We start from the raw sequence: 57,671 nt of genomic DNA, 5'->3' as shown, positions 1-57,671 counted from the left end.
GCCAGGATTCCGGCAAGCCGGAACATAGAGTGGAATTTTTGGCCTTGGAATCAGCTCCGTCTTCCGGTGGCACCGCGGCTTTGGTTCTCGCCAGGCTTTTCAGCAGCCCGGCTTCCTCTATCTACATATCGATTGCTTGTCCGGATAGCGGGACCCTGGCCAAGGCCAGGGCTGAGGTCCAGTCCGGGTTGGCCGTGGTCCCACCAGCCTGAGTGTTATTTCTTGAGCGCGGTGGCCAGGCGGTTCAGCGCGAGTGCTCCCACCAGCAGGCCGAAGTCCCTCAGCGCGACGTCGAAGAACGAGCCAAGCACCAGCAGGTTGACGATGATGCCGAGCAGCCAGGCGGTGACAACGAGGGATCCCCAGCGCGGCCGCAGGGCGACGACGATGCCGGCGATAATTTCGATGACTCCCACGCCGTACATGAAGGTCTGGGCTGAAACAGGTACGACGGCGGTGGCTGCGGGCGCCAGGTAGACAGTCCAGTCCGTCAAGAGGTTGCTGAATTTATCGAGCCCGAAAATGATCGGGGCAATCGTGAAGACCGTCCTCAGGAGGATAAAGGCCTGCCGGGAAGGGTCCCTGAGCTCGCCGTGGCTGGACTTCCTGCTCATATGGGTCGTTGCGGCTTCCATGACGCATTCCTTTCTAAAAATAGGTATCTTGATTTTAGATCTCATCCCAAGATTAAGCAACGAATCTTGTTTTTAGAGATATTCTGGCTGTATGACCACTGCACGCCACTCTTGGCTCCAAAGGATTTCGGCGATCGCCTCCTTGGACGACGACAACCGCCGGGTGTTGTTCGCCTACGTGCGCGGGGCTGCAGACGCCGTTGGACGGGACGAAGCGGCCCGTGTTCTCGGTATTCCCCGAAGCACGGCCTCCTTCCATTTGGATCGATTGGTGAAGGATGGAGTCCTGCAAGTGGAGTTCAGGAAGTCCTCTGACAAAGCCGGACCCGGTTCCGGCCGGCCTGCCAAGCTCTACCGCCCAGCCATGGATGAGGTTGTTGCCTCCGTCCCTGAGCGCCAGTACGATCTCGCCGGGGATTTGATGGCCACAGCTATCACGCGTTCCCTGAAAGGGGACCTGCCCGTGCGGGAAGCGTTGATGGATGTTGCGGACCGCAAGGGCCAGGAGGCGGGCAGGCCCGGCGATTTCCTGGGTGCTTTGGCGGACCTCGGCTACGAACCAGTGGCTGATGGAGCGGGAGGGTACCGACTGCTTAACTGTCCGTTCCATCGGCTTTCGCAGGACCATGAGCAGGTGGTATGCGCCATGAATGGCGCGTTCCTCAAGGGCGCCGCCACCGCATCCGGCCTCAGTGGTGAGAGCGTCCTTCCGGATTCCGGCCCTGGTCATTGCTGTGCGCGGATTGGTAGCCTGGAACCGGACCCCCAAACCTGACCCCAGGACCTGACGCTTTCGCGGTCTATGAAATGACGCCGCCGGTAGAATTGCAACGTGCCTGTATACCTCGACCACGCCGCCACCACTCCCATGTCGGCCCAAGCCCTTGCCGTTATGACGCGCGAGCTGGCGCGAACCGGCAACCCGTCCTCCCTCCATGGAGCCGGGCGGCGGGCAAGGCGCGCGGTGGAAGATGCGCGCGAAATGTTGGCGGCGGCCGCTGGAGCCCACCCGTCCGAGGTAATTTTCACGTCGGGTGGGACTGAGGCTGACAACCTGGCAGTCAAGGGCCTTTTCTGGGCCCGCCATGACGAAAACCCCCGCCGGACCCGCATCCTGTGTTCCGCCGTCGAACATCATGCGGTCTTGGACACTGTGGAGTGGCTTGAGCGTCATGAGGGAGCCGAGGCCGTGTGGTTGCCGGTGGATGCAGAGGGTGCAGTGCAGCTTGATGCCGTGCAGCGTGAACTCCAGCGCGACCCCGATTCTGTCGCGCTTGTCACGGTGATGTGGGCCAATAACGAAGTGGGCACCATTCAGCCCGTCGCAGAAATAGTGGAGCTGGCCAACCGATACGGGATTCCGGTGCACTCGGATGCGGTCCAGGCCTTCGGCTCCATTCCGGTCGATTTCCGGGCTTCCGGGCTCGCTGCAATGTCCGTCTCGGGACATAAGCTCGGCGGGCCCGTTGGCGTGGGCGCGTTGTTCCTCGGACGGTCCATCAAGTTGACTCCGGTTCAACACGGAGGTGGGCAGGAGCGCGATGTGCGCTCGGGGACTCTGGACACGCCCGCCATTGCTGCCTTCGCGGCGGCTGCGGAGGCCGTCACCGGTAACCTTGCCGCCGAGGGCGAGCGCATCAGCAAGCTGCGCGACCGTCTGATCGCCGGGGTTCGGCAGGCCGTTCCGGACGCTGTGCTCCGTGGGGCGCCCGGGGAAGGCCGACTGCCCGGCAATGCCCACTTTACTTTTCCCGGTTGCGAGGGAGATTCGCTCCTGTTCCTTCTGGACCTCGCCGGCGTTGAATCATCTACCGGTTCGGCCTGCACCGCCGGGGTGCCCCGCCCTTCGCACGTCCTCCTGGCCATGGGCCTGGACGAAGACACTGCCCGTGGCGCCCAGCGCTTTACGCTGGGGCACAGCTCTACGGACGCCGACGTCGATGCCCTGCTCAAGGCGCTTCCCGAGGCTTGCGCCCGGGCCCGTCAAGCAGGCATGGCCGGTCATGAATCAAACATCCAGACAGCGGCAACGGTAGCGCGGCGGGGAGCCCCCGCGTCTTAGCCCGGCAATGAGGCCCCCGGCAAAAGCCGGGTCGCGAAAGTCAGTCGCCGGGCAAAAGGTCCTCAAGGGGAACGTCGGGACTCGTGAGATGTGCAATGTTCACCTGCACCCGGCCTGAAATCAGTGCCTTGATCGGCTTCTGTACGCGCCGCATGTTCACGTTCATGCCGGCCACCACTTCGCCCTGCTCCTTCCGGCCATCGCGCATCCAGAACGCGATGAAACTGCCGTCATCGAGCGAGCCGCGAATCACAGGCTCTACGCCGGTGGCCAGCGAGGGGAAACCCGAGTACTCCATGCTGAGGGTGAACTGATCCGTATAGAAATACGGGACAACATCCAAGGCGGCATTTTGGTCCAGCATCGTCTTGGCAGCCACTTTGCCGCCATTAAGTGCGTTCGCCCAATGCTCACTGCGGTGGTGTTCGCCGGTGAAGGGATGCATGGCGTTGGCAACGTCACCTGCTGCCAGGATGTCCGGGGCGCTGGTGCGAAGCGCGGAATCCACCAGGATTCCGTTGTCCAGGGTCAGCCCCGCTGTTTCCGCCAACGATGTGTCGGGCACAACCCCCACGGCAATGATGACGATATCTGCGGGCAGGACCTCGCCGGTGTCGGTCCGCACTGCGGTTGCGCGGCCATCCTTCCCTTCGATGCCGGCAGCGCTGGCGGGCAGCCTGAAGCTGACACCGTTCTGTTCATGGAGTGCCCGGAAGTAGTTGCCCAATTCGGGGCCGATGGCGGCACTGAGGGGGATTTCCTCCAAGCCAAGCAAGACCACATCATTGCCGTAAGTGCGGGCAGCTGCGGCCAATTCCATGCCGATCCATCCGGAACCGACCATGACCACACGCCTGCCGCCGTCCCGGAGCAGGGACTGCAGGCGCAGGCTGTCCCCGAACGTCCTGAATGTCATGACTCCCTCCAGGTCCGTGCCGGGCAGCGGAATCTGCCGGGGTTGCGCCCCGGTGGCTATCAGCAACTTGGCGTAGTCCAGGCTTCGGCCGTCCTTTAGCGTGACGGTGCGGCTTCCCGCGTCGATGCCCGATGCGGGATTGCCCAACAGCAGTTCGACGTCGTTTTCTTCGTACCAGCCAGCCGGCACCACCGGGACGCTATCCTCGTCGTCCTTGCCCAGAAGGAACTCCTTGGAAAGGGGTGGCCGAAGGTAAGGGATCCGCTCCTCGGATGCCAGGAGGGTAACTGGTCCGGCAAAGCCTTCTGAGCGAAGGGTTTTTGCTGCGGTTGCACCGGCCAGGCCGCCTCCGGCGATGACCATTCGTTCATGCGTCATTTCAGCCCACCTTTGTCTTGGCTCTTCTAAAACAACTTACTTTGACTTTAGATTTCGTACTATGCCCAGTCAAGGGATTTAGCGCGCACATTGGTGCGGGCGCTAGAATAGTTGGGCGTGCCGGCTCGCCTCAGCCGGAATCACCATCCAAAACCCCCTGAATCACGGAAAGCCAGCATGCGAGTACTTGCAGCAATGAGCGGCGGAGTCGACTCCGCCGTGGCCGCCGCCCGCGCCGTCGAGGCCGGACACGACGTCGTCGGAGTCCACCTTGCGTTGTCTCGCATGCCCGGCACCCTTCGCACCGGAAGCCGGGGATGCTGCACTATTGAAGACTCCCGCGATGCGTGGCGCGCCTGTGACGTCCTGGGGATTCCCTACTACGTGTGGGACTTCTCCGAACGCTTCAAGGAAGATGTCGTCCAGGACTTCATCGACGAATATGCTGCCGGACGCACCCCGAATCCGTGCATGCGTTGCAACGAGCGCATCAAGTTTGCTGCCTTGCTGGAAAAGGCCATTGCCCTGGGCTTTGACGCTGTGTGCACCGGGCACTACGCCAAAGTAATCGAAGACGCCGACGGCAACCGCGAACTGCATCGTGCGGCGGACTGGGCCAAGGACCAAAGCTATGTCCTGGGCGTCCTGACGCACGAGCAGCTTAAGCACTCCATGTTCCCGCTTGCGGACACTCCCTCCAAGGCCGAGGTAAGGGCCGAGGCCGAAAGGCGGGGTTTGTCGGTGGCAAACAAGCCCGATAGCCACGATATCTGCTTCATCTCCGATGGAGATACGCGTGGCTGGCTGGCCGAGAAAATCGAAATGACAACCGGCGACATCGTGGACGAAACCGGCACGAAGGTAGGGGAGCACCCCGGTGCCAACGCCTTCACCGTCGGCCAGCGCCGGGGACTGAAGCTGGGCACGCCGGCCTCCGATGGCAAGCCCCGGTTCGTCCTGGAAATCCGGCCAAAGGAAAACAAGGTTGTCGTGGGGCCGGAAGCGCTCCTTGCCATCGATGAAATCCGCGGAATCAAGGTGTCCTGGGCCGGTTTGCCCATCTCCGAGGTTGAGACCGGTGCGGAATTCGAATGCCACGCCCAGGTGCGGGCGCATGGCGACCCCGTTCCGGCCCGTGCACACGTTGAGCCGGTTGCCGATGAAGAGGGTGTCGAGCGGGCGGAACTCGTGGTCACCCTGACCGAGCCGCTGCGGGGAGTGGCGCCTGGCCAGACCATTGTCCTCTATCAGGGCACCCGGGTACTGGGACAGGCAACCATCGACGCCGCGCGTTCCCTGCAGAGGGCAGTGCTCTAGCCGTTACCGGATTATTGCCTCCGGGTTTGAGGGCCCCCATACTGGCCTAAGCAGCACAACCGCTGCGGTGTGTTGGGGTCCGCATTCGAAGATGGCGATGGCTGTGGCATTTCCAAAGAAGAGCCCGGGAGACATCAAAGCCGGGCAGATGGTCTCCGTAACGGTCCTTGCAGAGGGGCCGATAGGTTTTGGCGGGGCGCCACCGCTGACAGCCCAAGTGCGGATACCCGTCGAGCGGCTCCGGCGTGGCCCCACTGGACACCGCTACGCGATCCACATCCGCAAGTGGCGCGGAACCAATGTGTCGCCGGTTACCCTGACCAGCCAAGGCGACCCCTGGCAACTGGTTTCAGAACCTCCACCCACGGACCTTCGCGAACTCCTGGACGATACCCGCTTTCTCGCCCAGCACGTCTACGGCGTGGCCATGAGCACCCTGGATATCTTCGAATCCACCCTCGGCCGGCGGATGCCCTGGAATCCGGAGGGGCGGGTGGTCCTGAAGGCAAGGGATCGTGTCACAGCCGTCGATACCGGCTATGAGCGCGGTACCAACACCATCCGCTTCGGCTCGGTGGACCGCATGGGCTACAAAGTACCCACTGCCCTCTACAGGGACATCGTTGCCCACGAAGTCACCCATGCGATCCTTGACGGCTTCCGGCCGGCATGGGCGGACCAGCTGGCCACCATGGAGCAACTTGCCATGCATGAGGCACTGGCAGACCTGGTGGCCATACTGTCGGTGTTTTCATCGCGTGAGGTGGTCTTCCGGGAACTTGAAGCTGCCGGGGAAGGCTTCGAAGCAGGCCAGGTCGTGGACGACGCGATCCTGATAAGGTCCCTCTTTGACTTTGCGAGGGACCTTTTCGCCCGTGGTCCCCTGAGGGAACCATTTGTTGGCGCCGTTCCTGAGGGGTGGCAAACCATGCTGGATCCGCACGCCCGCGGGGCTGTGGTGGTCGGGGCAGTACTCCGGGCCGTCCAGCGTTTGTGGTCGGAAAGAAATGCCCGTTTTGGGGACAACCAAAGCCTGCAGCAGAAAGCCGAATCCGGTTCCATCGTGGCCATGAGGGTTCTGCGAATGGTGATCAGGGGCCTTTCCTACATGCCACCTGTGGACGTCACTTGGCGGGACCTCCTACGTGGCATCATTGCCGCGGACCTGGACATGGTCCCCGAAGACACCTACGGCTACCGGGATGCCCTCCAAGCGGAATTCTCGGCCATCGGGATCCGCCGGGTGTCGCTGAACAACATCAGCGGGGTGGATAACTACCAGGGTCTTCGCTATCCCATCCGGCTGTCGGCCCTGGGGTCAGACCCCCAGGAAGTGCAACGCTTCGTGTGGGAAAACCCGAGGCTCCTGGACGCGGCCCGCCTCGAGCGGCGCACACCACTGAGCTCCACGCGAGTGCGTACGTCCGAACGCGTGTCACCGGACGGCTTCATCATCTCCGAAATCGGGGCATCATTCATTCAAACGGTGCGGATGAGCCGTAAGGAGGCCTACGTCCGCCTTGGCCTGAAGACACGGCGGGATTTCGTAGATGTCCGTGGAGGAGGAGTCCTCAGGTTCGACGCCGGTGGCCGCCTGGTATACGCCGCCCTCAAACCGGTAATGGACAGGGAGCGGCAGGGCATGCTGTTTGGTTCAGATCAACAGCACGACGCCGAGGAAGCCGCATCTTCCGGGGTCAGGAACAAGTTCCACGGCACGGGGGAATAGCTGATGCCTCCTTGGGCGCCAGCCAAGGGTTAGCTGCCCCACGCAGCCTTGCGTGCCGCCGTCGTGCCTTCCAATTGGGCGATTTGATCAAAACCGCCGCCTTTGAGACCCTTGCTCACCAGTTTCAGGACTTCCGCCCGGACTACAGTGCCATTGCCCTGGAGGGACTTCACGAAGTGATAGGTGAAGGCGCCGTTGTAGCGTCCGTCAATGAGGGCGTCCGCAGCCGTCTGGTCCGATCGGCAGGCTGCCATCAGCACGGGCTTGGCCCCTTTTGCTGATTTCACCAGGTCGCGCAGGGTACGTGTGTCGCTGAACTCGTTCGCGATCACGGCCCGGGGCGTCGGAGCGGGCAGGAAGCGGGGACGCCGGCCTGGCAACAGGTCCAGGGACTTCAGTCCAGTACCGCTGTGGCAGGTGTCCAGCACCACATCCATAAGGACACCGTCCGGCAGCCGCGCGAAGAGCGTCGCCAGCTCATCGTCCGTGATCACTGTGTCCGGGTCCCATGAGTCGCCGGAGTTGTTGATGTCATAGCAGGCGAAGGCCTCGTCCAGCCGGTCGGCTTCATCGCCGCTGACATCGGGTATCTGCGTGCCATGGCTGGAGAAGGTGAAGACGATGTGGTTGGATTTTCCGTCCACCGCGCTATCGACCAGCTTGTTGAGTTCGGCCATTACGGACTTTTTGTTGGCCTTGGCATCCCTCAAGACCTTGATGCTGGAGGACGCGAATCCATACTGCGCCTCAAGGAGGGCGGCCAGGTCTTCAGCGTCATTAACGCAACCGTGAAGCCAGCTCGATTCGGGTAAATACTTGAACTTGTTGATCCCCACGCAGAGGGCTGCCTTGCTCATGTTCCTGTCCTTAGGACTGGTCCTTGCACCCATTACCTCGGCGGCCCCCTGAACCGCCGCCTGGATGCTGTCCACGGCCGCGTTCCGCCTGCCCGTGATCAGCGCTTGTCAACTCGGAATAAAGATATTCCTGCGACCCTCCGGGGGCAATGCTTTGGCGTCCCCGGGCAAACCTACTCGTAGGTAAATATTGTGTCTCGAATCACCAAATCAAGGTCCCCGGGGCGCCGAAGTCTGATTGAATCGTGGAATCAAGAGTGCGCTCCGTCACAAATATCCCACGGCGGTGCGCCTAATCCATCGAACAGAAGGTTCACAGATGGCACTGAAGAAGAAGGCCCTGCATGGCGTTATCGCGCTGGCGGGCGTTTCCGCCCTCGCTTTGACTGCATGCACGGGCCCCTCCGGCGGCGGTTCCTCGTCCGCCCCGGCCGCCGCCGGCCCGATCGCCTACGGCACCACAGACAAAGTCACCGCATTGGACCCGGCAGGATCCTATGACAATGGTTCGTTCATGGTGATGAACCAGATTTACTCGTTCCTGTTGAACTCCAAGCCTGGGGGTGCAGAACCGGTCCCGGACCTTGCGGAGTCGTCCTCATTTACGGCACCGACCGAATACACCGTCAAGCTCAAGTCCGGCCTGAAATGGGCCAATGGACACACGTTGGATTCCAAAGACGTCAAGTTCTCCTTTGACCGGCAGGTCGCCATCAACGACCCCGCCGGCCCGGCGTCCCTGCTGACCAACATCGAGAGTGTGGGCACTCCTGACGCCACCACGGTGGTTTTCAAGCTGAAGAAGGCAAACGACCAGACATTCAGCCAGATCCTCAGCAGTCCTGCGGCGCCCATTGTCGACGACGAAGTTTTCCCCGCGGACAAGATCCTTCCTGACGACGAGATCATCAAGGCCAAGGCCTTCTACGGCCAATACACGATCGATAGCTACAAGAAGAACGAACTTGTCAGCTTCAAGGCCTTCGGTGACTACAAAGGTGTTCTTGGCAAGCCGGCAAACGACGAAGCCACCATCAAGTACTACGCCAGCCCCACCAACCTCAAGCTGGACATCCAGCAGGGCAACATCGACGTCGCCTTCCGCAGCCTCAGTGCCACGGACGTTGATGACCTTCGGAAAGACTCCAAGGTCAAGGTGTTGACGGGACCGGGCGGCGAGATCCGCTACATCACCTTCAACTTCGACACCATGCCGTTCGGCACCAAGGCAGCCGGCGCTGATCCCGCCAAGGCGCTCGCCGTCCGGCAAGCCGTAGCCAACCTCGTGGACCGGCAGGCCATTGCCGACCAGGTCTACAAGGGCACCTACCTCCCGCTGTACTCCAACGTGCCCAGCGGATTCCTTGGCGCCAACGAGTCATTCAAGGACGCCTATGGAGACAACGGAAAGCCGAGCCTGGACAAGGCAAAGAAGGTCCTGGCGGATGCCGGAATCACGGAGCCCGTTGCGTTGAACCTGCAGTACAACCCGGACCACTACGGCGGCTCCTCCGGTGACGAGTACGCCATGATCAAGGAACAACTGGAGAAGTCCGGACTCTTCAAGGTCAACCTGCAGTCCACTGAATGGGTTACCTACAGCAAGGCGAGCCGCGCTGACGAGTACCCTGTGTTCCAGTTTGGCTGGTTCCCCGACTTCAGCGACGCCGATAACTACCTGACCCCGTTCTTCCCGGACGGCGGCTTCCTGAAGAACCACTACAACAACCCCACTGTGAACGACTTGATCGCCAAGCAGCTGACCGAGGCTGACAAGACCAAGCGTGAGGCGGACATCAAAGATGTCCAGAACGCACTCGCCAAGGACATCTCAACCCTTCCCCTGCTGCAGGGCGCCCAGGTTGCGGTGGCCGGAAGCGGCGTGAACGGCGTCGAGAAGACGCTGGACGCATCCTTCAAGTTCCGCCTCGGAACGATTTCCAAGTAACCACGCCTCTGTGGTGGGAAGGAGGCGGGACGCTGATCCGGTGTCCCGCCTCCTTTGCTGACCACTTTCGTGGCCGGCATGCACGAGCCAATCCCGCGCAATCCGCGGGCAGGAAATACAGGTAACAATGACAACTCTTATAGAGGTACCCGAGGCCGAGCCCGGAATAGTAGCTCCAAAAAGCAAGTCCAAGGCCGGGGGAGGCCTAGGAAAATACATCGTGATCCGGTTCTTCCTGATCATCCCCACCGTCTTCATTCTGGTGACGTTGGTCTTCTTCCTGATGCGGGTCATTGGAGATCCCATCACAGCCGCCCAGGGCGGACGCCTCCCGCCGGATGTACTGGCACAGCGAATCCATGACGCCGGCTATGACCGCCCGGTTCTGATCCAGTACTTCGAATACCTCGGCCAACTCATCACCGGAAACTTTGGCACAACGATCACTGACCGTCGTCCCGTCGTGGAGGTACTCACCACCTTCGGTGCCGCAACACTTGAGCTGTCGATCAACGCATTGATCGTGGCGCTCGCAGTTGGTATCCCGTTCGGACTCATCGCAGCCCAACACCGCGACAAGAGCTCCGACGCAGTCCTGCGGTTCTTCGCGATTCTCTGCTATGCCACTCCGGTGTTTTTTTCAGGCCTGCTTCTCAAACTGACCTTTTCGGTGTGGCTCGGATGGTTCCCCGTGGCAGGACGTGCCTCCACCCGTACGGAACTGACCATGAGCAGCCTCGGAGCTCCATCAGGCATCTACTGGCTGGACGCGCTCCGCAGCGGCAACTTTGCGGCTCTTGGAGACGTTGCATCCCACGCTGTCCTGCCGGCCGTGGCCCTGGGTTTGCTGACCGCAGGGGTCTTCCTGCGGCTGGTGCGCACAAACGTCATTGGCACGCTGGGAAAGGACTACATTGAGGCTGGCCGGTCCCGTGGCGTTAGCGAGTTCCGGCTGGTTACCAAACACGCTTACAAGCCTGCACTGATCCCCATCATCACTGTCATGGGCCTGCAAATTGCGCTCATGCTCGGCGGCGCCATCCTGACCGAGACAACCTTCGAGTGGAAGGGCCTGGGGTACCAACTGGTGCAATACCTGAATGCCCGCGACTTTGTGGCTGTCCAGGGCATTGTGGTGCTGCTGGCCATCATCGTCGCCGTGACCAACTTCATCGTGGACATCATTGCCGCGCTCATCGATCCCCGAGTGAGGTACTGACCATGAGCACTCCTTCACTGACTGCTCCCAAGCAGCCCCTCTTCTCCCGGCTTCCAGTGGTTTCCCACCTCAGGAAAAGCGTTGGCCTCCAACGGGGCATGCTGATAGTGGGCGTTGTCCTCAGCGGGCTGTTCCTGCTGACAAGCATTCTCGCACCGCTTCTGGCCCCTTACGGCTACTCCCAACTCAGCGATGCGTCCGGTTCCTTCCCCACCCAACAGGCACCGGGTGCCAAACACCTGCTTGGCACCACTGTGGGCGGCTATGACGTCCTGTCCCGTGTCCTATGGGGATCCCAGACGGCCGTGACCGTCATCGTCGTGTCCGTGGCAATGTCACTTTTCCTTGGCGTCGCCCTGGGCCTGCTCAGCGGCTACTTTGGCGGCTGGTTGGACCGGATCCTTGTAGTAGTGGCGGACGCCATCTATGCCTTCCCCACCCTGCTTTTGGCAATCGTCATCTCGATCGTCATCAGCCGTGGCCAGTCCAGTTTCTGGGGCGGTATTTTCTCCTGTGCGTTCTCCATCACAGTGGTGTTCGTGCCCCAGTATTTCCGGGTCATCCGCGCCGAAACCATCCGGCTCAAGGCCGAGCCCTTCGTCGAGTCGGCCAAGGTACTGGGTGCATCCAGCCTGCGTATCATCGGACGGCACATCTTCAAGAACGCAACGCGCACCCTGCCCCTGATGTTTACGCTCAATGCCTCCGAAGCGATCCTTACGCTTGCAGGCCTTGGCTTCCTGGGCTTCGGCATCGAGCCAACATCGGCTGCAGAGTGGGGCTTTGACCTGAACAAGGCACTGGCCGATACCTCCTCCGGTATCTGGTGGACCGGTGTTTTCCCTGGCATCGCCATCGTGCTGACCGTCCTGGGCCTGACGCTGGTTGGCGAAAGCATCAACGACCTCAACGATCCCCGGATCCGTGGCCGAAAGCGCGCAGGCACCACGAAAACCCCTGCAACCCCGACAGCTACAGAGGCAGGTAAGCCATGACCACCAACCTCGGAAACATTTCCGACGCCGGGGCCGTCAGTGAACCCGTCCTCACCATTGACCGGCTCAAGGTAACTTTTGCCACCGACAGCGGTGACGTCCATGCGGTGAAGGACGTCAGCCTGGACGTTAAGCCTGGTGAAGTCGTGGCGATCGTGGGGGAGTCCGGTTCCGGCAAGACAGTTACAGCCAAGACCATTCTGGGCTTGCTGCCTGAAACAGCCATCAGCTCCGGTGCGGTGGTGATCAACGGCAACAACGTGATCAGTGTCAGCAAATCCGCGCTTCGAAAGATCCGTGGACGCGACGTCGCCATGGTTTTCCAGGAGCCCTCCACAGCATTGAATCCCGTGTTCACTGTTGGATGGCAGATTGCCGAGGGGATCCGCGCCCACGCCAAGGATGGCCACCGCGTATCGTCCAAGGAAGCGAAGGAACGGGCCACGGAAGCCTTGCGCAAGGTGGGTATTCCGGACCCTGAAACCCGGGTCAACTACTACCCACACCAGTTTTCGGGTGGGCAAAAGCAGCGCGTGGTGATTGCCGCCGCATTGGCACTGAACCCTGGTCTGATTGTGGCCGATGAACCAACGACAGCCCTTGACGTCACAGTACAGGCGGAAATCCTGCAACTGCTCCGTGACTTGCGGGACAACTACGGCACATCCATCGTGTTGATTACCCACAACATGGGGGTCGTGGCCGACCTCGCCGACCGCGTGGTGGTCATGTACCAGGGCGATGTGGTGGAAGAAGCGCCCTCAAGGGTGTTGTTCGCGGAACCAAAGCAGGACTACACGAAAAAGCTCCTCGCGGCGGTCCCGCACCTTGGCCGCAACTCAGCCTCGGAAGGTGCCCGTGGCCGGTTGCATCAGGATGGCAAGGTCCTAGTTGAGGCGAAGAACCTCACCATCGAGTACCCAGGGCGCTTTGGGCGCCATGGCTTCAAAGCTGTGGACAACGTCAGCTTCACTGTCTCCGAGAATGAGGTCTTCGGTTTGGTGGGGGAGTCCGGCTCAGGCAAATCCACCATCGGGCGGGCGATCGCAGGGCTGACAAGGACAACCGGCGGAAGCCTGAAGGTCCTCGGCTACGAAATGCTGGACTTCAAGGAGCGGACCTTCCGTCCGCTGCGGAAGGAGATCGGCTTCGTTTTCCAGGACCCGGCGGCCTCGTTCAACCCCCACCTCACCATCGGTGAGTGCGTCGCTGAGCCGTTGATTATCCACACCAAGCCGAGCGCGGCTGAGGCGCGGAAAAAGGTAGGTGAGCTGCTCGAGTCAGTCCAGTTGCCGGCGTCGTACGCGCAACGCTACCCGCACGAGCTGTCCGGTGGACAGCGGCAGCGCGCCTCTCTGGCGAGGTCGTTGGCGCTCAACCCACGCCTGTTGATTGCCGACGAACCAACCTCGGCCCTGGACGTCTCAGTGCAGGCCAAGGTTCTGGACCTGTTCAAGGACATCCAGGAGCAGTTCGGCTTCGCGGCCCTGTTCATCAGCCATGACCTCGCAGTCGTGGACATGTTGTCGCACTGGGTTGGCGTGCTGTACAAGGGACAGTTGGTGGAGCAGGGCATCGGAAACCATGTGATGGGCTCGCCCCAGCACGACTACACCAAGCGGCTGATCGCCTCCTTGCCGGTTCCGGACCCTGATGAACAAGCACGACGCCGGGAAGCGCACCGCGCACTGTTGGGCGGCTAACCCGCACGCAGGCTGAACGCAACGAAGGCCCGCCACTGTGAGCAATTCACTCTGGCGGGCCTTCATTCGTTCCTGGCCTTGGCGCGCTATTCGGACACGATGGCGATGTTGAACATCTTTCCTTTCGGCTGCTGCATGAAGATCCTTAGCCACAAAGGCAGCCACATCTCCATACCGCGGGCGGCGTCGAGTCCACCGAGGTCCCTGATGTGCTCGGGCGCCCAACCAAACTCCTGAAGCAGGCCTGACACTGTGGACTTGGCATCCGCGTCGTTTCCCGCCATGAACATGTCATGTGGGCCCGGAAGCCGCCCTGGATCCACCATCACGGGGGCGCTGACCGTGTTCAGGGATTTCACTACCCGCACCCCGGGGTAGGTCCGTTGAATGGTCTCGGCGATGCTGTCGGTGTTGCAGACGGTGAGCGATGGAGGGAAACCGCCTGATCCATCCAGGGCGTTTGCCACATCCAGGAGGATTTTGCCGTTCAGGGTGGTGTCGCCGGCTTCAGCGAGGACGGCCAGGCTCACAGTACCGGGTGTTGCATTCACGATCAGCTCGGACTGTGCGCACGCTTCCGCGAAAGAGCCCGCACGGGCGCGCGGACCAGCTTGCCGGGCCCACTCCTCGCCCTTGGGATTTCCGGATTCACGGGAACCCATGATGACCTCGTGGCCCAAGGACACCAGCTTGCCAGCGAGGGCGTGCCCCACCATTCCAGTTCCCAGGACAGCGATTTTCATGGAATCTCCCTTGGTCGAGTGCAGTGATGCTGCCATTCTGCACCGATTCCCGCGATGGGAACACCGCTGGCGGGACGCAGTCAGGTAACACCGGCAACGCTACCGCCGCACCCCATAGACTGGGGACCATGACCGAGCAGAACAGTGCCCTCCCCGAAGACCACGATTCCTTCAACCCGTCAGCGAGTTCCCTCGCGGGCCAGGTGGATCGCGGCGTCATGGATGAGCTGCTCTCCATCCGGTCCAGCATCGACAACATTGATGCCACACTCGTTTTCCTGCTCGCGGAACGCTTCAAGGCCACCCAGAAAGTAGGGATTCTCAAGGCCACGCACAAGCTTCCCGCGGGCGACCCCGGACGCGAAGCAGCCCAGATCGCCCGGCTTCGCCGCCTGGCCGAGGACGCACATCTTGACCCCGCATTTGCCGAGAAGTTCCTGAATTTCATCATCAGTGAAGTGATCCGCCATCATGAGGCCATCGCAGAGGATCACCAGATCTCCAGCCAGCAGGCCTGAACATATGTCAGGAGAAGTGCAAAGGGTCAGCGCGACGGCTCTTGGCCCATGGCCAGGGATCGACCCTGCGGAATCCCTGCGGATCATCCGGGGCGAATTGGGGGACCCCCACGTTCCGTTCCTGCCTGAACTGCCGGACCGTGGTGTCGGATCCGATGCCGTAGGCAGGACAGCATCGTTGCTGGTGGACTTGGCCGTGGACGTTCAACCACATGGTTGGAGATTGGTTGACCGGCCGGGAAAAGACGCGCAGCGTGGACGGTCCGCGCTTGCCACTGACATCAACATCCTGGCTGACGTCGCTGGAACAGAAGAGGTTTCAGCCAGCGGGATCAAGGTCCAGTTGATGGGTCCCCTGAGCCTCGCAGCCGGTTTGTACCTGCACAACGGAGAGCGGGCCCTCCTCGATTTTGGAGCGCGCCGCGACATTGCAGAGTCACTGGCAGCCGGAGTCGCAGAACACCTCCAGCGGATCTCGGAAGCGGTCCCTGGAGCGGGTATTGTGGTCCAGCTGGACGAGCCGGACATTGCCGCAGTGATGGGCGGCACGATCCCGACGGCGAGTGGTTACCGCACGCTGCGGTCCATCCCCGGCGAGGAGGTTGCGGGAGCGTGGCGGTTGGTGATCGATGCGCTCAGGGCTGCGGGCGCCGTCGAAATTGCGGTGGCCGTACCGGAGATAGAGGCGCCGATTGATCGCATACTTGATGCGGGCGCCGATGGTGTTGCTGTGCCGCTGAAGGCATTGACAACCCGCCAATGGGAGCACCTTGCCGCAGCAGTGGAAGCCGGCAAGCGTGTGTGGGCCGGTGCAATGCCCACATCAGACACTGATGCCAGGCTTCCGCGGACGGCCGAGATCGTGGAAAGCATTTGGCGGCCTTGGAGCCAACTGGGTCTCCCGGCGTCGGCCTTGCCGGCACTGCGACTGACGCCGGCTACGGGACTCGCCCACGTGAAGCCCGCCACAGCCAAGGAAGTGCTTGCCCGACTCACACAGGTGGCCGACGGCCTGGACCAGCTGTCGCAGGGTTGACCGGCCTGTCCCAGGGATGATTGGCAAGGGCTAGATCCTCTTTTCCCAGCGATCCGGTTCCGCATAGCGGGGGAGTGAGGTGCCTTGGGCTGCCCCGGGCAGGTAGGGCGCCAACCGGTAATCGAAGCGGCCGGCATAGACAAGCACGACGCCGATCTGGGGTTGGATGACCTTGACCTGGATCCGGTGCTTGCCCTCGTCCCCGTCCCACCACTGCTCCGCAAAGGCCTTTGCGTCCAGGGCCGTCGGCAACGGAATGCGCAATGGACCCAGGAAGAGCCGGCTGGCTTTCGACACACCCCGCAGCCGGCCGTTGGGCGTGACACTTACATCCAGGTCCGTGACGAGGCGGCGGTAGCGGCCGACATGGTCCACCAACCGGGTCGGTGCGGGGGTGACGGAGCTGGCCTGCGGCGCGGTGATAGCGCTCGTGGTGTCGTGGAACAACCGCGTCCCGGATGCGAAGTAGATTTCACGCCGTGCCGTGAGGGCTTGCCGGCCGAAAGGATCCACGTGGGCATGGTTCTCAATGCGGAACGGAATGCTTTCGCCGTATTCAGGGAAGAAGGCCTCTTCGCTTCCCGTCAGGGCCAGCAAAGGACGCAACCATTTTTGCGGGCACCCTACGACGTCAAAGACCCCCTCGCCAATTCCATACGATCCGGAGCCTGCCGCCAGGGAGAAGTACTCCTGTAGTTCGGGGGCCAGCTTGTTGAAATCATTGCCCAGGGCGAGCCGGTAGATGGGTTCGTTCATTGGAGTCCTTCCTAGAGCCGTCCGGCCGCTTTAAGCCGGATGTAGGTGTCAGCAAGCAGGGGAGGGACCTCGGAGGGTTCGGCGTCCACCACTTCAGCCCCGAGTTGCCGCAATTGTTCTGTGACGGCGGCCCGTTCCAGCAGGGCGCGTTCGGCGGCGGCGGCACGGAAAACCTGGCCGGCGGTGGAACGCCCGGCTTTCATGGCTGCCAGCAAGGGGTCCCGGACAGACGCGACCACCACCACGTGCTGGCGGACCAGCTGGGCCACCATGGGGAGAAGCCCTTCCTCGGGGGCGCCGCCGTCGAGGGCTGTCAAAAGCACCACAAGCGAGCGGTGTGCCGATACGGCCCGCACCTGGCCTGGGATCTGCTGCCAGTCCAGTTCTATGAGCTCGGCCTCCAATGTCGCCATGGCCTGAACGAGTTGCGCCAGGAGATTGCCTTTCGAAGCAGACTCGACCCTCGCGCGGAGCATCCGGTCGTAGGCGAGGAAGTCAACCCGGTCCCCGCCCCGTTCCGCCAGAACCGCGAGCAGCAGCGCCGCCTCAATCCAAGTGTCCAGCCTCGGCTCGTCGTCAATCCTGGCCGCCGCGGTCCGCGATGTGTCCAGAACGATCACAACACGCCTGTCCCGTTCCGGACGCCAGGTACGCACCACCACAGATGTGCGACGGGCAGTTGCACGCCAGTCGATGGACCGGACGTCATCGCCACGGACGTAGTCACGCAGTGAATCGAACTCCGTTCCCGCGCCCCGGATCTGCACGGCCGCCCTGCCATCAAGCTCGCGCAGCTTGCGTAGTTTCGATGGCAGATGCCGTTTGGAATGGAAGGGTGGCAGCACTCGAAGCCGGCCGGGAAGTGCCCTGGTTCGCTGCCGTGCGGCCAGCCGCAAGGGCCCGTACGAACGGACCGTCACGTGCGGGCTTTCAAGATCGCCGCGGCGCCGTGGGAGCAGGGACACCGTCAGGCGGCGCCGTTCGCCGGGTGGAACGTCGAGCGGCTGTGTTGGGTTCAGGGCTCCAGCGGAAGGTTGCCAACCGTCCCGGACCATCGCCCGTAGCTTCCGGCGGCCCAGGTTGGTCACCGTGATGACGGAATTAACCTGACTCTCCAAGGTGACGTTGCCCGGTTGCTGACGCACCAAGCCCACCTTGGCCGGGGAAGCCGCCAGGATAAGGTCAAGGGCCAGGAGCAGCAGCAGTCCGATAGCGATGAACAGCACGGTGATCCACGCCGGAAACAGCAGCAACGGAACCAGCCCGGCAACTGCCAGCAACACGAAACGACCCGTGATGGCCATCAGGGTACCCGTGCCATTGCTGTCATCTGCATCACCGGCAGAATCAACGAGGCACCGGAACAGACGCCAGGATGCTGCCAAGGACGTCGTCAACGTGGATGCCATCCATCTGGGCCTCGGGACGAAGGCCTACCCGGTGCCTGAGGCAAGGCAACGATAGCGCTTTGACGTCGTCAGGCGTCACGAAGGGCCGCCCGGACAACCAGGCCCATGCCTTCGACGTGTTCAGGAGGGCAGTAGCGCCTCGAGGAGAGACGCCCAGCTGGAAGGACGGCGCTGACCTGGTTGCCCGGACTACATCCACAATGTAGGCCAGGATTTCCGGTGCGACGGTCACTTGCGCCACAGCCGCACGAGCGTTGGAAAGCTCGACGGCGCCAGCCACCGCCCGGACGCCGGCCGCGGCGAGGTTTCGGGGGTCGAAGCCACCGGCGTGCCGGCGGATTACTTCGATTTCCTCGGCTCTGCCGGGCAACGGCATGGTCAACTTGAGGAGGAACCTGTCCAGCTGGGCCTCGGGCAGGGGGTAGGTTCCTTCGTATTCCACGGGATTCTGGGTGGCTGCCACGATGAAGGGCATAGGCAGTGGGCGCGATACGCCATCCACGGAAACCTGGCGTTCCTCCATGGCTTCCAGGAGCGAGGCCTGCGTTTTGGGTGGCGTTCGGTTTATTTCATCGGCCAGCAGGATGTTGGTGAAAACGGGCCCTTCCCGGAACGTGAATTCCGATGAATGCGAGTCGTACACCAAGGAGCCCGTGACGTCACCGGGCATGAGGTCCGGGGTGAACTGTACGCGTTTGGTTTCCAGGCTCAGGGCAGTGGACAACGCCCGGACCAACAGCGTCTTGGCGACGCCGGGCACACCTTCCAGCAGGACATGGCCGCCGCAGAGAAGGGCGATGAGCATGCCTGTCACTGTTGGATCCTGGCCGACCACAGCCTTCCCAACTTCGTTCCGGACGTTCAGCAGGGATTGTCGGGCAGGATCCTCCATGCCGCTGCTGTGTAGGCCCTGCTGTGGTCCATTCACCCCAGGTGCATTCACCTGGGGTTCGCCCGCGTGTGCATGGTTTACCTGGTGGGCCGCGCCACCGGAGTATTGGTTGTTGCTGTCCGTATAGTTGTTCGGCTGGTTGCTCATCGGGCCGTTGCCTCCTGCTCGATTCGTTCGATCTGTTGTGCCCACTGCACCAGTTGTCCTTCTGTCTGGGGTTTGGAATCAATTAACGCCCACCGGATTGCCGGTACTTGCCGTCCAAGGCGCCGGGCCACGGCGTCGATAATGGCCTCCCCGGTGGCGTCCGTCCCCAGGTTGAAATGCCTGGCCAACCGGGCGAGGGTTCCTGCCCGCAGATTGTCGGCGGCGCGTTCCACGGCACGTGAATCCTGATAAAGACGTGCACGTCCTTCGGCCGTTTCTGCGGCCTTAACCACCACGGGAAGTGGTTCAAAGACCAACGGTCCCAAGCGTCGTCCGCGCCAGAGGATGGCAAGGATAGCTATGACAGCCAGCCATGGGCCCGCAAAAGCCAGCCACGGCGGTGCGAGCTCGTTGAGCGTCGGGGTGGATCTATCGGACGCTACGTCCGTGATGCCTGGTGTGTACCAGACCAAGTCGGGGCCGCTTCCCAGGGTCCGCATCGCCAATGCGGCGTTGCCAACGGCCGCGAGGTGTTGGTTTTCCAGCAACTCGGTGCTCCCCAGCACAATGATGTGCCCATCGGCCGAGGCCACATAAAGTCCAGGTCCATCGCTGCGGGTGGCGTAGCAAACAACTGGCCCCAGGTACACCGGTCCTTGGGCGGCAACGGGTCCTGCCTGCTCTGCATCTTCCTGGCTGCAGCCCGGTTCAAGGATTTTTGTCGCTTCGGGGACCACACCGCCGGGGCGGAACTCCGGATCGAGGCCATTCAACGTGCGCAGGCGCGGTGCGACCACCACTACCCGCCCGGCCACAGCACTCACATCCTGCAACTGCGATCTATCCAGGAAACCGCGGGGGTCATACAGCAGCAAGGTGGCGTCGCCGTCGGAAAGAGCTGCCAGGGTGTCTTCGAGGTTATCGGTTGGAGTTATGCCCACACCGTGGCGCCCCAGTATTTCGGCCAAGGCCATGGCCCCGTCGGGAGCGGGATTGCGGGTAGATAGCGACCCGGAGTCTTTGGGTGCCGAGAACCGCTCCACCACGAGGAACGTCACGAATGCGGCAAACACTGCCCCCAGCGCAATCCACACCAGGTGCTTTCGGAACCAACTCCACAATGCGCTGGTCCGCCGTCGAGGCAGAGTTCCTCCCTGCAAAGCTTCCGGCACCTGTTCCTGGAGGGTCATCGCGGCACCGCGAATCCCTGCTGGCGTTGGCCAGTGAAGTCAGGGGTTAGGGCGAGGAGGTCCGTATCCAGCTTGCGCAATTCGTCGTAGTCCGGGCGTGTTGCGGCCTGTTCCCCATAGCGGACCGCATCAAACAGGCGGGCGGCATCGACCAACCGGAGTTGAGCAGGGGTGAAGGCCTGGCCCAAGTGGCCTGCAGCCTCATCGGCCGTCCGACCGGCCCGCGCTTCAATGACATCCCGCTCCTCCGCGGAACGCACCAACGCCCGGAACTGATCGATGACGGCGGAAGGCCAGTCGCCGTCGTCGGCCGCGGCAAGGGCACGCTTCCGGTATGTTGCAGCATCCACAGGCGTGTCCTTGCCGTAAATGCCCGTAACGGAGGCTTTTCGCGTGGCGTTCAGCCTCGGACGGACAACGAAGACAGCCACCACGATGAGCACGACAGCCAGGGCGATAATGAGGGGGACAGCCAGGTTGCTTTCCGGCGAAGTTCCGTCCCCTTCCAGGGAGCTGAGCCAGTCCAGGAAATCGCGCCAAAGCTGGTCCAGCCAACTGGGCCGGGCCTGGGCGTACTGCGCCTTGGATAGTTCCTCCTCGGCCCAACGGCGTGCTTCGTCACGGTCCGGGGTCACCGGCGGTTCAGTGCCGGCCAAAGCGGGAATCACAGGGATAAGCGTGTCCCTCATGCCTGCGGCCGGTGCCCGGGAGGAGAGCCTGGCCATTGTCCGCCGCCAGGAGGCCATGTGTTGCCGTGGACCTGCAGGGGAGGACCGCCCGGGATTCCCTCCGGATCCGCCCCGCTTTCCATCAGCCGCATCAACTCCACGTCCAGCCCATCCCGACGCATTCGAAGATCCATGTAGATGAGCGCGGACACGGATGTTTGGAAAGCGAATGTCACAGACCCCACCAAAGCCCCAATGACCATCGAGATCACGGTCGTCAGGATCAGGGTGGAGGCCACTGTCCCGGCGTCCGGGTGGGGAGCGATGACCGATCCAATCGCGGTGGCGGCGAGCGAAGCTGGAATCTGCACTATCTGGGCGATGATTCCCACCATCACGCTCACCAGCAGCGTTATGCCGAAGATGCGCCACCAATTGCTCTTGGTTAACTGCCAGGATCGCAGGAGTCCGTCATAGACGCCGATCCGCTCCACGACGATGGCGGCCGGAGCAAACATGAGCTTCAGCCCAATCCAGACAAAGACGATGATTCCCCCGAAGCCCAAGGGGATGACAATCAACAAGGCCGCCGGACCAAAGGCCGTGAACAACAGCACGGCAATCCCGACGACGGCTGCTGCGGCCAGCAGTCCACCGAAAGTGAGCACGGCTGCTACCCCCAGCAGAGGAAGGATCCGACCGACAGCCAGCTTCCACATTTGCCCGAAGCCTGTCCGTCGGTTGAGGACAGAACGGGAAACCGGAATGACCATGACGCCCTGGAGGACGGCGCCCAGAAAGCCGATCAACACAGAGACTCCCACGGAACCCGCCATGACGGCCAGGAACGGGCCAAAGAATCCCGCCGCATCCCCGCTGAAATCCGTTGTTTCCAAGGAATCCATAAGCTCGTACATGGCCACGGTGACAACACCCAGGAGGGCAGCGGCTGTGGCCTGGACGATCAGGGCTGAACCGAACATCGAGGCTGCATTCCGGCGTATGGTCTGGAAGGAGCCATCGAGTATCTCGCCGAACTGCAGGGGCCTCAAGGGAATGACACCTGGCTTGGGTGGGGCAACGTACATTGGTTGGCCATAGGGGGGACCGCCGGGCGCAGCCGCAGGCCATCCACCCGCCGGGCCTCCCGGAGGGTAGCCCGGCCAGTTGTTGCTACCGCCCTGTGGGGCTGACCACGCGGACGGACCTCCCCACTGGGGCTGGTTGCCCCACGCAGGCTGACCGCCCCACGCAGGCTGACCGCCCGGATATGGCTGCTGGCCGTGCTCTGGCTGTGACACGATTTCCTCCCCAAGAGATCCGGCCCGCCGACATCCGACGTCCCCCACATGGACCTTGGCCCCAAGCCTATAGTCCCGGTGTCCTCCCTCATAGCCTGAGCCCATACTGCCCGGACACCGGATCTACATCGAGCCAAGCGCGGCCGTGCAGTACGGTGGAAGTGCCTTGGGGGACGCCATGCCGTGCGCCCGCCCAACAGGACAAAGGCTTGGCGATAAGGGAATATATAACTATGAAGGCACGCATTCTGGTAGTTGACGACGACGAAGCGCTCGCAGAGATGATTGGTATTGTCCTGCGCAATGATGGCTTCGAGCCCGTATTCTGCGCAGACGGCGGCCAGGCTCTTGAGGTGTTCCGTTCCTCCAAACCCGATTTGGTGCTCCTGGACCTCATGCTGCCGGGTTCGGATGGCATCGAAGTTTGCCGGCAGATTCGTGGAGAATCGGACGTCCCCATTGTCATGCTCACGGCGAAATCGGACACCTCGGATGTTGTTCGAGGTCTTGAATCCGGCGCTGACGACTACGTGCCCAAGCCTTTCAAACCCGCTGAACTCGTGGCTCGTGTCCGTGCGCGCCTTCGGCCGGGCGAACAAAAGGCTCCGGAAACGCTGCGGATTGCTGATGTAACCATCGACGTCGCCGGGCACCTCGTGACCCGCGGTGGAGAGCGCATCTCGCTTACGCCCTTGGAGTTCGACCTCCTGGTGGCATTGGCCCGGAAGCCGTGGCAGGTCTTTACGCGCGAACTTTTGCTTGAACAGGTATGGGGATACCGCCATGCCGCGGACACCCGGTTGGTCAATGTCCATGTTCAGCGTTTGCGCTCCAAGATTGAACGGGATCCGGAAGCGCCCGAAGTTGTATTGACGGTGCGTGGTGTCGGGTATAAAGCAGGTTCCTGAGTCTCCCGCCGGCAAGACCGGCAGCACGGACAAGGACCAGAGCCCGAACGCTCCGGAGCAGCCCGCCCAGGACCAGCCCGCCCAGGACCAGACCGCCCAGGAACAGGCCCCAGGCCTGGAGCAAACCCCGCAAACTTCGGCGTCCGGGGATTCAGCCTCCGCTCCCAGTGATCCAGTAAGAAGGAACCTTCCCTGGCTGATGTGGCGCGCCCGGATATGGACACGGCGTGGCCTGATTCTGGTTCTCAGGGTTTCCCGCCTCGTCTCGATCGGTGTCCGGCAGATACGGCCGGGTCTTCGCTTCCTCTGGCGTTCTTTGCTGAGGCGGTGGCGGCGGTCACTGGAGTTCAGGACCGTGCTGACGACGCTTCTGCTTGCCGTAACGTCTTTTGCGATCGTCGGAGCGTACCTTTCCAACCAGATAGCCAATAACCTGTTCCAGGAAAGGCTCGCCCAGGCGGAGTCGGAGTCCCGATACAACGTAAAACAGGTTCAGGACACCTTTGACGGCGCACAGGTTACTGATCAATCAAGCGTCATCACGCTGGTCTATGACACGCTAACCGCCGTAGAGGGCCGGGGCTCGGTGATCCAGCGGCGCTACGTTTTTGAAGCCGTGCCGGAACAGACCAAACCCCGTAACCGCTGGGTAGAGTCGCGCGCCTCTGACCAACTCACCGTCCGTGTCATCCCGCCGGAATTGCGAAAGGCCGTCCAGGAAGGCGGGAAGCAACAGTTCTGGGCCTCCATGCAGTTCCCGGTGGGAAACGAGGACCGCCCCGGTATTGCTGTCGGAAACAAAGTGACCTTTAACGGCACTGCCTATGAGTTGTATTTGATCTATGACCTGAACACCGCCCAGAAGACCCTGGACGAAATCCAGAACGTGCTGTGGGCCGGTGGTGCGGCGCTCGTGCTGATGATTGGTGCCATCGCGTGGTACGTCACACGCAATGTCGTCAGCCCTGTGAGCCATGCTGCCGTGGTGTCGGAAAAGCTGGCGGCGGGCCAACTCCAAGAGCGCATGGTGGTCAAGGGTGAGGATGAGGTCGCCAGGCTTGGTGCTTCGTTCAACCATATGGCGGCCAGCCTGCAGGAGCAGATCACCCAGCTCGCCACGTTGTCGCAAATGCAGCAAAGATTCGTCTCGGATGTCTCGCACGAACTTCGCACGCCCTTGACCACCGTTCGCATGGCCGCGGAGGTCCTTTACGACGCCCGTGAAGACTTCGACCCTATGAACAAACGCTCGGCCGAGCTCCTCTATCACCAAGTGGAGCGCTTCCAGTCCTTGTTGTCGGACCTGCTGGAGATTTCGCGCTTCGATGCCGGTGCAGCCATCCTGGACGCCGAACCCCAGGACATCTTCCAAGTGATCTCGCACGTCATGGAGGGCGCAGCACCCGTAGCCTCCGAGTACGGGTCCGAGGTTCGCCTCAACGCCCGTCAGAAGAGCATCATTGTCGAAATGGACTCGCGCAGGATCGACCGGATCCTGAGGAACCTGCTGCTCAACGCCCTTGAGCATGGCGAAGGAAAACCGATCCACATTTCTGTGGCAGCAAACCATGACGCCGTGGCCGTGGCCGTGCGGGACCACGGTATTGGAATGAGCCCAGCGGAAGCTGCCAGGGTTTTCGACCGTTTCTGGCGGGCTGACCCGGCACGCGCCCGAACAACTGGTGGCAGCGGCCTGGGATTGTCCATCGCAGCCGAAGACACCAAGCTCCACAACGGCTGGCTTCAGGCGTGGGGCCGCAAAGGGGCGGGCTCAAACTTCAGGTTGACCTTGCCGCTGAAGCAGGGCGGAACCATCCTCAAGTCGCCCCTTCAGTTGGAACCTGCCGACATCGACTTGCCCGGAGCCGGAAGCGAACGCCAGATGCTTGTCCTGGGCACAGGTTTTGGCAGTACAGACGGCAAATCGGACGTCGGAACGCCTCCTTCGGGTGACGCGGGAAAGGGCGATGGATCATGAGGGTCCTTGGCACCGCACGCAGGCGGGTTTTCGTTGCTGTGCTGGCGGCGCTCATGGTCTTGCTGGCTTCGTGCGCCCAGATTCCCCGGTCCGGTCCAGTGGGAAAAAGCCAGGATGAGGGAGCGGGAAACCCCAATGCCCCTGTCTTCTTCCCCGCAGCACCGCGTGCAGGCTCCACACCTGAAGCCGTCATTGAGGATTTCTATATGGCCGGCAGCGGCTATGAGGACGACTATCCCGTAGCGCGGCAATATTTGACCCAAGCCCAGGCCGTAACGTGGAAGCCGGATAAGCGGGCCATCGTTTTCCGCGGGGCCCGCGTGGTTAAGACGGCTGTGGAGAATGAATACGTCTACGAGGTCGACCTTGCCTACACGGTGGATGCGGACGGAATAGCCACGCAGTTCCCGCCGGGAACCAAGGAGACCATCCCCGTCTCGCTGGAGAAAGTGGAGGGGGAGTGGCGGATCTCCAAGGTTCCGGATGGTACTGCGATTCCGGAAGAGACCTTCAAAGTTATCTACGGCGCCTTCCCCATCTACTTCTACGACCCGACGTTCACGTATGCGGTGCCGGACTACCGGTGGTTCATCAAGAAGAAGACTGTTAAGTCCATGACCAGTGCCCTGCTTGCCGGGCCTGCGCCGTATTTGCGTGGGGCAGTGGTGAGCGCTTTTCCCTCCGGGATGAAGTTGGCCAGGGAATCTGTCCCTGTCGTTTCAGGAGCAGCCCAGGTGGATTTGTCGGCCAAGGAACTGTTCGACGCATCGGCAGAAGACCGCCAACGCATGCAGAACCAGCTGGCCTTAACCTTCAGGGGGCAACCGGACGTCATTAACGTCCAGCTTCGCGCCGACCAGGACCTGGTCCGCGTCGAGGACAACGGGACAGTTCTGCCACCGGTTGTGGACAAGAATGTGCCTGCCCGCCAGGTTGCCGTCAGTAACGGCGACTTGGTCCGCTATGAGAACAACCGGGTTTCGCCATTGCCTGATATTCAGTCGGTTGCAGGTCTCGGCCCCCATTCACCCGCCGAGTCGCCCGTATCCCAAACCGTTGCCTTCCTCAACGGCGACAAAACCACGTTGTACTCCATCGAGCCGGGTCAGCCGGCCCGCCAACTGACTACCCGAAGCACGTTGAGCGGGCCTTCGTTCAGCCCTCATGATTGGGTTTGGACGGCGGGACCAGGCGCCAGCGGGAACACGGAGGTTGTGGCATTCAAGCCCACTGGCGTTGCCCCTGGCATGGCTGTGCCCACGGCGACCATAACGCCCACGTGGCTGTCCGGACGGACCGTCAAGGATTTCCGGATCTCACGCGAAGGTACCCGGGCGCTGGTGATATCCGAGGCGAACGGTAAATCAGTGGTTCAAGTGACGGGCATCGTCCGGAATGCAGACGGCGCGCCCAAGGATCTTACGACTCCAATCACTCTTTTTACCTCCACCTCGCCTGACCAGGGAGTGTGGGTCAACGGATCCACCGTTGCCGTCATGTCCAGTTCGGCTACGGCTACCGTGGTTCCGGAGTTGCTCTCGCTTACCTCGGGGGAGCCGCAGCAACTGGCCCCGTGGGACGGCCTCATGAGCCTGAGCGCAGGTAACGGGTCGGAACAGATCTACGGGCAGTCCACAGCGGGAATTTTTCAACGTGTCGGAAATGGTTGGGAACTTCAGCTCAAGGGCCCAACGGAGCCGGCCTTCCCGGGCTGATCCGGGAGCCGGGCACCCCGGAGGCGCCGCCCCAACACGACGGGGGTTGTTCACATAGCGGGCTGTGGGACTGTTACCGGAACAAAAAGTGCCCAAGGCTACCAGCATGATTGTTTCCCTGAACGACCTCCCGTATGCCGTCAATGGTCCTCGATCCGCCCAACGCATCCAGCGCCGGCTTGACCCGGATGTTGGTGCTCCTGACACGTCAGGACCCCGGCGACGCGGAAAGGACAGGCGCCTGCTTGGGCGCGTGTTTGCCAACCTGCAAGCGGCATTGATGGAGTTGGTTGCACTCCTGGTTCCCGTTGATTGCGTCTGCTGCGGTGTGGAAGACACCGTCCTGTGCAGGCATTGTGCCAAGCGGGTGCGTCAGCTTTGCAGGAAACCCTTCAGGGCCGAACAGGAGTCGCCTGCGCTCGTCGATGTTGATGGCACTGTAAAGCTGGGCGTGGTGGCGGCAGGGCCCTATCGGGATGAACTTTCGCAGTCCCTGTTGTCGTTCAAGCGGTTAGGCCAGTGGCGGCTGGCCGAGGTGTTGGCGCCTTGCCTCGGAAACGCAGTTCGGCTGGCCATTGGTGACCAGCCGGGGTTTTGCGTTGTTGCCGTTCCCAGCAGCGGCAGGGCCTTCCGAAGCCGGGGTTTCAGCCCCGTCCACGTTCTGCTCCGCTGCATGAAGAGACGGGGGATGTTGTCCCGGTGCCCGGCTCTTGATGTGCTTGAGAAGACCGGGAATCTCCTGGAAAACCAGCGGCTGGCCGCATCTTGCAAAGACCTGGTCGGAATTGGCGTCAGGACCCTCCTTGGCAAGGAGGGGAAAGATGGTTCCACGGGCCAAAAAGGACTCGGCAGGGGTGAGCGTGCCAGGCGTGTCCGGGGTTCCATGAGGGTACGACCCCGCTACGGGGAAAAGATCCGTGGGCAAAGATGCCTGATTGTGGACGATGTTCTCACCACTGGAGCCACCCTGGCGGAGGCTGCCCGGGCCGTGTCCGCGGCGGGAGGGATAGTCTGCGGCGCCGTTGTTCTCGCGGCCACGAGGCCACCAGCCTACGCCTCCAATACCGCCGGAGACGAGCCCTCGGATGGGGTTAAGACGCAAACAAAAAATAAGTGGCCAAAGGGTGAATAACTCGTGCCGATGAACTAACGTCGGTTGTGGGTACCAAGAACAGATGTACCTGTCGATAGCGGCTCGGAAAGGGGCTCGACTGTCCGTCAGACCAGCCCCCTACAGCGTCGTTGTCGTGTCACCTGAGTTATTTGGAGGGCACCATGGAGTTCATGATCAGCGGACGAAATCTGACAGTTTCTGACCGCTTTCGCGAATATGCCGGCGAGAAGATCTCAAAGATTGAATCGTTGGGGGACAAAGTCCAGCGAGTCGACGCCAAGGTTTCCAAGGAGACCAACCCCCGGCAAACGCCGGGACAGCTCACCGTTGAAGTGACAGTCCTGGGCCGAGGCCCTGTTATCCGTGCCGAGGCCACAGCCGCTGACAAATTTGCTGCCTTCGATCTTGCGTACAACAAGCTGCTTGAGCGGTTGCGCCGCGCGAAGGACAGGAAGAAGGTGCACCATGGGCGTCACACGCCCAAGGCCGTTCGGGAGGCAACGGCGTCCCTCGAGCCCGCTAGTGCCAGTGAGCCGATCTACGTAGGCGCCAGCAACCAGCAGGAACCTGAACCGCAGGCCGAGGAGCGGTCGCCCTACGACATCGAGAACGATATTCCAGCAGGTGATTCACCCGTTTTGATCCGTCGGAAGGTCTTCCCCGCCGCATCCCTCACTCTCGATGATGCAGTGGACAACATGGAACTGGTGGGGCACAACTTCTACCTGTTCCTGGATAAGGAAACCAATGCACCCTCGGTTGTGTACCGGCGCAGTGGCTGGACTTATGGTGTCATAACCCTCGACTCCACCTGCGAGCCCGGCGAGGAAGCCGTGGAGGAGAAGATCCACGCGTACCGCTCGGATGACCAGGCGGCCACCGCCAAGTAAGGCTTTATCGCACGTGAAAGGACTTCAATGACCGCTTCGCTGAGCCTGTCACAGGCACGGCGGATCGCATTGGCAGCCCAAGGATTGGCGAAAGTCCGGCCCGCCGGCCCCGTGACCCCACGGGCGGTGGGCCGGACCTTTGCACGGATCCAGCTTGTCCAGATCGACTCCGTGAATGTGCTGGCGCGGAGCCACTATCTGCCATTCTTTTCCCGCCTGGGAAACTATGATCCGGCAATCCTTCACTCCATGGCAGGCCGAAAACCCCGCAGAATGATGGAGTACTGGGCTCACGAGGCCAGCTATATCCGTCCGGAGCATTTTCCCGACCTTCTTCTTTGGCAGAAGCGGGCTTGGGTTGGTGCCCATCATATGGAGCCCGCGGTGCGGATCGCCATGGAGGAACGAATCCTCGCGGCCCTGGAGGCTGGACCGCCGATGACGGCATCTGCCTTGACTGCACAACTTGGGCACACCCAGGACGCCGAAAGCGGAAATTGGGGTTGGAACTGGAACGCCGTGAAGCGCGTTCTGGAGCATCTGTTCGAAGAAGGCCGCGTTTCGGCGGCGTCGCGGACACCCCAATTCGAACGTCTCTACACCATTACTTCCAGGGTCCTGCCGGGTTCGGTACACAGCGGGATGGATGCGGATGCCGCCCTTGACCGGCTCATGGATGCAGCCGCCATGGCACACGGCATTGGAACGGTCCGGTGTTTTGCCGATTATTTTCGGACCCCGCTAAAGGCCGGGGAGGCGTCGGTGCAGCGCCTTCTCCAGGCAGGCCGGCTGGAGCGCGTTTCGGTTCGCGGCTGGGAACGGGAAACCTACCGCCACGTCGAGGCCGGATTGCCACGGAGGGCCGAAGGCCGGGCGCTCCTGAGCCCTTTTGACTCGCTGGTCTTCGAACGGCGGCGCCTGGAAGAATTGTTCGGGTTCCACTATCGGATTGAGATCTACACGCCCGCTGCCAAGCGCCGTTTCGGCTACTATGTTCTGCCCTTCCTGCTTCGGGAAGGCATCGTGGCCCGTGTCGATTTGAAGGCTGACAGGGCCGCAGGCCAACTCTTGGTTCGGTCCGCATTTGGTGAGCCAGGAGCGCCGCCCGATACCGCCGTCGAGCTTTCCGCCGAATTGTGGCTCATGGCCCAATGGCTCGGCCTTCAGGAAGTTGTCGTGTGGCCGGTAGGGGATCTCGCGGTTCCACTCTCCGAGGCAGTGAACGGGGGCCCTGAACCAGACGGGCCAGGCAGTCCGCTCACAGGGGAACCGGATAACGTGGCGATACTCTCTCCCGTAGACTGAAACAGCCAGAATTCGGCAGCATGAGACTGGGAGCAATTTCACGTGGCATCACTAATCGAAAAACTTCTCCGCACGGGTGACAAGAAAACACTCAGGCAACTGCGGAACTATGCCGATTCCATCAATGCCCTGGAAGACTCTTTCAAGACGTTCTCTGATGCTGAACTCCGGGAGGAAACAGACCGTTTGCGCTCCCGGCACCAGGACGGCGAGACACTGGACGCGCTCCTGCCTGAGGCCTTTGCTGCGGTCCGTGAGGCCTCATCCCGAACGTTGGGCATGCGGCATTTTGACGTCCAGCTGATGGGTGGCGCCGCCCTCCATCTGGGCAACATCGCCGAAATGAAAACCGGTGAAGGCAAGACCCTCGTGGCAACTGCGCCGGCATACCTCAATGCCCTCACCGGCAAGGGTGTCCACGTCGTCACGGTGAATGATTACCTTGCCGAATACCAGTCCGAGCTCATGGGACGCGTCTACCGCTTCCTTGGCCTGACAAGCGGATGCATCCTCTCCAACCAGGATCCGTCAGTGCGTCGGCAGCAGTACGCCGCGGACATCACCTACGGGACAAACAACGAATTTGGCTTCGACTATTTGCGCGACAACATGGCCTGGGACGCCAGTGAACTCGTTCAGCGGGGGCACAACTTCGCCATTGTGGATGAAGTTGACTCGATTCTGATCGATGAAGCGCGTACCCCGCTCATCATTTCGGGTCCGGCCCAAGGCGATACGAACCGCTGGTACAGCGAATTCGCAAAGGTCGTACTCCGGCTACAGCCGGAAGTTGACTACGAAGTCGATGAGAAGAAGCGGACTGTTGGTGTCCTGGAAGCCGGAATTGAAAAGGTGGAGGACTACCTCGGTATCCAGAACCTGTACGAATCGGCCAACACCCCGCTCATTGGTTTCCTGAACAACGCCATCAAGGCGAAGGAACTCTTCAAGCGCGACAAGGATTACGTCATCCTCGACGGCGAGGTCCTGATTGTTGACGAGCACACGGGCCGTATCCTCGCCGGGCGACGATACAACGAAGGCATGCACCAGGCCATCGAGGCCAAGGAAAACGTCGAGATCAAGGCCGAAAACCAGACCCTGGCAACGGTAACGCTGCAGAACTACTTCCGCATGTATTCGAAGCTGTCAGGTATGACGGGTACGGCCGAGACCGAGGCAGCCGAGTTCATGAGCACGTACAAACTCGGAGTTGTGCCCATTCCCACCAACCGGGACATGCAGCGCATTGACCAGTCGGACCTCGTCTATAAGAACGAGGTCGTCAAGTTCGACGCTGTCGTCAAGGACATTGCGGAACGCCACGAAAAGGGCCAGCCCGTACTGGTTGGCACCACCAGCGTTGAGAAGAGCGAATATCTCTCCAAGCTGCTGGCAAAGGAAGGTATCCGCCACGAGGTCCTCAACGCAAAGAACCACGCACGGGAAGCCTCCATCGTTGCCCAGGCCGGACGTAAGGGTGCCGTCACGGTAGCAACCAACATGGCAGGCCGCGGTACCGACATCATGCTTGGTGGCAACGCCGAATTCACTGCGATCGCAGACCTCGCCAAGAGGGGCCTGGACCCGGAGGAGAACTCGGAAGAGTACGAGGCAGCATGGCCGGAGGCACTTGCAGCGGCCAAGCAGGCGGTCAAGGACGAGCACGAGGAAGTACTGGACCTTGGCGGCCTCTACGTGCTGGGCACCGAACGCCACGAGTCCCGCCGGATTGATAATCAGCTGCGGGGCCGCTCCGGACGCCAGGGAGACCCCGGGGAATCACGTTTCTACCTTTCATTGACCGACGACCTCATGAGGCTGTTCAATTCCGGTGCTGCCGAGCGGCTCATGAACAGTTCGGTGCCCGACGACGTCGCGCTGGAATCAAAGCTTGTTTCCCGCGCCATTGCCTCGGCCCAGGGCCAGGTGGAAGCGCGTAACGCGGAGCAGCGCAAGAACGTCCTCAAGTACGACGACGTCTTGAACCGCCAGCGTGAAGCGATCTACGGGGACCGTCGTCGGATCCTCGAAGGCGATGACCTCCACGAAAAAGTGCAGTTCTTCCTGGAAGACACCATCAGCGCGCTTATCGACTCCGCCACAGCGGAAGGCAACGGCGATGACTGGGACTTCAACCAGTTGTGGTCCAACCTGAAGACGTTGTACCCAGCCACCGTAACTGCTCAGGAAATCATTGATGAAGCCGGCGGCAAGTCCAGGGTCACTGCCGAATTCCTCAAGGAAGAGATCCTCTCTGATGCGCGGCTTGTGTACCAGGCCCGTGAAGAAGCCATTGGCTCTGAAAGCATGCGGGAGCTGGAACGCCGCGTCGTTCTCTCGGTGCTTGGGCGTAAATGGCAAGAACACCTGTACGAGATGGACTACCTCAAAGAGGGCATCGGGCTGCGGGCCATGGCTCAACGCGATCCGCTGGTAGAGTACCAGCGCGAAGGCTTCGTGATGTTCCAAAGCATGATGGAAGCTATCCGCGAGGAAAGCATTGGTTTCCTCTACAACCTTGAAGTTGAAGTGACCCCCGCCGAAGATGTCGTTGTTGCCGACGATACTGCGGCAGGTGCACACACCGAGCACCACGATCCCCAGATCCGGGCTGCCGGTCTGGAGACACCCGAAAAGCCGGCGCAATTGCAGTACACAGCTCCAGGCGAGGACGGGGCAAGCCAGACCCGCATCGAGGGTCGCTCCTCGGGCCGGTCCGGTAATCCTGCCAAAGCAGCCACCCAGGAGCAGCGCAAGACCGCCAAGAAGAAGCGGCGCTGATCCAGCCTCCCTTATGAGAAAGGACCCCGGACACAAATCCGGGGTCTTTTTTCGTAGATACGCTGCCTCCAGGTTAAGGCAACCAGCTTGGCTTAGGGGTGCCTGGTCACGTGCGCTGATCCACGCGGGTGCCCAGCCAATCGGGTGCCTAGCCAATCGGGTGCCTAGCCAATCGGGTGCCTAGCCAATAAGGTGCTTAGCCAATCTCCAGGGCGGTGACCTGCCATGTCCCCTCGGACTGTTCCAACCTCATGGCAATAGCGCGGGAGCGCTGCTCCTCAGAGACAACGATGCTGACCTCGTAGATGGAGTCTGAAATGGCGCAAGCACGGACGGAGCGGACCATTGGGCTTCTGTGTATTTGAAGCGAGCCGCGGGTACGTGCAGCGTGTTGGCGTGTCAGTGCGGCCCGATGCTGGAGCGAAAGGAAGCATGGCGCATCGAGGGATCTGGACAGCTGGAGGGCCGACCTTGTCCCGGCAAGTACCTCTACTGCGGCTTGGGCGATGCTTCGTGCCACTAGCCTTACGTCAAGGGTAGAAGCGTCGGCTCCTGCATTCGTTGCGGAACGTTTGGTTCTTTGGCGGTCTGCGTGGCGGCGTGCAGTTACAGCAGTCATGGTCAATCCTCATGAGTTCACTCTGTGAGCCGTTGCGCGGGCATCGCTTGGCTCAGGTTGCTACGTCTGGGATGACAATGGGACTGGTCTTACCTTTTGAACGAATGCCCCTGAGTGGGTGCCGTTCAGTTCAGTCGGATTCTTAATGGGCGGCGAAGACCCTTAGCTTGGCGTTGGGGGCTGCAGCACTTGCCCTGCTCGCAGGGTCGAAGGGTCGTCGCCAATGATCCTTCGGTTGACTGAATACCAACTGGGCCAATGCAGGGCGATGTCAACGTCTGTCGCCAAGGGTCCAAGGCTGGCTGCGGCAATGGACCACAGCGTGTCACCCGGTTTGACGACAATGCCGGCCTCAGCGGGGTGTCCAAACGTCATCCCGCGAGAGCCCGGACGCGACAGGAGGCCGGGTTCAACTATGGGTGGACGTGGCTGCCAGGCGGGCTCTGGCCTTGCCTCATGGTTTTCTTCGGTGTTTCGCGCTGGAACCTCCACAGCGGGCACGGGTCCTTGTGTGCCAGCTGATGGATGCCACGCTGCCATGGATGTGCCGCCACTGGAAGTGGCTTGCCATTGAGGTTCCGGCATTGCGGCTGCCTGTGCCGCCTGAACTCCTAGGAAATTCAGGCTTAGAAGGGCACATGCCAGCCTCAGCATGAAGGCAGGACTGAACTTGGCGATGGCGTTGGCGCTGCCGCTCCTTCCCGTGCCATGCAAAACCGCGGCCCAAGCTGCGAGCCCAAGTGAGAGGATCCACCAGGACACAATGGCAATTCCCGCGGCGCTGGATGCAAGGGCGAGGAGGTGCTCGAACGTACTTCTCTGTCCGTGGGCCACATCCATCTGCCACTGCCCCAAGAGGGTTTGCCCAACGATTACCAGCAAAAGTCCCAGCGCGAGGAGCACGCTAGCCATTGCGGCGTCGTGGCGGATCCTTGGTGGATCGCTGCTCATTCTTACCCTTTCGGCTCTTTAGTGCAGTTTGATGTCATTTAGTGCTGTTTGCCAATTCTCAGCACAGTCGAAGGACTTTGTCCAATCATGACGGGAAAATCCGATTGCGGTTGGAGCCACGCGCTACGGGTCCTATTGTGACCATATGAGATGGGACTCTCTCTTTGAAGATCTGGAAGCGCAGTTTTCTGCTGAGCGCACCTTGGCCCGTGAATCGGAAATATCCGAGCGCGTGCGGGTCGAGCTCGCCGGTTTGGACCTTGCGGACAGGCTTCGGGGAGTCGCCGGAGCTGAGCTCGCATTGGTGCTGGGCAGCGGCATTTCCCTCCGGGGAACCCTGGGCCACATCGGTGGGGACTGGTTCGTATTGAACGACAACGGACGGCAATGGCTCATTCCATGCGCATCGGTAAGTCATTACTACGGACTCGGAAGATTGGCTAGAAAACCCGTCTCCCAGGTCCAAAGTTCGATTAGTCTTGCCAGCGCCCTCCGGGGGCTCTCCCGAGACAGGGCGCCGGTGACAGTGGTGTTGGCCGCCGGTCCGGCGGGAGACCACAGGCTCCATGGTGTCATCGACAGGGTCGGACGGGACCATTTCGATTTTGCCGATACACGGGGCGAGGTACGGCGGGGCGGTGCTGTGGCTGCCGTGAGGACTATTCCCTTCACATCACTTGCGGCCCTGTGCTCAAGCGGGAACCAAGGACTCTAGCCGTTCATAGGCGTGTTTGGCGCCTCCACGCTAGCTCGACTTGGACTTGGCCTCTTCAATCATGCGGCTGGCCTCGGCATACCGCTCCTCGATGTATTGCTCCAACATCTTTTCCTCGATGCGCCATTGTCCGCGCCCTCCGACCTGGATGGCTTTCAGCTCACCGCTGCGTACCAGGGCGTAGGCCTGCGGCGAATTTATCTGGAGCTGTTCGGCGACGTCCGCCAGAGTCAGGAATCGGGGCATGCGACTATTTTGGCATCTGTTGGCACCGTTTGGCACAGTTATCCACAATTTCCCATGATTTGGCGTTCTTGACTTTGGCTTCCGACGCGTCACGGCAACAATGAAGAGGCGGCGCGGACAACCATGCCATGAAACTTCAATGGGGGAGCAGAAAGAATGGATCCGAGTACAGGCGGGGCCGGCAACAGGTTGAAGAAGCCATCCTGGAAGGATCCACGGCTGCTGGTGGGAGTGCTGCTCATGCTTGTATCCGTCGCCGGAGTCATCTCGGTTGTTAGCACCGCTGATCGGACCACACAGGTTTATGCAGCACGGGAGGGCATTGCCGTTGGCCAAACCGTGGGGCCGGGGGATCTAACCATCGTCCAGGTTCGCTTGGACGACGTCGAGTCCGCCTACGTTACCGTGGAGGGTGGAATTGCCCAGGGCAAGGTGGCGCTGCAGAGAATTGAGAAGGGCCAACTCGTTCCACAGAAGAGCCTCGGGCAGGCTGACGGCCTGAACCGCAAGCCTGTTGCCATATCAATGGATGAGTCACTTCCAGCGCAGGCAGTTCCCGGGGCGAAGGTGGACGTCTGGGTGGCCATGCCTGGCTCGCAAAACGCTTTTGAAGAACCACAGCTATTGCTGCCTGGTGCCGAAATCGCAGAGGTAACAGCGGGTTCCGGTGCCCTAGGAGCCTCAAAAACAACGGTCGTGCTCGTGCTGGTTACGGACAAACAGATGCCGAAGCTGCTGGGTGCAAAGGCAAACGCCGCCAAGGTATCTGTAGTTTGGAACCCCGCGGGCGTCAGTCAATGAGCATCCCTGTCATAACTGTTGGCCAGGCACAGGAAGCGGTGGTTGGCGGGCTGGAGCGATTGCATGGCCCCGTGACGGTGGTCCGCCGGTGTTCAGAGCTTGCGGAGTTGATGGCTGCCTGCCAAAGCGGCCTTGCCCTGGCGGCAGTCGTCGCGGAAGGCTGCGAAGAACTAACCGCTACATTGGTGGATCGGCTGGCTGCCGTGGGTGTGTCCATTCTCGCCTTGACTGTGGACCCGGTGGAGATCTCGAGGCTCACTGCCATTGGTGTAGTAACTGCGTCCACCGATATTGAGCCCGCTGCCCTTGCCGTGAGGATTTCCGATGCAGTGGGTCGCCACGGTGGGCCGCTCCGCGCCCGCAAATTTCCCGACGCCGGCTTCGCAGACTCATCTGCGGGATTCCAGTTGGCGCCGGAACCGCGCGAAACCGAAGCGGCCGGATCGGGGAGGGTAATAGCAGTGTGGGGCCCAACTGGCGCCCCGGGAAGAACCCTGGTTGCAGTAAACATGGCTGCCGAGTTGGCGGCCGAAGGCAAGTCCGTGATTCTTGTGGATGCTGACAGCTACGGTGCGAGCGTGTCGGCCATGCTGGGGCTGTTGGAGGAGTCGGCCGGACTCGCCCAGGCCTGCAGGCTCGCTGACCAAGGATTACTGGATTCGGATGCACTGGACCGGGCTGCTACGCCTGTCTTCACCAAGAGCGGTGGATTTCGAGTACTCACTGGAACCACAAGGGCGGACCGCTGGACTGAGCTGAGGGCCTCTGCACTTTCGCTTGTCCTTGAAAGGGCCAGGCAGGTTGCCGAGGTAGTTGTCGTGGACACCGGCTTCTGCCTGGAGGCAGATGAGGAATTGAGCTTTGACACGATTGCGCCACGCCGCAATGGCGCTACCTTACGCAGTTTGGAGCTGGCGGACGAGGTTTTTGCCGTGGGGGCTGCCGACGCGATCGGCGTTCCGCGGTTGGTCCGTGGCCTGGCCGAGCTCGAAGCTGCGGTTCCGCACGCAACACCACGCGTGCTCCTCAACAAAGTTAAGCGGGCGTCGGCGGGCCGTTCGCCCAGGCAGCAATTATCCGAGGCATGGGAGCGCTTCGGCCCTGGGCATGGCATTGATGCCTACTTACCTGCAGACGCGGAAGCGTGCGATGCTGCCCTATTGTCGGGGTCTGTCCTGTTGGAATCATCGCCCGACTCTCCCTTGCGAAAAGCCATTGCGGGGCTGGTCTGTGCACCTATCCAGCAAAATCGCAAATCCCTTGGCCGATCTACCAGAGCCTTCGGCCTGCTTAAGCGCTAGGCTCGCCATGTGGGCTGCAGAGTCGCAGCAATCAACATGTGATGGAGGCGTTTGTAGATGTCGTCAGGATCCAGCGTGGAGGATCGGTCCGATGCAGCAGTTGTCCGTGAGGGTTTCTTCGGTGACTACTATGAGCACCTCGCAGAGGAGGATTCACGGGCGTATGCGCCCGAGCTGCTGATTGCACGGGCAAGCACACACAGGAAAGTTGCGCAGTCCCGGCGACCTGGAAATGCCATTGTGGAAATCGGCGTCGAGGCTGACCGAAACGTTGTCTACATCGCTACTGACGACATGCCGTTCCTGGTTGATTCCGTCAACGCCGAACTCGTTCGCCAAAACTGCGCCATCCGGCTGGTTATGCACCCGCTTTTCGTGGTTACCCGCGACAGGGTCACGGGCGAACTCAGCAGCGTTTCCAGGGTCCCGTCAAATATCGGCATTTCCAGTGGCGACACTGCGGCACTGCCCAGCGTCGCCCACCTGCTCGGCGACAACGACAACTCGTCGCACATGGAGTCTTGGATCGCCGTCGAAATTGACCGCGTAAGCGAGGAAGCCCGCGCAGAATTGGTTGCCGGCCTCCAACGCGTCCTCGGGGATGTCCGCGCCGCCGTTGAAGACTGGCCGAAAATGCGTAGCAAGGCACTCGAACTGGCAGAAGCGCTGGGAAGCGTCTCCCACCCCGAGCAAATTGCCGAACTCAGGCAGGCGCAGGACCTTTTGCGCTGGCTGGATGACGGCAACTTCACCTTCCTCGGATACCGCGAATACGACCTCGTGAACGAAGACGGCGAGGACGTCCTGGAACTTCGTGAGGACAGCGGACTTGGCTTGCTCCGTGCTGGCGACAACACCCGACAGATCCAGCACCTCACCGACGCCGGCCGCAAGCGTGCCCGTGAAAAGCGGGCACTGGTGATCACAAAGGCCAACTCCCGCTCAACCGTCCACCGTCCTGCGTACCTGGACTACATCGGAGTCAAGAGCTTCGACGCTGCCGGAAACGTCAATGGTGAGCGGCGCTTTATCGGGCTTTTCGCCACAAGTGCCTACACCGGTTCGGTCCGCAACATTCCCATTGTCCGGGACAAAGTCGATGCAGTGTTGCGCAACGCAGGCTTCCCAATGGATTCACACTCGGGCAAGGACCTCCTGGGCATCCTGGAAACGTACCCCCGCGACGAACTGTTCCAGATCGAAATCCCGGACCTTGCGGCCACGGCCACTGGGATCCAGCGACTCCAGGAACGGCGCCGGACCAAGCTTTTCCTGCGCCCCGACATTTACGGACGTTTCATGTCCGCGGTGGTCTACCTGCCGCGTGACCGGTACACCACGAGCGTCAGGCTCCGTATTGAGCAGGAACTACGCGAGACCTTCCAAGCTGAGAGCATTGACTACGAAGCGAGGATCACGGAGTCGGCCCTTGCGCGCGTCTTCTTCAGGATCAGGCTGCCACGCACGGCGGAACTTGCCGATGTCAACGTAGAAGAACTCGAACACCGGCTGATGCGTGCCTCAAGGTCTTGGAGCGAAGGCATCGCCGAGGTACTTCGTGAGAACCGTCCCGCGGAGAGCGCTGAAGTACTGTCCGCCTTGTGGGCTGAGGCATTCCCTCCCGGTTACCGCGTGGACTACGAGGTTGAAGATGCGCTGGAGGACATCGAACGCTTTGAAAAGTATGGAGCCCAGGCCGAACGGGCAGGGGAAGCGAGCAAGGAACTGCGCCCCGGCGTCCATGTGTACCTTCCCGAAGGCGCCGGTGATGCATTGGAGGAGGATGCGCGGGTCAAGCTCTACTTGATGGAGCCCAAGAGCCTGAGCCAGATCCTTCCTTACTTCCACAACCTTGGCCTCGAAGTCCTGGACGAACGGCCCTTCGAAATCGAAACCGCGGATCACCGCGACTTTTTCCTGTATGACCTTGGGCTGAAGTATCCGGCTGGCATAGACCCGCTCGCCACCGGAGATCTCCTGGCTGACTCGTTTGGTGCTGCGGTCACAGGGGCAGTCGAGTCTGACAACTTTGACCGCCTGGTGCTTCGTGAAGGCATGCACTGGCGCCAGGTAGTGGTCCTCCGGGCCTACGCCAAGTACATGCGCCAGATGGGCAATACCAACTCCTTTGGGTTCATCGCCGATACGCTCTTGGCCAATCCGGACGTTGCGCGGGGTCTGACGGTCTTGTTTGCCGCCCGCTTTGATCCCAGCGTCGAGGAAAGCAAGCGTCCCCAGCAGCAAGGTGCCGCAAGAGCTGCCCTGGCAGAAGCTATCGAGCAAGTCGCTACCTTGGACGCGGACCGCGTGCTTCGTACCTTCGTCAACCTCATTGAGTCGACGTTGCGCACCAACTTCTTCCAAAACAAGGGCTACCTGAGCTTCAAGCTGGATCCCACCACCATCGAAGGCCTGCCGTTCCCGCGCCCCATGTTCGAAATCTGGGTTTACTCTCCGCGGGTGGAGGGCGTCCACCTCCGCTTTGGCAAGGTGGCCCGTGGTGGTCTTCGCTGGTCCGACCGCAGGGAGGATTTCCGTACTGAAATCCTGGGCCTGGTGAAGGCGCAGACCGTGAAGAACGCGGTCATCGTACCGACCGGCGCCAAGGGCGGCTTCTTCGCGAAGCAGCTGCCCAATCCCGCAGTTGACCGCGCCGCCTGGATGGCCGAAGGGGTGGAAAGCTATAAGACCTTCATCCGCGGCTTGTTGGACATCACTGACAACCTCGTAACTACAGTCGAGGGCGAACGGCTTGTCCCGCCGTCGGACGTTGTCCGCCACGACGGCGACGATTCCTATCTGGTGGTTGCAGCCGATAAGGGAACCGCAACGTTCTCAGACACAGCCAACGGATTGGCTGCCGAATATGGATTCTGGCTTGGCGATGCCTTCGCGTCAGGCGGATCCGTGGGCTATGACCACAAGGCCATGGGTATCACCGCCCGCGGCGCTTGGGAGTCCGTGAAGAGGCACTTCAGCGAACTCGACCTCGATACCCAGACCGAAGAGTTCAGCGTCGTCGGCGTGGGCGACATGTCAGGTGACGTTTTCGGCAACGGCATGTTGCTTTCGCGTCATATCCGGCTTGTGGCGGCATTTGACCACCGTCACATCTTCCTGGACCCCAACCCGGACACGGCCGCATCGTACGCGGAGAGGCAGAGGCTCTTTGAGCTCCCGCGGTCTTCGTGGGATGACTATGACCGGACCCTCATCAGCGAAGGGGGCGGCGTCTACCCGCGCCAAGCCAAGACGATCCCTGTGTCAGACCAAGTACGAAAGTCCCTGGGGTTGCCGGACGGGACCACCCAGCTGAGCCCTCCCGAATTGCTTCGGGCAATCCTGCTTGCCCCGGCGGACCTTCTGTACAACGGTGGCATCGGCACTTACGTCAAGGCCAGCACCGAGACACATGCTGCTGTAGGTGACAAAGCCAATGACGCCATCCGTGTGGACGGCAAGGACCTGCGCGTCAAGGTGGTCGGCGAAGGCGGCAACCTCGGGTTGACGCAACGTGGACGTATTGAAGCCGCATTGCAGGGTGTCATCCTTAATACAGACGCGATTGATAACTCGGCGGGCGTTGACTGCTCCGACCACGAGGTCAATATCAAGATCTTCGTTGACCGCATGGTGGCGGCCGGGAAGCTTGAGTCCACAGAACGCGCAGCATTCCTGGCTGACATGACCGAGGAAGTCGGCCGCCTGGTCCTGCAGGACAACATCGACCAAAACATCCTGCTCCTCAACGACAGGACCCGCGTTGCGGACTGGAGCCCCAGCTACGAGCGTCTGATGGACTGGCTGGAAAAATCAGCCGACCTCAAGCGTGACCTGGAGGCACTGCCCAGCACCGAGACACTGCGTCAGCGCCTGGAACAGGGACAGGGACTGACGTCTCCGGAGCTGTCCGTCCTGGCCGCCTACGCGAAGATCGAGTTGGCGGCTGCCCTCCGGGACAGCAACCTGGCCGACGACCCTTGGTTCAAGGACACGATCCGCGCCTACTTCCCGAAGCAGTTGCGGGAGAGGTTCGACGCCGAACTGGACACCCACCCGCTGCGGCGCGAAATCATCGCTACGGTGGTGGCCAACGACATCATCAACCTCGGCGGCATCACCTTCGCCTTCCGGGCGATCGAAGAAACCTCTGCCAACGAGGTAGCGGTAGCCAAAGCATTCGTGGCACTGCGTGAAATCTACGATCTCGATCCGATGGTTGAGGAATTGAACGCCCTTCCGGCGTCGTTCCCCACCGAGCATTGGAGCGAAATCCATCTGGATGTCCGCCGGCTCCTGGATCGTGCCGTCCGATGGGTGCTCGGGCAGGGCATGGCGTCCCGGCCGATTGCCGACGTCGTGAAGTCGTTCAAGCCGATGATGGTGCCGCTTCGGGCCAAATTGCTGGACTACCTGCGTGGCGATGACAAAGTTCGTATCAGCGGCTGGCTGGAGAAGGCCCGTGGCTGGGAGTTGCCGGATCACCTGGCCCACAGGTGGGCGGAGCTGTTCGAGAGCTATGCCTTGCTGGACATCGCAAGGATTGCCCAGACCGGGACCAACAGCGTCGAGGAAGTGGCGCATGTCTACTACACGGTGTTCAACCGCTTCCATGTGGACTCGCTGCTGGAACGGATCAGCGCCCTGCCCCGCGACGACCGCTGGCAGGCACTTGCCCGTGCCGCGCTCCGGGACGATCTCTACTCAACCGTCGCAGATATGACGACGTCGGTTCTTGAGTCGAGCACGCCCGGCACCCCGGCCGAAGATCGCCTGAGGACGTGGGAAGGCCTGAATGCCGAACAACTTGGACGGGCGAAGACCATGTTTGATGAGGTCAATTCCCTCGAAGCCGATGACATGGCTTCACTATCGGTAGCATTAAGGCTCTTGAGGTCAATCGTTCGACGCTAGGGGCTGGTCCCCGCGTCGCAAATGGAGGTGCAGTGGCAATCTTTACAGACCCCATCAGGGAACACGCTGATTTCGGGCCTGGAGATGCTGAATGGCTGCACCTCCTGGTAGGCGATTGGCAAATGGTCGCCGACCTGGCGTTTGCAGACCTCGCCTTGTGGTTTCCACATCCGGAGTTTGGGTACATCGCCCTCGCCCACGTACGTCCGTCAACATCGCATACGGTGTTTCACGCGGACTTCGTGGGTGAGGGCATCCGCTCGGATCTTCGTCCACTCGTGGAAAAGGCCTGGAACAGCCGCTCCATTGAGCGCTCCAGTGAGACGAGCTGGAGCAGTGAAATGGCGCTGCGTGTCGAAGCCGTGCCGATGGTGCGCAACGGCAGGACTCTCGCTGTTGTCACATCCCATATGGATCTTTCCAGTTCCCGTATGCCGTCCAGGCTGGAACTCACGTACCGGCAATGCGCCTACGACCTCCTTCGCATGGGAACTCTGGGGTTGTGGCCGGATTTCGCATCGCCAACCGGATCACGCAGAGGTGCCCCGCGTGTGGGGGACGGACTCATCCGGCTCGACGCTGAAGGCATTGTGCAGTATGCAAGTCCCAACGGCGTATCTGCTTTCCGGCGGCTGGGCGAGGTTGAGTCCCTGGAAGGACGTTCCCTCGCTGAAGTGACGGCCGGATTGCTGAAGGATCGGCGCATGGTGGACGAGACGCTGCCGTTGGTTGTCACTGGCCGAATGCCATGGCGCAGCGAAATTGAGTCCAGGGGGGTTAGCCTGTCCCTGCGTGCCATTCCTTTGCGCGACGAGCAACATCGCTTTGGCGCCCTTGTTTTGTGCCGCGACGTGTCCGAGTTGAGGCGCCGCGAAATGGAGCTGGTCACCAAGGACGCGACGATCCGCGAGATCCACCACCGAGTCAAGAACAACCTCCAGACCGTTGCCGCCCTGCTGCGTATGCAGTCCCGACGGATGGTCAGCGACGAAGCAAAACAGGGACTGGAACAGGCCATGCGTCGCGTGGCCACCATCGCGCTTGTTCACGAGACCCTGTCCCAGGGCCTGACTCAAAGCGTCGACTTCGATGAACTCATCGGCCGCCAGTTCAGGCTTTCTGCCGAAGTCGCTTCACCTTCCCAGCAAGTACGCACCGAAAGATCCGGGATGTTCGGTGAACTCCCCAGCGATTTCGCAACGCCCCTGGCCCTGGTCATCAACGAACTGGTCACGAATGCTGTTGAGCACGGTTTGGAGGGACGCACGGGAACCGTTTGGTTGCTCGCTGACCGTGCAGCGGGAGACGGAAATGACGAGTTCCTGACAGTAACTATTGCCGATGATGGTGTTGGGTTGCCGGACGGGCAATACACGGAAGGCCTGGGTTTGCAGATCGTGCGTACTCTGGTCACAAGTGAGCTTGGCGGATCCATTCAATGGAGCCCCAGGGAGGGCGGCGGGAGCGCCGTCGAAATTGTCCTGAACCTCGCCCGCGCTTAGCGCCTTCCGGAGGTGGAGGGGTTTAGCAGGCAGCTGTCTTAAACGCGGAAGGCCGCGGACCAGGTGGTCCGCGGCCTTCCGCGTTGGTGCTTGTACTGCCTGCTGGGAAGCGAGCTGCTAAGAAGCGCGCCGGGCCCGTGCTGCGCGACGCTTGAGTGCACGGCGTTCGTCCTCGCTCATGCCACCCCAGACGCCTGCATCCTGGCCGGACTCCAGAGCCCATTGAAGGCAAGTGTCCACGACCGGGCACCGGCGGCAAACGCTTTTTGCTTCCTCAATCTGCAGAAGTGCTGGTCCCGTGTTGCCGACTGGGAAAAAGAGCTCCGGGTCCTTGTCGAGGCAGGCTGCGCGATTACGCCAATCCATGCTGATCAGTCACTCCATTCGTGAGAACTAGTTTGAGCCTTTTGTGAAAACATTCACGAGAGGCTCCAAAGGAAAGGGGCCCGCATGGGCCCCCTTGGTCGTCTGAGTCAAGCGTTTCATGTTAACGCCTTGTAAACAAGGGGTATTAGTCGTTGAAATGCCCTGAATCCGTGAGCGATGCATCACATCAGCCGCCAGTGCCCTCACTGCTAGATGACTATGTCCGGTAGGGTGCCAGTGTGTCAAGACCTCCTGTTAACCCGGCCCAACCAAACTCTGGATCAGATGGAAGCAACGGTCCAGTTAGACCTGTGCCTGAGGGACCCATAACTCAGGGACTGGAATCCGGAGGCAAGAAGCCTCCTGGAATCCTGGTTATTTCCATCGTTGTCGTGTTGGAAGCACTGGCCCTCCTTGGTGCTGCGGCTTGGTACGCCTTCGAGCTGTTGACCGGAGCCCCTGTCCTGACGTTTTGGGGAGCGGTCTTTACGCTGGGCCTCCTATTGGCCTTCTCGGCCTGGCTGTTCGCTGTGGGCCATTTCCTGTTCCGCGGTTACCGATGGACCCGAGCGGCCGCCTTGGTGGCTCAGTTGTTCGTCCTTACCATCGGTTTCCCAACCATGACCGGCGGCTTGGTTCTGCCGGGGTTGGCCATGATTTTGCCTGCGCTGGCGGCGATCGTGTTTCTCTTCCAAAAGCGTGTCATCGCATATGCGTCGCGAGCGGGAGGGACGCAGGGCGCGCTCTAGCGAATGCCGCCCTGGCTTTCGATGCTCCTGATGTGCGTCATGGAGTCGGTGGTGAACGCCACCTGCACTTGGACCGCGCGGTTACCCCGGACGATCACGCCCCGACCGGCACGCGGCGGGTTTTCTATTTCCAGCCTCACGCCGAGGATGTCGCCGTCCAGGGGAGTCCTCGGAGCCAGAATCAGGCCCTTGCCATTGGCTTGGACCTCTGCAGCCAGTGGCAAGCGCTGAAGCAATGCTGGACCTGTCGTGGCAGTCATGATCATTCCTCGTGTCCGGCCAGCCAGGGCGGCGAGAGCTGCGCGCCCCTCCGGATCCAGGAGATCGGCGTCATCGACACAGAGGATGCTCGCAGGATCCAGCGACCCAGTGGTGGCAGAGCGGGCCACGCTTGCCCAGAAAGCACCCGTGGTAGTTCCAGCTGCCGGGAAGATCCACGGAACCTGGGAATTAAGGGCCATCAGGGATGTCAGCACCGAAGTCTTGCCGGAGCCATGACCTCCAATAATAATGCTGACACCACGCCGCCCAAGGGGAAATGACACGGGAACCGATTCGTCGCCGCCAAGGCCGATCCACAAGGGAAGCGAGTCCGGCGATGTCCCGCAGTCCTCGTCTTCACGTGCAATGCGGTTGCTGCCAGACTGCGCCGATCCCGGGGATCGCCCCGATGGTTCTGGGACAGCTGCCATCGCGGCAACGAAAGCAGACGTGCTGAGATATTCGGGTAGGGGCCGGACACGGAAGGGTGGTTCCGATGAAGGTTGAAGATCAACGAACGGCCAGTCATTCCTGCTTGGTTCAGTGCGGATGGGTGCAGTGCGGAAATGAACCACCGCGGTTGCGCCCTGAACAAATCCACCCATGGCAACAGCGCGCCCTGGGACAGACTCGACTTCGGGAAGGCGGGGCCAGTGATAGCGCGATTCTTCCGTGGCGCCCGTTGGGAAAAATGCCCGGTTTGGGATTGCGGCGAAAAATCGTGAGCTGACGAGTTCGCGTTCGCCGGAGATCAGGACTGTGATGCCAAGGGGCGTCCCGTCCCGGATGATGTCCCTTAAAAGATCCTCGGCCCACGCGAAACGCCCTGATCGGAGCGCTGCGGCCCATGAGCAAAAGCCAGTAACCACCAGGACCAAACGGGGCCGTGTGGACACGTCCTCGCCCGCCCCGCGTCGACGTGCCATTTCTTCAGCGAGCCGCTCAAGGACCCGTACCGCCAATGCCAGCTGATGCAGGCCCAGTGTGGCGCCATAGCTGCCGTCTGGACGGAGCTTTCCCAGCATTCCAACTGAATCCAGGATGTACAGATGCGGTGGGATTCCATGTGCTGCCAGCATCGCCGATGCAGCCTTGAAGCATTCGTGCATGCCACTGGAACTGCTGCCGATCATGGCGAAATGACCATGGTCGGAAGGCGACCATTGCAGGGCCTCCACTGACTGCTGTTCCGGTCTGTCCACGATCCCCAACGGACCTACGGGGGTCATGGACCCGTCCGGTGCGTCTTCAACGTCCTTGCCCGCCATACCGAAAGCGGACAGATCTTCATTCCACTCAATGGACACCGGCAAAGGTGGGGCTACAGGTTGACGGGGGTCAGCCCGCCCCAGGGAGCGCCAGGCGGTTCGGGTTGCCGAGACCACCGCTTCCGCCCTTGTTTCCGACTGTGCCGTGGACTTCCCGATCATTGGCTGTTTGTCCTGCGGAGGGTGCAAGGCCCCAACGGCCGACTGAACGATTGCTGCCCCCGGGGCCCGGCTGACGGTGGCTGGCACAGCAAGGGACGCCGTCTGGAATTCCTCTGGATTGCCGGTGGCCCTTACAAGATACGCCCGCCCGGGAACGCCGACGCCGATGGATGCAGCGGCTTTGGAATTGATGATGTCCATTGATTCTGCATCTGACTGAACACGCAGTGCGATGCTTGAAGTGACGTTGGCGCGGATGTCGGCGGTCAGCGCACCTTGTGGCCTTTGTGTGGCCATGACCAGGTGAATGCCGAGGGACCGTCCAATGGCGGCAACGCGCATCAGCTCACGAAGGGCTCCGGGGGCTTCGTCGACCAACATTCGGAACTCATCTACAACAAGGACCAAGTGGGGGATCGCCGCCCCTGTAGCTGCAGCTGAACGTTGGTATGCAGCCAAGTCTGAAGTTCCAGCGTCCGCGAACAACTCCTCGCGACGGCGGATCTCGCCCCGCAGGGAAGTAAGCACGCGTTCAAGATGATGACTTCCAAGGTCAGTAAGAAGGCCCACGCAGTGCGGAAGCCCACGTAAAGGGCGTAGTCCGGAGCCTCCCTTGAAATCGACAAACAGGAATGTCACCTCGTCTGGCGAGTGATTCAGGGCCATGGATGCCACTATCGTCCGCAGGAGTTCCGATTTCCCGGAGCCTGTAGTTCCGGCTACCAGGAGATGGGGTCCATCAATATGGAAGTTAAACGTCAAGGGGCCGTCTTGGCCCTGCCCCAGAATTGCCTGGAGCTCGTTTGGCCCGTTCCCGCCAACCCATCGCCGGAGTATGCCTCGAGGTCCGCCTGGAAGCAGGTCGTTCAAAGAGCATGATTCTGGAATGGCGTCCTCGGCAGGGCCTTCCAGGTGCGGGATGGACGCCACTGTGCGGCAGAACTGTTCGAAGGCCTTCAGTGGAACCAAGTCCGGGATGAACTCCTGCAGGCCACCGGGGACCTGTAAATTGGCGGATGTTCCAGACTGTCCTATCTCAATGACCGGACCGTTGGGTCCGGGGTAGTGGCCGGAATGCCGAAACACCTGCCATGAAGCCTCCAAGGCGGCTTCCAGGAGTTTGGTATTGCACTCATCTCCGCCCGGCGAGTCATCGAGAACTATGAGCCTGCCATTGTTGTTTCCCTTCGAGCTTCGTAGAGCTGCCGTCGCGGCCGCATCATTTGTGGCAAGCGTCAGGTGCGGGAGGAACCGGGCGCTGAGAGGCAGGCGCCCTATCGGTCCCAAAAGAATAATCGGTGTGGCCGAGGATCCTGGGAAACTTGACAGTTGCATGATGATGAAGCGGATCAGGGCATCGACGTGCCCGGCCTGGCCGTGCAACGCAACAGTCGCGGGGTGCACGCCCAGCGTTACTGGCATGGCTCCGATTGCCGGTGGACAGAAATGAGGATCTGCGGGGACGAGCCGCACATTGGCCAGGGTGGGCGCCGTACCTAGCCGGACGCACGTTCCCGAGCCGGCGGCCGGACGTGGTGGTGACGCATCGGGCGATCCCGCCACGGGGCCGGGCAATGTTGGCGGTGCCGGAGGGGTCAGGACCAAGCCTGCCGCCGGGACCATGGTGGCAACGATGATCTCTGCAGCAGACGGCGAACATCGGCGGCGGCGTTCGGCGTCCTGCAGCGCCGCCGTTGCGACGGCAAGCCTGAACTCCCGGCGTCCCTTCCTTCCGGTGATTATCGGAACAAGGAGGCCCAGCGCGGAAACGGCCGTAAAGCCAAGGAACATCCACATTCCCGTTGCGAGTGCAAGACCAACGCCTGCTACCAACGGGAGCCCCGCCGCAACGGCAACCGACCATCGGTTCAAGGAGCCCGTCTGACGCTGGACTTCAAGGGGCAATTCAACGGAACGGCCGGCGTCGGCGTGAATCCCGGGAGTGGAGCTGTTTGGCGTAACGATAGTGAAGGTTGTATTGCCGCAGCGAATTTCCGAAGACGACGTCACCGTCTTTTCACGGACACGCTCCCCATCAACAAGTACCGAGTTCCGGCTGCCCGTGTCCGTGACGCTCAATGCGGTGCTGGACACCTCCAGCACGGCGTGCTCGCGGGACATGCCTGGATCAGGGATGCGAATGTCGACATCGCCGCGGCCAATGTGGTGGTGACCGCGCTGGAGTGCAAAGACTGAGCCCGCCCCCGGCCCGGTATGGGACAGGAGCAGGAGCGGCGTTGCCGGGGAGTCTGACTTTTCAACGGGACAGTGTCCGTCCACCAGTACGGCCCCGGCCACGAGTGGCGGGTGTCCGACAGTCAGGGCGGACAGGTCTTCCCCTGCGACTGAGAGCGGACCGACCCCCCGCGCCTCCTGCAATTGCCGCTGGAGTTCCAAGCCCGGCATTCCACCGAAAGCGATGATTGTCAGTTCTTCCGGTGGTTCCGGTGATGCGGCATTCGGGCCACGAACCAGTGTGCACTCAAAGATCATTTGCCCATTCCTTCCTGGATTCCCGCAGCCCTCCAGAACTGAGGCTATGGAATTCCCGGGCAGCCTGCTGCCCCCTTCCTGGGCTATGTGGATAACTGTTGGCGATACCAGCTCAAGGCGCTGGCTTGACGCGAGGACATGGCGTCTCGGCTAAGATGAAACTCGTTGTCGCGTGTGCTCAATCAGAAGGGACCTTCACCGGTGATAGTGGTTGCAGAGAGCGCCGATGTTTCAGACGAGGCGGTAATTGGTGATGGATCCAAGATCTGGCATCTTGCCCAAGTCCGCGAGAAAGCCGAATTGGGCGTCAATTGCATTGTCGGACGCGGTGCCTACATCGGCACCGGCGTCAAGATGGGGGACAACTGCAAAGTCCAGAACTATGCACTTGTCTACGAGCCCGCAGAACTCGAGGCCGGCGTATTTATCGGTCCGGCAGTCGTGCTGACGAATGATACCTATCCCCGTGCTGTAGGTCCGGACGGAAGCCTGAAGAGTGCACACGACTGGGAGCCAGTGGGCGTCACTATTCGTGAAGGTGCGTCCATCGGTGCCCGCGCCGTATGCGTCGCTCCCGTGACCATCGGACGCTGGGCCACCGTAGCCGCCGGAGCGGTTGTCGCCAAAGATGTCCCTGATTTCGCGCTGATGGTCGGGGTTCCGGCCAAGCGGCGGGGCTGGGTCGGTAAGGCGGGCTTCCCGCTGCAGAACGTTGGCGGGAACTGGGTATGCCCGGAAACCGGCGCCACATATGTTGAACAGAACGAGACACTTCGAGAGGTAGAGGCATGAGCCCCGAATTCATTCCCCCCGCCAAACCCATCATTGGCGACGACGAGCGCAAGGCCGTAGAGGCAGTTCTGGCCTCCGGCCAGCTTGCCCAAGGCTCGGAGGTTGCGTCATTCGAGCAGGAATTTTCCCAAGTACTTCTTGACGGCCGCGCAGCTGTCGCCGTCAACTCCGGCACCTCAGGACTGCACCTTGGCCTTCTGGCCGCCGGCATAGGCGCCGGCGACGAAGTCATTGTTCCTTCCTTCACGTTCGCAGCCACGGCCAACTCGGTGGCGCTGACCGGAGCCACGCCCGTCTTTGCCGATGTTGACCCTGATTACTACACGCTGGATCCTGCGTCCGTTGAGTCGAAAATTACCGACCGCACGGCAGCGATCATGCCTGTCCACCTCTATGGGCACCCCTTCAATGTTGATGCCATTGGCGCGCTGGCTGCGAAGCACGGGGTTAAAGTGTTCGAGGATGCAGCCCAGGCTCATGGTGCCGCAGTCAACGGCCGGAAGGTCGGGACCTTCGGCGACTTCGCCATGTTCAGCCTTTACCCCACGAAGAACATGACCTCCGGCGAGGGTGGAATGGTCAGCACGGGCCTGGCCGACGTCGAACGTCGCCTCCGCCTCTTGCGCAACCAGGGCATGGAGCGCCAGTACGAGAACGAGTTGGTTGGCTTTAACGCCCGCATGACCAACATTCATGCAGCCATCGGGCGCGTCCAGCTGACAAAGGTTGAAGGCTGGACGAAGACGCGGCAGGAAAACGCAGCATTCTTTGACGCAAACATCGAAGGCGTCATCACCCCGAAGGTAGCCGAGGGCTATGAGCACGTCTACCATCAGTACACCATCCGCATTACCGAGGACCGTGATGGTTTCGCCAAGGCATTGCGTGAGGAATACAACGTCGGCTGTGGCGTGTACTATCCCATCCCGAACCACCGGCTTGCGCCCTTCCAGACATCGGATGAGCTGCCTGTCACTGAAGAATCCGCAGCCAGCGTACTGTCCCTCCCGGTGCACCCGTCTTTGAGCCAGGATGATCTGGACCGCATCGTGACGGCTGTCAACGCCATCGCTAAGGCAGGAAGCTAGTGGCAAACCTCCGCGCAGGCCTCATCGGACTGGGTATGATGGGCCGCCACCACGCCCGCGTTATCCGCGAGCTTGACGGCGTTGACCTGGTTGCTGTCGCGGATTCGTTTGGCGATCCGCACAATGTTGCTGATGGCCTGACTGTCTACAACACAGTCGAGGAACTGATTGAGCAGGGAATCGATATGGCAGTGGCTGCCGTTCCGACCATCCTGCATGAGGAAGTGGCGTTGCGGCTTGCTGAAGCGGGTATCCACTGCCTCGTTGAGAAACCGATTGCCAACGATTCCGAGTCGGGTGGACGCATTGCCCAGGCCTTCGAAGCCAAAGGCCTCATCGGCGCCGTCGGCCACATCGAGCGCTTTAACCCTTCGCTGCAAAGCCTTCGCGAGCGGCTCGGGAACGGTGACCTCGGTGAGGTCTACCAGATCAGCACGCGGCGCCAGGGGCCCTTCCCGTCACGCATCGCCGACGTCGGGGTGGTCAAGGACCTTGCCACGCACGATATCGACCTCACCGCTTGGCTCGCACAGAGCAACTTCGTGAACGTCGTAGCGCACACAACCTCCCGTAGTGGCCGCGAACATGAAGACATGGTCACAGCCATTGGCCACCTCAAGAGCGGTGTTGTAACCAATCACATCGTCAATTGGTTGTCGCCCATGAAGGAACGTACAACGGTGGTTCTGGGTGAACGTGGAGCTTTCATCGCCGACACCATTTCTGCAGACCTGACCTTCGTGGAGAACGGAACGTTCCAGACGGACTGGGATTCCGTCGCTGCCTTCCGGGGAGTCTCCGAGGGATCCTCTACGCGGTTCGCCCTTGCCAAGCGGGAGCCGCTGAAAATGGAACACGAGGCGTTCCGTGACGCAATCCTCGGAAAGTCCATGAATATCGTCACGATGGCGGAAGGCCTGGAGACCCTGCGGGTTGCTGAGGCCGTGTTGGACTCGGCGAAGTCGGGCTCTGTCATCTGCCTCTGATACGCCAAATCAAGCATCGTCTTTGGGGGAGGCTGGCCATGTGCCAGCCTCCCTTCGGTGTTTGTGGACCCCGGCCGCCCCTGCTTGGCCATGGGCCCGGATACGGGGAACGCAGGCCAAGTCGGGTAGCCTTGACCAGTAGACGTGGGCACTTCTGTGCCCGCACGCCAATACACAGGAGAGTTTGTGAACGCTGATCTCGTCGTCGTCGGCTCGGGTTTCTTTGGCCTGACCATTGCAGAACGCGCCGCTACCGAGTTGGGGCTAAAGGTCGCGGTTCTTGATCGCCGCCACCATATTGGAGGAAACGCCTACAGCGAGAATGAAGAGAAGACGGGAATCGAGGTGCACCGCTACGGCGCGCATCTCTTCCACACGTCCAATGAACGTGTCTGGGAGTACGTGAACAGGTTCACCAAGTTCACGAGCTATCAGCACAAGGTTTACACCAGCCACAAAGGCGAGGTGTACCCCATGCCGATCAACCTCGGTACCATCAACCAGTTCTTCCGTGCAGCAATGAGCCCCAGCGAAGCGCGTCAGCTCATTGCGGAGCAAGCGGGCGAGCTTGCCGGCACTGATCCGCAGAACCTCAATGACAAGGGTATCCAGCTGATCGGGCGGCCCCTGTACGAGGCATTCATCAAGCACTACACCGGCAAGCAGTGGCAGACGGACCCGAAGGACCTTCCCGCGGAGATCATCTCCAGGCTCCCGGTGCGCTACAACTATGACAACCGTTACTTCAATGACACCCATGAAGGGCTCCCGGTTGACGGCTATACGGCCTGGATCGAGCGCATGGCGGACAACCCCAACATCGAAGTTGTCCTGAACACGGATTTCTTTGACGATGGCGAATTCGGCCGCTCTTCCGTCCTTGGACAGGTTCCTGTCATCTACACCGGCCCCGTGGACCGCTACTTCGACTACGCCGAGGGTGATCTCTCCTGGCGCACGATCGACCTCGAAGAAGAAGTGCTGCCGATCGAGGATTTCCAGGGGTGCCCGGTGATGAACTACCCGGACCCTGAGACTGCTTTCACCCGCATCCACGAATTCCGTCACTTCCACCCTGAGCGCGACTACACGAAGGACGCGACGGTCATCATGCGCGAATTCTCGCGTTTCGCGGAGAAGGGCGACGAGCCTTACTACCCTGTCAACACAACAGAAGACCGCAGCAAGCTGCTTGCTTACCGTGATCTTGCGCGTGGCGAGAAGTCTGTACTGTTTGGCGGGCGTCTTGGAACGTACAAGTACTTGGACATGCACATGGCCATCGGTTCGGCCCTGTCGATGTTCGACAACAAGATCAAGCCGCACTTTACGGGCGGCGCCAAGCTGGAAAGTGGTGGAGTGGACGCATGACCGCCACAACAAATGAAAGCCAGGAGACTGCCATGACGGCCACAACAGCCGCAGACAGCCCGACGTCGACTGAGCAGAACCTTCGAGTAGTCCAGCGTGTGGTTTTCCCGGCCAACCGCGACCTCGATACCCTGCCGCTGTATGTCGATCCGGACACCAATAAGATCCGCAAGCAGGACGACAACGGCACAGCAGTTGTTCAGGCAGTGGGCATGGCCCGCAAACTCCACCCGGAGGACATCCTGGACCGCGGATCGGTGCAGGTGCGCCGGGGCGAGCGTCTTTCCTTTGGTTCCTACTTCAACGCCTTCCCGGCGAGCTACTGGCGCAAATGGACCATCGCCACAAAGACGATTCTGCACATCGAGACCGAGGGCGAAGGAACGGTCATCGTTTACCGGTCGAACGCGCGCGGCGCGTCGCAGCGCGTCGACTCGATCCTCGTTGAGGGAACTGCGTCGAACGACTTCGAACTTACGCTCGCTCCCTTTGGCGATGGCGGTTGGTACTGGTTCGACCTCATCGCCGGCGGCGATGGAATGACACTTAAGAGCGCCCACTGGGCTGTTCCTGATGAAGGCAGGCCCCAGGGGAAAGTCACGCTGGGTGTTACAACGTTCAACCGTGCCGACTACTGCCTGGAAACCATCAAGTCGATCGACGCCGACTCCGGTCTCCGTGAAATCCTCGCGGAACTGATCATCGTGGACCAAGGCAACAAGAAGGTGGCCGACGAAGACGGGTTTGACGCCGTCGCTGCCTCCATGGGCGAGCAGTTGCGCATCATCAACCAGGGCAACCTTGGTGGTTCGGGTGGGTTCGCCCGGAACATGTACGAGATGCTCGTCTCCGATAAGAGCGACTACGTCATGCTTCTCGACGACGACATTGAGCTTGAAACCGAAGGTGTGCTCAGGGCGGTCGCATTTGCCGACCTATGCCGCAAGCCCACCATCGTCGGCGGACACATGTTCGACATGTATAACAAGTCCGTTTTGCACGCCTACGCCGAAGTAGTGAATTTTTACCGTTTCCTTTGGGGACCCGTGGAGGGCCTGGGAAATCACGACTTCTCCGCAGAAGGCCTTCGCTCAACGCCACTGCTGCACCGCCGCTGGGATGCTGACTACAACGGTTGGTGGATGTGCCTCATCCCCAAGACCGTCGTCGAAAACATCGGACTGTCCCTTCCCGTGTTCATCAAATGGGACGACGCCGAGTATTCCTTGCGTGCCCGCGCGGCAGGTTTCCCGACCGTTACGCTACCGGGCGCAGCGGTGTGGCATGTCTCATGGGCTGATAAAGATGACTCTGTCGACTGGCAGGCTTACTACCACGAACGCAACAGGCTCATCGCGACTCTTCTGCATTCGCCGTTCCCCAAGGGTGGCCGGATTTTCCGGGAAAGCCTGAACACGGACATTAAGCATTTGGTATCGATGCAGTACTACCCCGAGCAAGCCCGTGTCATGGCTCTCCGGGACGTCCTGGAGGGGCCAGGCAAGCTTCACGAGCAACTGCCCACCACTATGCCCAAGCTCCGTGCAATGCGCGAGGACTTTGTTGACTCCCAGGTCAAGACCGACCCCGGCGCATTCCCTGAGTCCTTCCGTAAGCGTCCGCCGAAGAAGCCGCAGACTTACAAGCAGCCGGGTGCACTTGGCCTGCTGCCCTGGGCGGTCAAGACGGTCCTTAAGCAGACCCTTGCTCCGGTCCGCGATTCTGCCAGGACCAACCCTGAAGCCCATGTAGCGCATCAGGACGGCAAATGGTGGAGTTTGGCGCATCTTGACAGCGCAGTGGTCTCCAATGCAGATGGCACAGGAGCGTCGTGGTACCAGCGTGACCCCAAGCTGGCACGCCGGCTTTTGGTTGAGACAGCGCAGCTGCACGCGCAGCTTTTCTCGAATTGGGAGACGCTCCGCGCCCAGTACCGTGCGGCGCTGCCCCAGATCACATCGATGGAGTCCTGGCGAGAGACGTTCGACGCCTCGGAGCCCAAAAAGTAGCGATGGCCAACTCGACTGATATTTATGCTGTTCCAGGGGTAGGTGCCGGTCTGCTGGATGTCTTCCGGCGCCGGTACCTCCTGAAACTGATCGTTCGCAAGGAACTCAGGGTCCGCTACCGGGGCTCCGTGCTGGGTCTGGCCTGGTCCTACGTGAAGCCGTTGGTCCAGTACTTGGTTCTGTTCTTTGCCTTGGGCATCGTGCTTCGCGTGGGGGACCAGATTCCCAACTACGCCCTGTACATGTTCTCCGGCGTCATCGTGGTCAATTTCTTCACGGAAGCGTTTTCGAACGCAACGCGCTCCATCGTATGGAATGCCGCGTTGGTGAAAAAGATCTACCTGCCTCGCGAACTTTTTCCCGTGGCGTCGGTCTGGGTCGCTGCCGTGCATTTCCTTCCCCAGCTGGTGGTCTTGCTGGCTGCTGCCCTTTTCAACGGGTGGCGACCAGATGTGATGCAGCTTGTGGGTGCAGCGCTGGGCTTCGTCATTGTGGCCGTAACAGCCACTGGCCTGGGCCTCCTGGCAGGTGCCATCAACGTGTTTTTCCGCGATGCAGAGAACATCGTGGACATGTTGATGATGATCGTCACCTGGACTTCACCCGTGCTCTATGACTGGACCATGATCCGTCGTCTTGCCCCGGACTGGGTCCTGACGATCTACCAGCTCAACCCGGTGACCGTGGCGGTGGAATTGTTCCACTGGGCGTTCTGGTACCCGACGGTCACCAAGCCCGTAGAACTGCCGCCTCATCTGATGTTGACGGGGTTGGCTGGACTGGGCATGGCCGCAGTTTTCCTTATCATCGGCCAGCTGGTGTTCCGCCGGCTCGAAGGCCATTTTGCGCAGGAGGTCTGAGTGGGCGCCGCCGTCATAGTCAAGGGTTTGAAAAAGACCTTTAATCTGCGTCACTCGCACTCCCTTAAAGAGACGCTTGTGTGGCTCGTCAAGGGACGCAAGGGTGACCTCACCAAGAAGTTCGATGCCCTGCACGATGTCAGCTTCGAGATACAGGACGGGGAGACCGTGGCCCTTCTGGGGTTCAATGGCTCCGGCAAGTCCACGTTGCTTAAGTTGATTTCCGGCGTCATCCTTCCTGATAAGGGCACGGTGCGGACCAAAGGCCGGGTCGCGGGCCTGATTGAGGTTGGGGCCGGGTTTCACCCGGATTTGTCCGGCCGTGAGAACGTCTTCCTTAACGCCGCGATCCTTGGAATGACGGAGCAGGAGATCAACGAGAAATTCGACGAGATCGTCGCTTTCTCGGAAATCGAGCAGTTCATCGACACGGAAGTGAAGTTCTATTCTTCCGGAATGTTCCTGCGCCTTGCTTTTGCAGTGGCAGTCCACACGCAGCCGGACATCTTCCTTGTGGACGAGATCCTTGCTGTTGGCGATGAACCTTTCCAGCGGAAGTGCCTGGCCAAAATCAAGCAGCTGTCCGACGAAGGCAGGACCCTGGTGGTTGTCAGCCATGACCTGGATATGATTTCGCGGATCTGCGACAGGGGAGTCGTCTTATCCTCCGGAACTGTCCAATTCGAAGGTCCGGCTGACCAGGCTGTCGCCTGGCTGCGGGAACGCAACTAAGTCCGGCATCCAATAGCAAGAGTCGTCTGTCAAGGGATGGCTAGTGGAAGCATCTAAGAAAGGCGATCGTAGGAATGGGTATCGGCCCGCTGCTGTTGTGTGTACTCCTCATCGTTGTGTTGTGGTGGGGTCCAGGCTGGCTTCTCGGAGAAGCGCTGGGAGTGCGCCGAACCCTCCTGCCCGTCGTGGCACCGTTGTTGGGCATGGGTGCCCTGACGGTCATCGGTGTGATGGGGAATTCCCTGGGGTTGAGCTGGCAGCTGCTTCCTGTATCCGCCGTTCTGTTGGTGTTGGCAGCTGTCCTGTTGGGTTTGCGCCTTCTGTTGAGGCGCAGATTCCCTGACAAGTTCCAGGCCCGTCTCCGAACACAGC

At 61.1% G+C, this 57,671-nt stretch carries 47 protein-coding genes (2 of these 47 cut by a window edge); 32 read left to right on the top strand and 15 right to left on the bottom strand.

All coding sequences use genetic code 11. The features are described 5' to 3' along the window. On the top strand, positions 1-212 hold the 3' end of the coding sequence (locus tag AC6I99_RS14775) for a hypothetical protein (protein WP_497961189.1). Its footprint begins 505 nt before the window's first position; 212 of the gene's 717 nt are visible here — the last part of the coding sequence; the start codon falls outside the window, past its left edge; it ends in the stop codon at positions 210-212. Between the two features lie 3 nt (positions 213-215). Here the strand turns inward: AC6I99_RS14775 and AC6I99_RS14770 are convergent, their stop codons facing one another. Beyond that, positions 216-635: a hypothetical protein gene (locus AC6I99_RS14770; RefSeq protein WP_497944782.1), complete on the bottom strand. Its 420-nt coding sequence runs from the start codon at positions 633-635 to the stop codon at positions 216-218. Positions 636-726: 91 nt separating this feature from the next. Between AC6I99_RS14770 and AC6I99_RS14765 the strand changes: the two genes are divergently transcribed. Further along, a complete protein-coding gene (locus tag AC6I99_RS14765) occupies positions 727-1,410 on the top strand; it encodes a helix-turn-helix transcriptional regulator (RefSeq protein ID WP_497944783.1) in 684 nt (227 codons plus the stop codon). A gap of 57 nt (positions 1,411-1,467) precedes the next feature. After that, the gene (locus AC6I99_RS14760) at positions 1,468-2,697 is read left to right on the top strand and encodes a cysteine desulfurase family protein (protein ID WP_497944784.1); all 1,230 of its coding nucleotides are present in this window, start codon (positions 1,468-1,470) and stop codon (positions 2,695-2,697) included. Between the two features lie 40 nt (positions 2,698-2,737). Here the strand turns inward: AC6I99_RS14760 and AC6I99_RS14755 are convergent, their stop codons facing one another. Further along, a complete protein-coding gene (locus tag AC6I99_RS14755; protein WP_497944785.1) occupies positions 2,738-3,991 on the bottom strand; it encodes an NAD(P)/FAD-dependent oxidoreductase in 1,254 nt (417 codons plus the stop codon). 195 nt (positions 3,992-4,186) lie between these two features. On the opposite strand from AC6I99_RS14755, the gene mnmA reads away from it, so the two are divergent. Beyond that, positions 4,187-5,308, top strand: coding sequence for a tRNA 2-thiouridine(34) synthase MnmA (mnmA, locus tag AC6I99_RS14750; protein ID WP_263422309.1), 1,122 nt, complete (start codon positions 4,187-4,189; stop codon positions 5,306-5,308). A gap of 103 nt (positions 5,309-5,411) precedes the next feature. Then, entirely contained in the window at positions 5,412-7,037 is a 1,626-nt protein-coding gene (locus tag AC6I99_RS14745; RefSeq protein WP_497944786.1) for a gluzincin family metallopeptidase, read from the top strand. Between the two features lie 29 nt (positions 7,038-7,066). Here the strand turns inward: AC6I99_RS14745 and AC6I99_RS14740 are convergent, their stop codons facing one another. Continuing rightward, positions 7,067-7,894 (bottom strand): caspase family protein, encoded by an 828-nt coding sequence (locus AC6I99_RS14740; protein ID WP_309928791.1) that lies wholly within the window; start codon positions 7,892-7,894, stop codon positions 7,067-7,069. Between the two features lie 319 nt (positions 7,895-8,213). Here AC6I99_RS14740 and AC6I99_RS14735 point away from each other — a divergent pair, with 319 nt between their 5' ends. The 4 genes from AC6I99_RS14735 to AC6I99_RS14720 all read left to right on the top strand — a co-directional run bounded on the left by AC6I99_RS14735 (position 8,214) and on the right by AC6I99_RS14720 (position 13,759). Further along, a complete protein-coding gene (locus tag AC6I99_RS14735; RefSeq protein ID WP_224088104.1) occupies positions 8,214-9,842 on the top strand; it encodes an ABC transporter substrate-binding protein in 1,629 nt (542 codons plus the stop codon). A gap of 127 nt (positions 9,843-9,969) precedes the next feature. Next, complete coding sequence (locus AC6I99_RS14730; RefSeq protein ID WP_497944787.1) at positions 9,970-11,061, top strand: ABC transporter permease; 1,092 nt, start codon at positions 9,970-9,972, stop codon at positions 11,059-11,061. Between the two features lie 2 nt (positions 11,062-11,063). Beyond that, positions 11,064-12,056 carry an ABC transporter permease gene (locus AC6I99_RS14725; RefSeq protein WP_224088100.1) on the top strand — a complete coding sequence of 331 codons (993 nt, stop codon included), beginning with the start codon at positions 11,064-11,066 and terminating at the stop codon, positions 12,054-12,056. After that, on the top strand, positions 12,053-13,759 hold the full coding sequence (locus AC6I99_RS14720; protein WP_497944788.1) for an ABC transporter ATP-binding protein: 1,707 nt from the start codon (positions 12,053-12,055) through the stop codon (positions 13,757-13,759). The genes AC6I99_RS14725 and AC6I99_RS14720 overlap by 4 nt, the downstream gene beginning before the upstream one ends. A gap of 86 nt (positions 13,760-13,845) precedes the next feature. Here AC6I99_RS14720 and AC6I99_RS14715 read toward each other — a convergent pair whose 3' ends face one another. Then, positions 13,846-14,502, bottom strand: a complete 657-nt coding sequence (locus AC6I99_RS14715; protein ID WP_497944789.1) for an NADPH-dependent F420 reductase — start codon at positions 14,500-14,502, stop codon at positions 13,846-13,848. A gap of 128 nt (positions 14,503-14,630) precedes the next feature. Between AC6I99_RS14715 and AC6I99_RS14710 the strand changes: the two genes are divergently transcribed. Continuing rightward, positions 14,631-15,020 carry a chorismate mutase gene (locus AC6I99_RS14710; protein WP_224088095.1) on the top strand — a complete coding sequence of 130 codons (390 nt, stop codon included), beginning with the start codon at positions 14,631-14,633 and terminating at the stop codon, positions 15,018-15,020. Between the two features lie 4 nt (positions 15,021-15,024). Continuing rightward, positions 15,025-16,056 (top strand): uroporphyrinogen decarboxylase/cobalamine-independent methonine synthase family protein, encoded by a 1,032-nt coding sequence (locus AC6I99_RS14705; RefSeq protein ID WP_497944790.1) that lies wholly within the window; start codon positions 15,025-15,027, stop codon positions 16,054-16,056. A gap of 30 nt (positions 16,057-16,086) precedes the next feature. On the opposite strand, the gene AC6I99_RS14700 is transcribed toward AC6I99_RS14705, so the two are convergent. Genes AC6I99_RS14700 through AC6I99_RS14675 form a run of 6 tightly spaced genes read right to left on the bottom strand, consistent with a single transcriptional unit; the run spans position 16,087 to position 22,206 of the window. After that, positions 16,087-16,812 (bottom strand): DUF4166 domain-containing protein, encoded by a 726-nt coding sequence (locus AC6I99_RS14700; protein WP_497944791.1) that lies wholly within the window; start codon positions 16,810-16,812, stop codon positions 16,087-16,089. 11 nt (positions 16,813-16,823) lie between these two features. After that, positions 16,824-18,116 carry a DUF58 domain-containing protein gene (locus AC6I99_RS14695; protein WP_497947014.1) on the bottom strand — a complete coding sequence of 431 codons (1,293 nt, stop codon included), beginning with the start codon at positions 18,114-18,116 and terminating at the stop codon, positions 16,824-16,826. Between the two features lie 43 nt (positions 18,117-18,159). Next, positions 18,160-19,260 carry an AAA family ATPase gene (locus AC6I99_RS14690; RefSeq protein WP_497944792.1) on the bottom strand — a complete coding sequence of 367 codons (1,101 nt, stop codon included), beginning with the start codon at positions 19,258-19,260 and terminating at the stop codon, positions 18,160-18,162. After that, positions 19,257-20,450, bottom strand: a complete 1,194-nt coding sequence (locus AC6I99_RS14685) for a DUF4350 domain-containing protein (protein ID WP_497944793.1) — start codon at positions 20,448-20,450, stop codon at positions 19,257-19,259. Before AC6I99_RS14685 ends, AC6I99_RS14690 begins: the two co-directional genes overlap by 4 nt. Then, entirely contained in the window at positions 20,447-21,139 is a 693-nt protein-coding gene (locus tag AC6I99_RS14680; RefSeq protein WP_497944794.1) for a DUF4129 domain-containing protein, read from the bottom strand. Before AC6I99_RS14680 ends, AC6I99_RS14685 begins: the two co-directional genes overlap by 4 nt. Then, a complete protein-coding gene (locus AC6I99_RS14675) occupies positions 21,136-22,206 on the bottom strand; it encodes a DUF7847 domain-containing protein (RefSeq protein ID WP_497944795.1) in 1,071 nt (356 codons plus the stop codon). Before AC6I99_RS14675 ends, AC6I99_RS14680 begins: the two co-directional genes overlap by 4 nt. A gap of 446 nt (positions 22,207-22,652) precedes the next feature. Here AC6I99_RS14675 and mtrA point away from each other — a divergent pair, with 446 nt between their 5' ends. The 7 genes from mtrA to secA all read left to right on the top strand — a co-directional run bounded on the left by mtrA (position 22,653) and on the right by secA (position 33,113). Further along, entirely contained in the window at positions 22,653-23,327 is a 675-nt protein-coding gene (gene mtrA / locus AC6I99_RS14670) for an MtrAB system response regulator MtrA (protein ID WP_144649950.1), read from the top strand. A 199-nt stretch (positions 23,328-23,526) separates the two neighbouring features. Further along, complete coding sequence (gene mtrB, locus AC6I99_RS14665) at positions 23,527-25,305, top strand: MtrAB system histidine kinase MtrB (protein WP_497947016.1); 1,779 nt, start codon at positions 23,527-23,529, stop codon at positions 25,303-25,305. Beyond that, positions 25,302-27,020 (top strand): LpqB family beta-propeller domain-containing protein, encoded by a 1,719-nt coding sequence (locus tag AC6I99_RS14660; protein ID WP_224088087.1) that lies wholly within the window; start codon positions 25,302-25,304, stop codon positions 27,018-27,020. The genes mtrB and AC6I99_RS14660 overlap by 4 nt, the downstream gene beginning before the upstream one ends. 106 nt (positions 27,021-27,126) lie before the next feature. Next, positions 27,127-28,152 carry a ComF family protein gene (locus AC6I99_RS14655; RefSeq protein WP_497961188.1) on the top strand — a complete coding sequence of 342 codons (1,026 nt, stop codon included), beginning with the start codon at positions 27,127-27,129 and terminating at the stop codon, positions 28,150-28,152. A gap of 143 nt (positions 28,153-28,295) precedes the next feature. Then, positions 28,296-29,024 carry a ribosome hibernation-promoting factor, HPF/YfiA family gene (hpf, locus tag AC6I99_RS14650; RefSeq protein WP_224088085.1) on the top strand — a complete coding sequence of 243 codons (729 nt, stop codon included), beginning with the start codon at positions 28,296-28,298 and terminating at the stop codon, positions 29,022-29,024. A 27-nt stretch (positions 29,025-29,051) separates the two neighbouring features. Beyond that, complete coding sequence (locus AC6I99_RS14645; RefSeq protein ID WP_224164758.1) at positions 29,052-30,329, top strand: winged helix-turn-helix domain-containing protein; 1,278 nt, start codon at positions 29,052-29,054, stop codon at positions 30,327-30,329. Between the two features lie 42 nt (positions 30,330-30,371). After that, the gene (secA, locus tag AC6I99_RS14640) at positions 30,372-33,113 is read left to right on the top strand and encodes a preprotein translocase subunit SecA (RefSeq protein WP_497944796.1); all 2,742 of its coding nucleotides are present in this window, start codon (positions 30,372-30,374) and stop codon (positions 33,111-33,113) included. Between the two features lie 196 nt (positions 33,114-33,309). On the opposite strand, the gene AC6I99_RS14635 is transcribed toward secA, so the two are convergent. Further along, the gene (locus AC6I99_RS14635) at positions 33,310-33,732 is read right to left on the bottom strand and encodes an Rv3235 family protein (RefSeq protein ID WP_224088081.1); all 423 of its coding nucleotides are present in this window, start codon (positions 33,730-33,732) and stop codon (positions 33,310-33,312) included. Between the two features lie 162 nt (positions 33,733-33,894). Beyond that, on the bottom strand, positions 33,895-34,683 hold the full coding sequence (locus AC6I99_RS14630) for a LysM peptidoglycan-binding domain-containing protein (protein ID WP_497944797.1): 789 nt from the start codon (positions 34,681-34,683) through the stop codon (positions 33,895-33,897). A gap of 145 nt (positions 34,684-34,828) precedes the next feature. On the opposite strand from AC6I99_RS14630, the gene AC6I99_RS14625 reads away from it, so the two are divergent. After that, positions 34,829-35,398 carry a hypothetical protein gene (locus tag AC6I99_RS14625; protein ID WP_497944798.1) on the top strand — a complete coding sequence of 190 codons (570 nt, stop codon included), beginning with the start codon at positions 34,829-34,831 and terminating at the stop codon, positions 35,396-35,398. 30 nt (positions 35,399-35,428) lie between these two features. Here AC6I99_RS14625 and AC6I99_RS14620 read toward each other — a convergent pair whose 3' ends face one another. After that, positions 35,429-35,644 (bottom strand): helix-turn-helix domain-containing protein, encoded by a 216-nt coding sequence (locus AC6I99_RS14620; RefSeq protein WP_216924027.1) that lies wholly within the window; start codon positions 35,642-35,644, stop codon positions 35,429-35,431. A 156-nt stretch (positions 35,645-35,800) separates the two neighbouring features. Here AC6I99_RS14620 and AC6I99_RS14615 point away from each other — a divergent pair, with 156 nt between their 5' ends. Genes AC6I99_RS14615 through AC6I99_RS14600 form a run of 4 tightly spaced genes read left to right on the top strand, consistent with a single transcriptional unit; the run spans position 35,801 to position 44,162 of the window. After that, the gene (locus AC6I99_RS14615) at positions 35,801-36,445 is read left to right on the top strand and encodes an SAF domain-containing protein (RefSeq protein WP_224088074.1); all 645 of its coding nucleotides are present in this window, start codon (positions 35,801-35,803) and stop codon (positions 36,443-36,445) included. Further along, a complete protein-coding gene (locus AC6I99_RS14610) occupies positions 36,442-37,746 on the top strand; it encodes a CpaE/TadZ family protein (protein ID WP_497944799.1) in 1,305 nt (434 codons plus the stop codon). The genes AC6I99_RS14615 and AC6I99_RS14610 overlap by 4 nt, the downstream gene beginning before the upstream one ends. A 57-nt stretch (positions 37,747-37,803) precedes the next feature. Beyond that, complete coding sequence (locus AC6I99_RS14605) at positions 37,804-42,660, top strand: NAD-glutamate dehydrogenase (RefSeq protein ID WP_497944800.1); 4,857 nt, start codon at positions 37,804-37,806, stop codon at positions 42,658-42,660. A gap of 32 nt (positions 42,661-42,692) precedes the next feature. Next, positions 42,693-44,162 (top strand): sensor histidine kinase, encoded by a 1,470-nt coding sequence (locus AC6I99_RS14600; RefSeq protein WP_497961187.1) that lies wholly within the window; start codon positions 42,693-42,695, stop codon positions 44,160-44,162. A 117-nt stretch (positions 44,163-44,279) separates the two neighbouring features. Here the strand turns inward: AC6I99_RS14600 and AC6I99_RS14595 are convergent, their stop codons facing one another. Continuing rightward, positions 44,280-44,528 carry a WhiB family transcriptional regulator gene (locus AC6I99_RS14595; RefSeq protein ID WP_003804966.1) on the bottom strand — a complete coding sequence of 83 codons (249 nt, stop codon included), beginning with the start codon at positions 44,526-44,528 and terminating at the stop codon, positions 44,280-44,282. A 338-nt stretch (positions 44,529-44,866) separates the two neighbouring features. On the opposite strand from AC6I99_RS14595, the gene AC6I99_RS14590 reads away from it, so the two are divergent. Beyond that, positions 44,867-45,277: a hypothetical protein gene (locus AC6I99_RS14590; protein WP_497947021.1), complete on the top strand. Its 411-nt coding sequence runs from the start codon at positions 44,867-44,869 to the stop codon at positions 45,275-45,277. Here AC6I99_RS14590 and AC6I99_RS14585 read toward each other — a convergent pair. Beyond that, a complete protein-coding gene (locus AC6I99_RS14585; protein ID WP_497944801.1) occupies positions 45,274-49,461 on the bottom strand; it encodes a type VII secretion EssC family protein in 4,188 nt (1,395 codons plus the stop codon). The two genes, AC6I99_RS14590 and AC6I99_RS14585, sit on opposite strands and share 4 nt — an antisense overlap. A gap of 174 nt (positions 49,462-49,635) precedes the next feature. Here AC6I99_RS14585 and AC6I99_RS14580 point away from each other — a divergent pair, with 174 nt between their 5' ends. From AC6I99_RS14580 to AC6I99_RS14545, 8 genes are all read left to right on the top strand, one after another. Further along, positions 49,636-50,253 carry an acyltransferase gene (locus tag AC6I99_RS14580; protein WP_224088068.1) on the top strand — a complete coding sequence of 206 codons (618 nt, stop codon included), beginning with the start codon at positions 49,636-49,638 and terminating at the stop codon, positions 50,251-50,253. Further along, entirely contained in the window at positions 50,250-51,341 is a 1,092-nt protein-coding gene (locus AC6I99_RS14575; RefSeq protein ID WP_224088066.1) for a DegT/DnrJ/EryC1/StrS family aminotransferase, read from the top strand. Before AC6I99_RS14580 ends, AC6I99_RS14575 begins: the two co-directional genes overlap by 4 nt. Beyond that, positions 51,341-52,327, top strand: a complete 987-nt coding sequence (locus AC6I99_RS14570; RefSeq protein ID WP_224088064.1) for a Gfo/Idh/MocA family protein — start codon at positions 51,341-51,343, stop codon at positions 52,325-52,327. Before AC6I99_RS14575 ends, AC6I99_RS14570 begins: the two co-directional genes overlap by 1 nt. A gap of 186 nt (positions 52,328-52,513) precedes the next feature. Then, complete coding sequence (gene glf, locus AC6I99_RS14565) at positions 52,514-53,698, top strand: UDP-galactopyranose mutase (RefSeq protein WP_224088062.1); 1,185 nt, start codon at positions 52,514-52,516, stop codon at positions 53,696-53,698. Then, entirely contained in the window at positions 53,695-55,707 is a 2,013-nt protein-coding gene (locus AC6I99_RS14560; RefSeq protein WP_497944802.1) for a glycosyltransferase, read from the top strand. The genes glf and AC6I99_RS14560 overlap by 4 nt, the downstream gene beginning before the upstream one ends. Positions 55,708-55,709: 2 nt before the next feature. Next, positions 55,710-56,567 (top strand): ABC transporter permease, encoded by an 858-nt coding sequence (locus tag AC6I99_RS14555; RefSeq protein ID WP_224088060.1) that lies wholly within the window; start codon positions 55,710-55,712, stop codon positions 56,565-56,567. Then, complete coding sequence (locus AC6I99_RS14550) at positions 56,568-57,299, top strand: ABC transporter ATP-binding protein (protein WP_224164744.1); 732 nt, start codon at positions 56,568-56,570, stop codon at positions 57,297-57,299. 74 nt (positions 57,300-57,373) lie between these two features. Continuing rightward, positions 57,374-57,671: the 5' end (the start) of a DUF6541 family protein gene (locus AC6I99_RS14545; RefSeq protein ID WP_497961186.1), read on the top strand. The gene runs 1,817 nt beyond the window's last position; only the first 298 of its 2,115 coding nucleotides appear in the window; it begins with the start codon at positions 57,374-57,376; its stop codon lies off the right edge, out of view.

It is taken from the genome of Arthrobacter sp. TmtSoilC77 (assembly GCF_059739415.1).
The sequence above is the reverse complement of the archived record's forward strand: the minus strand, read 5'-3'. Positions and strand labels throughout refer to the sequence as shown.

What these genes read in the sequence shown, in the direction of transcription:
- AC6I99_RS14770 (WP_497944782.1), bottom strand. Translation starts at nt 635, where the DNA reads ATGGAAGCCGCAACGACCCATATGAGCAGGAAGTCCAGCCACGGCGAG.
- AC6I99_RS14765 (WP_497944783.1), top strand. Translation starts at nt 727, where the DNA reads ATGACCACTGCACGCCACTCTTGGCTCCAAAGGATTTCGGCGATCGCC.
- AC6I99_RS14755 (WP_497944785.1), bottom strand. Translation starts at nt 3,991, where the DNA reads ATGACGCATGAACGAATGGTCATCGCCGGAGGCGGCCTGGCCGGTGCA.
- mnmA (WP_263422309.1), top strand. Translation starts at nt 4,187, where the DNA reads ATGAGCGGCGGAGTCGACTCCGCCGTGGCCGCCGCCCGCGCCGTCGAG.
- AC6I99_RS14740 (WP_309928791.1), bottom strand. Translation starts at nt 7,894, where the DNA reads ATGAGCAAGGCAGCCCTCTGCGTGGGGATCAACAAGTTCAAGTATTTA.
- AC6I99_RS14735 (WP_224088104.1), top strand. Translation starts at nt 8,214, where the DNA reads ATGGCACTGAAGAAGAAGGCCCTGCATGGCGTTATCGCGCTGGCGGGC.
- AC6I99_RS14730 (WP_497944787.1), top strand. Translation starts at nt 9,970, where the DNA reads ATGACAACTCTTATAGAGGTACCCGAGGCCGAGCCCGGAATAGTAGCT.
- AC6I99_RS14725 (WP_224088100.1), top strand. Translation starts at nt 11,064, where the DNA reads ATGAGCACTCCTTCACTGACTGCTCCCAAGCAGCCCCTCTTCTCCCGG.
- AC6I99_RS14720 (WP_497944788.1), top strand. Translation starts at nt 12,053, where the DNA reads ATGACCACCAACCTCGGAAACATTTCCGACGCCGGGGCCGTCAGTGAA.
- AC6I99_RS14715 (WP_497944789.1), bottom strand. Translation starts at nt 14,502, where the DNA reads ATGAAAATCGCTGTCCTGGGAACTGGAATGGTGGGGCACGCCCTCGCT.
- AC6I99_RS14710 (WP_224088095.1), top strand. Translation starts at nt 14,631, where the DNA reads ATGACCGAGCAGAACAGTGCCCTCCCCGAAGACCACGATTCCTTCAAC.
- AC6I99_RS14705 (WP_497944790.1), top strand. Translation starts at nt 15,025, where the DNA reads ATGTCAGGAGAAGTGCAAAGGGTCAGCGCGACGGCTCTTGGCCCATGG.
- AC6I99_RS14700 (WP_497944791.1), bottom strand. Translation starts at nt 16,812, where the DNA reads ATGAACGAACCCATCTACCGGCTCGCCCTGGGCAATGATTTCAACAAG.
- AC6I99_RS14695 (WP_497947014.1), bottom strand. Translation starts at nt 18,116, where the DNA reads ATGGCCATCACGGGTCGTTTCGTGTTGCTGGCAGTTGCCGGGCTGGTT.
- AC6I99_RS14690 (WP_497944792.1), bottom strand. Translation starts at nt 19,260, where the DNA reads ATGAGCAACCAGCCGAACAACTATACGGACAGCAACAACCAATACTCC.
- AC6I99_RS14685 (WP_497944793.1), bottom strand. Translation starts at nt 20,450, where the DNA reads ATGACCCTCCAGGAACAGGTGCCGGAAGCTTTGCAGGGAGGAACTCTG.
- AC6I99_RS14680 (WP_497944794.1), bottom strand. Translation starts at nt 21,139, where the DNA reads ATGAGGGACACGCTTATCCCTGTGATTCCCGCTTTGGCCGGCACTGAA.
- AC6I99_RS14675 (WP_497944795.1), bottom strand. Translation starts at nt 22,206, where the DNA reads ATGTACGTTGCCCCACCCAAGCCAGGTGTCATTCCCTTGAGGCCCCTG.
- mtrA (WP_144649950.1), top strand. Translation starts at nt 22,653, where the DNA reads ATGAAGGCACGCATTCTGGTAGTTGACGACGACGAAGCGCTCGCAGAG.
- mtrB (WP_497947016.1), top strand. Translation starts at nt 23,527, where the DNA reads ATGTGGCGCGCCCGGATATGGACACGGCGTGGCCTGATTCTGGTTCTC.
- AC6I99_RS14660 (WP_224088087.1), top strand. Translation starts at nt 25,302, where the DNA reads ATGAGGGTCCTTGGCACCGCACGCAGGCGGGTTTTCGTTGCTGTGCTG.
- AC6I99_RS14655 (WP_497961188.1), top strand. Translation starts at nt 27,127, where the DNA reads ATGATTGTTTCCCTGAACGACCTCCCGTATGCCGTCAATGGTCCTCGA.
- hpf (WP_224088085.1), top strand. Translation starts at nt 28,296, where the DNA reads ATGGAGTTCATGATCAGCGGACGAAATCTGACAGTTTCTGACCGCTTT.
- AC6I99_RS14645 (WP_224164758.1), top strand. Translation starts at nt 29,052, where the DNA reads ATGACCGCTTCGCTGAGCCTGTCACAGGCACGGCGGATCGCATTGGCA.
- AC6I99_RS14635 (WP_224088081.1), bottom strand. Translation starts at nt 33,732, where the DNA reads ATGACTGCTGTAACTGCACGCCGCCACGCAGACCGCCAAAGAACCAAA.
- AC6I99_RS14630 (WP_497944797.1), bottom strand. Translation starts at nt 34,683, where the DNA reads ATGAGCAGCGATCCACCAAGGATCCGCCACGACGCCGCAATGGCTAGC.
- AC6I99_RS14625 (WP_497944798.1), top strand. Translation starts at nt 34,829, where the DNA reads ATGAGATGGGACTCTCTCTTTGAAGATCTGGAAGCGCAGTTTTCTGCT.
- AC6I99_RS14620 (WP_216924027.1), bottom strand. Translation starts at nt 35,644, where the DNA reads ATGCCCCGATTCCTGACTCTGGCGGACGTCGCCGAACAGCTCCAGATA.
- AC6I99_RS14615 (WP_224088074.1), top strand. Translation starts at nt 35,801, where the DNA reads ATGGATCCGAGTACAGGCGGGGCCGGCAACAGGTTGAAGAAGCCATCC.
- AC6I99_RS14610 (WP_497944799.1), top strand. Translation starts at nt 36,442, where the DNA reads ATGAGCATCCCTGTCATAACTGTTGGCCAGGCACAGGAAGCGGTGGTT.
- AC6I99_RS14605 (WP_497944800.1), top strand. Translation starts at nt 37,804, where the DNA reads ATGTCGTCAGGATCCAGCGTGGAGGATCGGTCCGATGCAGCAGTTGTC.
- AC6I99_RS14595 (WP_003804966.1), bottom strand. Translation starts at nt 44,528, where the DNA reads ATGGATTGGCGTAATCGCGCAGCCTGCCTCGACAAGGACCCGGAGCTC.
- AC6I99_RS14585 (WP_497944801.1), bottom strand. Translation starts at nt 49,461, where the DNA reads ATGATCTTTGAGTGCACACTGGTTCGTGGCCCGAATGCCGCATCACCG.
- AC6I99_RS14575 (WP_224088066.1), top strand. Translation starts at nt 50,250, where the DNA reads ATGAGCCCCGAATTCATTCCCCCCGCCAAACCCATCATTGGCGACGAC.
- AC6I99_RS14560 (WP_497944802.1), top strand. Translation starts at nt 53,695, where the DNA reads ATGACCGCCACAACAAATGAAAGCCAGGAGACTGCCATGACGGCCACA.
- AC6I99_RS14555 (WP_224088060.1), top strand. Translation starts at nt 55,710, where the DNA reads ATGGCCAACTCGACTGATATTTATGCTGTTCCAGGGGTAGGTGCCGGT.